This is a genomic window from Arthrobacter crystallopoietes (assembly GCF_002849715.1).
In the GTDB taxonomy this organism is placed as follows: Bacteria; Actinomycetota; Actinomycetes; order Actinomycetales; family Micrococcaceae; genus Crystallibacter; species Crystallibacter crystallopoietes.
On record NZ_CP018863.1, the window covers coordinates 4,035,242 to 4,092,568 of the forward strand.

At 62.1% G+C, this 57,327-nt stretch carries 57 protein-coding genes (2 of these 57 only partly in view); 31 read left to right on the top strand and 26 right to left on the bottom strand.

The genetic code is table 11. The annotated features are described in order from the left end of the window. Positions 1-116, top strand: the end of a protein-coding gene (locus AC20117_RS18570; RefSeq protein WP_074702385.1) for a hypothetical protein. 172 nt of this gene lie to the left of the window's left edge; the window shows 116 of its 288 coding nt (coding positions 173-288); its start codon lies off the left edge, out of view; it ends in the stop codon at positions 114-116. 31 nt (positions 117-147) lie between these two features. On the opposite strand, the gene AC20117_RS18575 is transcribed toward AC20117_RS18570, so the two are convergent. After that, on the bottom strand, positions 148-1,080 hold the full coding sequence (locus AC20117_RS18575) for an aldo/keto reductase (RefSeq protein ID WP_074702384.1): 933 nt from the start codon (positions 1,078-1,080) through the stop codon (positions 148-150). Positions 1,081-1,233: 153 nt separating this feature from the next. On the opposite strand from AC20117_RS18575, the gene AC20117_RS18580 reads away from it, so the two are divergent. Both AC20117_RS18580 and mshC read left to right on the top strand, forming a co-directional pair. After that, positions 1,234-2,058 (top strand): undecaprenyl-diphosphate phosphatase, encoded by an 825-nt coding sequence (locus AC20117_RS18580; RefSeq protein ID WP_074702383.1) that lies wholly within the window; start codon positions 1,234-1,236, stop codon positions 2,056-2,058. A gap of 62 nt (positions 2,059-2,120) precedes the next feature. After that, positions 2,121-3,383 carry a cysteine--1-D-myo-inosityl 2-amino-2-deoxy-alpha-D-glucopyranoside ligase gene (gene mshC / locus AC20117_RS18585; protein ID WP_074702382.1) on the top strand — a complete coding sequence of 421 codons (1,263 nt, stop codon included), beginning with the start codon at positions 2,121-2,123 and terminating at the stop codon, positions 3,381-3,383. 49 nt (positions 3,384-3,432) lie between these two features. On the opposite strand, the gene AC20117_RS18590 is transcribed toward mshC, so the two are convergent. Further along, positions 3,433-4,314 (bottom strand): PAC2 family protein, encoded by an 882-nt coding sequence (locus tag AC20117_RS18590; protein WP_074702381.1) that lies wholly within the window; start codon positions 4,312-4,314, stop codon positions 3,433-3,435. Between the two features lie 124 nt (positions 4,315-4,438). Between AC20117_RS18590 and AC20117_RS18595 the strand changes: the two genes are divergently transcribed. The 18 genes from AC20117_RS18595 to AC20117_RS18680 all read left to right on the top strand — a co-directional run bounded on the left by AC20117_RS18595 (position 4,439) and on the right by AC20117_RS18680 (position 25,112). Beyond that, positions 4,439-5,182: an HAD family hydrolase gene (locus AC20117_RS18595; RefSeq protein WP_074702380.1), complete on the top strand. Its 744-nt coding sequence runs from the start codon at positions 4,439-4,441 to the stop codon at positions 5,180-5,182. A 2-nt stretch (positions 5,183-5,184) separates the two neighbouring features. Further along, positions 5,185-6,363: a site-2 protease family protein gene (locus tag AC20117_RS18600; protein WP_074702379.1), complete on the top strand. Its 1,179-nt coding sequence runs from the start codon at positions 5,185-5,187 to the stop codon at positions 6,361-6,363. A 61-nt stretch (positions 6,364-6,424) separates the two neighbouring features. Beyond that, on the top strand, positions 6,425-7,489 hold the full coding sequence (locus AC20117_RS18605; protein ID WP_074702378.1) for a tRNA (adenine-N1)-methyltransferase: 1,065 nt from the start codon (positions 6,425-6,427) through the stop codon (positions 7,487-7,489). A 137-nt stretch (positions 7,490-7,626) separates the two neighbouring features. Beyond that, positions 7,627-9,375: a proteasome ATPase gene (gene arc, locus AC20117_RS18610; RefSeq protein WP_074702377.1), complete on the top strand. Its 1,749-nt coding sequence runs from the start codon at positions 7,627-7,629 to the stop codon at positions 9,373-9,375. Positions 9,376-9,389: 14 nt separating this feature from the next. Further along, positions 9,390-10,994, top strand: coding sequence for a depupylase/deamidase Dop (gene dop, locus AC20117_RS18615; RefSeq protein WP_083340012.1), 1,605 nt, complete (start codon positions 9,390-9,392; stop codon positions 10,992-10,994). Between the two features lie 45 nt (positions 10,995-11,039). Continuing rightward, complete coding sequence (locus tag AC20117_RS18620) at positions 11,040-11,246, top strand: ubiquitin-like protein Pup (protein ID WP_074702375.1); 207 nt, start codon at positions 11,040-11,042, stop codon at positions 11,244-11,246. A gap of 3 nt (positions 11,247-11,249) precedes the next feature. After that, positions 11,250-12,089, top strand: a complete 840-nt coding sequence (prcB, locus tag AC20117_RS18625) for a proteasome subunit beta (protein WP_074702374.1) — start codon at positions 11,250-11,252, stop codon at positions 12,087-12,089. 3 nt (positions 12,090-12,092) lie between these two features. Beyond that, the gene (gene prcA / locus AC20117_RS18630) at positions 12,093-12,815 is read left to right on the top strand and encodes a proteasome subunit alpha (RefSeq protein ID WP_074702373.1); all 723 of its coding nucleotides are present in this window, start codon (positions 12,093-12,095) and stop codon (positions 12,813-12,815) included. Position 12,816: 1 nt separating this feature from the next. Beyond that, a complete protein-coding gene (gene pafA, locus AC20117_RS18635) occupies positions 12,817-14,178 on the top strand; it encodes a Pup--protein ligase (RefSeq protein WP_074702372.1) in 1,362 nt (453 codons plus the stop codon). Between the two features lie 90 nt (positions 14,179-14,268). Then, positions 14,269-15,183: an FKBP-type peptidyl-prolyl cis-trans isomerase gene (locus tag AC20117_RS18640; protein ID WP_074702371.1), complete on the top strand. Its 915-nt coding sequence runs from the start codon at positions 14,269-14,271 to the stop codon at positions 15,181-15,183. Between the two features lie 36 nt (positions 15,184-15,219). After that, complete coding sequence (locus AC20117_RS18645; RefSeq protein WP_074702370.1) at positions 15,220-15,615, top strand: FKBP-type peptidyl-prolyl cis-trans isomerase; 396 nt, start codon at positions 15,220-15,222, stop codon at positions 15,613-15,615. A 106-nt stretch (positions 15,616-15,721) separates the two neighbouring features. Continuing rightward, a complete protein-coding gene (locus tag AC20117_RS18650; RefSeq protein ID WP_074702369.1) occupies positions 15,722-17,719 on the top strand; it encodes a helix-turn-helix transcriptional regulator in 1,998 nt (665 codons plus the stop codon). A 2-nt stretch (positions 17,720-17,721) separates the two neighbouring features. Then, positions 17,722-18,063, top strand: a complete 342-nt coding sequence (locus AC20117_RS18655; protein WP_074702368.1) for a hypothetical protein — start codon at positions 17,722-17,724, stop codon at positions 18,061-18,063. A 34-nt stretch (positions 18,064-18,097) separates the two neighbouring features. Beyond that, positions 18,098-18,379 (top strand): Sec-independent protein translocase subunit TatA, encoded by a 282-nt coding sequence (gene tatA / locus AC20117_RS18660; protein WP_074702367.1) that lies wholly within the window; start codon positions 18,098-18,100, stop codon positions 18,377-18,379. 47 nt (positions 18,380-18,426) lie between these two features. Continuing rightward, on the top strand, positions 18,427-19,230 hold the full coding sequence (tatC, locus tag AC20117_RS18665; RefSeq protein WP_083339857.1) for a twin-arginine translocase subunit TatC: 804 nt from the start codon (positions 18,427-18,429) through the stop codon (positions 19,228-19,230). A gap of 47 nt (positions 19,231-19,277) precedes the next feature. Further along, positions 19,278-22,112, top strand: coding sequence for a DEAD/DEAH box helicase (locus AC20117_RS18670; protein WP_074702365.1), 2,835 nt, complete (start codon positions 19,278-19,280; stop codon positions 22,110-22,112). Between the two features lie 118 nt (positions 22,113-22,230). Further along, positions 22,231-23,895, top strand: a complete 1,665-nt coding sequence (locus tag AC20117_RS18675; protein WP_074702364.1) for an amidohydrolase — start codon at positions 22,231-22,233, stop codon at positions 23,893-23,895. Positions 23,896-24,383: 488 nt separating this feature from the next. Continuing rightward, positions 24,384-25,112 carry a polyprenol monophosphomannose synthase gene (locus tag AC20117_RS18680; protein WP_074702363.1) on the top strand — a complete coding sequence of 243 codons (729 nt, stop codon included), beginning with the start codon at positions 24,384-24,386 and terminating at the stop codon, positions 25,110-25,112. A 52-nt stretch (positions 25,113-25,164) separates the two neighbouring features. On the opposite strand, the gene AC20117_RS18685 is transcribed toward AC20117_RS18680, so the two are convergent. From AC20117_RS18685 to AC20117_RS18700, 4 genes are all read right to left on the bottom strand, one after another. Continuing rightward, positions 25,165-25,512: an RNA polymerase-binding protein RbpA gene (locus AC20117_RS18685; protein ID WP_074702362.1), complete on the bottom strand. Its 348-nt coding sequence runs from the start codon at positions 25,510-25,512 to the stop codon at positions 25,165-25,167. A 172-nt stretch (positions 25,513-25,684) separates the two neighbouring features. Continuing rightward, positions 25,685-26,641: an SPFH domain-containing protein gene (locus AC20117_RS18690; protein ID WP_074702361.1), complete on the bottom strand. Its 957-nt coding sequence runs from the start codon at positions 26,639-26,641 to the stop codon at positions 25,685-25,687. A gap of 93 nt (positions 26,642-26,734) precedes the next feature. Further along, complete coding sequence (locus AC20117_RS18695) at positions 26,735-27,208, bottom strand: NfeD family protein (RefSeq protein WP_074703414.1); 474 nt, start codon at positions 27,206-27,208, stop codon at positions 26,735-26,737. Positions 27,209-27,404: 196 nt separating this feature from the next. Further along, positions 27,405-28,292 carry a putative RNA methyltransferase gene (locus AC20117_RS18700; RefSeq protein WP_074702360.1) on the bottom strand — a complete coding sequence of 296 codons (888 nt, stop codon included), beginning with the start codon at positions 28,290-28,292 and terminating at the stop codon, positions 27,405-27,407. Positions 28,293-28,377: 85 nt separating this feature from the next. Between AC20117_RS18700 and AC20117_RS18705 the strand changes: the two genes are divergently transcribed. Next, the gene (locus tag AC20117_RS18705) at positions 28,378-30,465 is read left to right on the top strand and encodes a S9 family peptidase (RefSeq protein WP_074702359.1); all 2,088 of its coding nucleotides are present in this window, start codon (positions 28,378-28,380) and stop codon (positions 30,463-30,465) included. A 2-nt stretch (positions 30,466-30,467) separates the two neighbouring features. Here the strand turns inward: AC20117_RS18705 and AC20117_RS18710 are convergent, their stop codons facing one another. Both AC20117_RS18710 and AC20117_RS18715 read right to left on the bottom strand, forming a co-directional pair. Then, positions 30,468-31,100, bottom strand: a complete 633-nt coding sequence (locus AC20117_RS18710; RefSeq protein ID WP_335644344.1) for a peptide deformylase — start codon at positions 31,098-31,100, stop codon at positions 30,468-30,470. A 112-nt stretch (positions 31,101-31,212) separates the two neighbouring features. Beyond that, positions 31,213-31,707 carry a hypothetical protein gene (locus tag AC20117_RS18715; protein ID WP_074702358.1) on the bottom strand — a complete coding sequence of 165 codons (495 nt, stop codon included), beginning with the start codon at positions 31,705-31,707 and terminating at the stop codon, positions 31,213-31,215. A gap of 213 nt (positions 31,708-31,920) precedes the next feature. Here AC20117_RS18715 and AC20117_RS18720 point away from each other — a divergent pair, with 213 nt between their 5' ends. Beyond that, positions 31,921-34,308, top strand: coding sequence for an ATP-binding cassette domain-containing protein (locus AC20117_RS18720; RefSeq protein WP_211482317.1), 2,388 nt, complete (start codon positions 31,921-31,923; stop codon positions 34,306-34,308). Between the two features lie 735 nt (positions 34,309-35,043). Here the strand turns inward: AC20117_RS18720 and AC20117_RS18725 are convergent. The 7 genes from AC20117_RS18725 to AC20117_RS18750 all read right to left on the bottom strand — a co-directional run bounded on the left by AC20117_RS18725 (position 35,044) and on the right by AC20117_RS18750 (position 40,225). Next, on the bottom strand, positions 35,044-36,522 hold the full coding sequence (locus tag AC20117_RS18725) for a site-specific integrase (RefSeq protein ID WP_074698505.1): 1,479 nt from the start codon (positions 36,520-36,522) through the stop codon (positions 35,044-35,046). Beyond that, positions 36,515-36,868, bottom strand: coding sequence for a helix-turn-helix domain-containing protein (locus tag AC20117_RS18730; RefSeq protein WP_074698507.1), 354 nt, complete (start codon positions 36,866-36,868; stop codon positions 36,515-36,517). The genes AC20117_RS18725 and AC20117_RS18730 overlap by 8 nt, the downstream gene beginning before the upstream one ends. Further along, on the bottom strand, positions 36,861-37,982 hold the full coding sequence (locus tag AC20117_RS18735) for a tyrosine-type recombinase/integrase (RefSeq protein WP_236777368.1): 1,122 nt from the start codon (positions 37,980-37,982) through the stop codon (positions 36,861-36,863). Before AC20117_RS18735 ends, AC20117_RS18730 begins: the two co-directional genes overlap by 8 nt. A 242-nt stretch (positions 37,983-38,224) precedes the next feature. Then, entirely contained in the window at positions 38,225-38,362 is a 138-nt protein-coding gene (locus tag AC20117_RS23970; protein WP_236777369.1) for a hypothetical protein, read from the bottom strand. 116 nt (positions 38,363-38,478) lie between these two features. Continuing rightward, positions 38,479-38,910 carry a maleylpyruvate isomerase family mycothiol-dependent enzyme gene (locus AC20117_RS23975; protein WP_236777370.1) on the bottom strand — a complete coding sequence of 144 codons (432 nt, stop codon included), beginning with the start codon at positions 38,908-38,910 and terminating at the stop codon, positions 38,479-38,481. Then, a complete protein-coding gene (locus AC20117_RS18745) occupies positions 38,907-39,575 on the bottom strand; it encodes a maleylpyruvate isomerase family mycothiol-dependent enzyme (protein ID WP_074702357.1) in 669 nt (222 codons plus the stop codon). Before AC20117_RS18745 ends, AC20117_RS23975 begins: the two co-directional genes overlap by 4 nt. A 428-nt stretch (positions 39,576-40,003) precedes the next feature. Beyond that, positions 40,004-40,225 carry a hypothetical protein gene (locus tag AC20117_RS18750; protein WP_074702356.1) on the bottom strand — a complete coding sequence of 74 codons (222 nt, stop codon included), beginning with the start codon at positions 40,223-40,225 and terminating at the stop codon, positions 40,004-40,006. A gap of 311 nt (positions 40,226-40,536) precedes the next feature. Here AC20117_RS18750 and AC20117_RS18755 point away from each other — a divergent pair, with 311 nt between their 5' ends. Then, a complete protein-coding gene (locus AC20117_RS18755) occupies positions 40,537-41,871 on the top strand; it encodes an MFS transporter (protein ID WP_074703411.1) in 1,335 nt (444 codons plus the stop codon). 72 nt (positions 41,872-41,943) lie between these two features. Here AC20117_RS18755 and AC20117_RS18760 read toward each other — a convergent pair whose 3' ends face one another. From AC20117_RS18760 to AC20117_RS18775, 4 genes are all read right to left on the bottom strand, one after another. After that, positions 41,944-42,414: an SRPBCC family protein gene (locus tag AC20117_RS18760; RefSeq protein WP_074702355.1), complete on the bottom strand. Its 471-nt coding sequence runs from the start codon at positions 42,412-42,414 to the stop codon at positions 41,944-41,946. Positions 42,415-42,517: 103 nt separating this feature from the next. Then, on the bottom strand, positions 42,518-43,042 hold the full coding sequence (locus tag AC20117_RS18765) for a hypothetical protein (protein WP_074702353.1): 525 nt from the start codon (positions 43,040-43,042) through the stop codon (positions 42,518-42,520). After that, positions 43,039-43,626, bottom strand: coding sequence for a SatD family protein (locus AC20117_RS18770; protein WP_074702351.1), 588 nt, complete (start codon positions 43,624-43,626; stop codon positions 43,039-43,041). The genes AC20117_RS18765 and AC20117_RS18770 overlap by 4 nt, the downstream gene beginning before the upstream one ends. 63 nt (positions 43,627-43,689) lie before the next feature. Next, positions 43,690-44,058, bottom strand: coding sequence for a VOC family protein (locus AC20117_RS18775; RefSeq protein ID WP_074703410.1), 369 nt, complete (start codon positions 44,056-44,058; stop codon positions 43,690-43,692). A gap of 71 nt (positions 44,059-44,129) precedes the next feature. On the opposite strand from AC20117_RS18775, the gene AC20117_RS18780 reads away from it, so the two are divergent. Together AC20117_RS18780 and AC20117_RS18785 are read left to right on the top strand one after the other, a co-directional pair. Further along, on the top strand, positions 44,130-44,537 hold the full coding sequence (locus tag AC20117_RS18780) for a DUF3054 domain-containing protein (RefSeq protein WP_236777371.1): 408 nt from the start codon (positions 44,130-44,132) through the stop codon (positions 44,535-44,537). A 42-nt stretch (positions 44,538-44,579) separates the two neighbouring features. Beyond that, on the top strand, positions 44,580-44,861 hold the full coding sequence (locus AC20117_RS18785) for an Lrp/AsnC family transcriptional regulator (RefSeq protein ID WP_074702349.1): 282 nt from the start codon (positions 44,580-44,582) through the stop codon (positions 44,859-44,861). Between the two features lie 70 nt (positions 44,862-44,931). On the opposite strand, the gene trpD is transcribed toward AC20117_RS18785, so the two are convergent. Beyond that, positions 44,932-45,984: an anthranilate phosphoribosyltransferase gene (trpD, locus tag AC20117_RS18790; protein WP_074702347.1), complete on the bottom strand. Its 1,053-nt coding sequence runs from the start codon at positions 45,982-45,984 to the stop codon at positions 44,932-44,934. A gap of 148 nt (positions 45,985-46,132) precedes the next feature. Between trpD and ctaE the strand changes: the two genes are divergently transcribed. From ctaE to qcrB, 4 genes are all read left to right on the top strand, one after another. Beyond that, positions 46,133-46,771, top strand: a complete 639-nt coding sequence (gene ctaE, locus AC20117_RS18795) for an aa3-type cytochrome oxidase subunit III (protein WP_074702346.1) — start codon at positions 46,133-46,135, stop codon at positions 46,769-46,771. Between the two features lie 86 nt (positions 46,772-46,857). Beyond that, positions 46,858-47,670: a cytochrome bc1 complex diheme cytochrome c subunit gene (qcrC, locus tag AC20117_RS18800; protein ID WP_074702344.1), complete on the top strand. Its 813-nt coding sequence runs from the start codon at positions 46,858-46,860 to the stop codon at positions 47,668-47,670. Between the two features lie 95 nt (positions 47,671-47,765). Continuing rightward, on the top strand, positions 47,766-48,794 hold the full coding sequence (gene qcrA / locus AC20117_RS18805) for a cytochrome bc1 complex Rieske iron-sulfur subunit (protein ID WP_074702343.1): 1,029 nt from the start codon (positions 47,766-47,768) through the stop codon (positions 48,792-48,794). Positions 48,795-48,796: 2 nt separating this feature from the next. After that, a complete protein-coding gene (gene qcrB / locus AC20117_RS18810; protein ID WP_101632644.1) occupies positions 48,797-50,473 on the top strand; it encodes a cytochrome bc1 complex cytochrome b subunit in 1,677 nt (558 codons plus the stop codon). A 279-nt stretch (positions 50,474-50,752) separates the two neighbouring features. Here the strand turns inward: qcrB and AC20117_RS18815 are convergent, their stop codons facing one another. The 6 genes from AC20117_RS18815 to AC20117_RS18840 all read right to left on the bottom strand — a co-directional run bounded on the left by AC20117_RS18815 (position 50,753) and on the right by AC20117_RS18840 (position 56,906). Beyond that, on the bottom strand, positions 50,753-51,541 hold the full coding sequence (locus AC20117_RS18815; RefSeq protein WP_074702340.1) for a GntR family transcriptional regulator: 789 nt from the start codon (positions 51,539-51,541) through the stop codon (positions 50,753-50,755). A 209-nt stretch (positions 51,542-51,750) separates the two neighbouring features. Further along, the gene (locus AC20117_RS18820) at positions 51,751-52,152 is read right to left on the bottom strand and encodes a cytochrome c oxidase subunit 4 (protein WP_074702338.1); all 402 of its coding nucleotides are present in this window, start codon (positions 52,150-52,152) and stop codon (positions 51,751-51,753) included. Between the two features lie 3 nt (positions 52,153-52,155). After that, positions 52,156-53,883, bottom strand: coding sequence for an aa3-type cytochrome oxidase subunit I (ctaD, locus tag AC20117_RS18825; protein ID WP_074702336.1), 1,728 nt, complete (start codon positions 53,881-53,883; stop codon positions 52,156-52,158). An 18-nt stretch (positions 53,884-53,901) separates the two neighbouring features. After that, positions 53,902-54,747 carry an aa3-type cytochrome oxidase subunit II gene (gene ctaC, locus AC20117_RS18830; protein WP_074702335.1) on the bottom strand — a complete coding sequence of 282 codons (846 nt, stop codon included), beginning with the start codon at positions 54,745-54,747 and terminating at the stop codon, positions 53,902-53,904. Between the two features lie 191 nt (positions 54,748-54,938). Continuing rightward, positions 54,939-55,325 (bottom strand): HesB/IscA family protein, encoded by a 387-nt coding sequence (locus tag AC20117_RS18835; protein ID WP_074702333.1) that lies wholly within the window; start codon positions 55,323-55,325, stop codon positions 54,939-54,941. A gap of 156 nt (positions 55,326-55,481) precedes the next feature. Continuing rightward, positions 55,482-56,906, bottom strand: coding sequence for a dipeptidase (locus AC20117_RS18840; protein WP_101632645.1), 1,425 nt, complete (start codon positions 56,904-56,906; stop codon positions 55,482-55,484). Positions 56,907-56,967: 61 nt separating this feature from the next. Here AC20117_RS18840 and AC20117_RS18845 point away from each other — a divergent pair, with 61 nt between their 5' ends. Further along, on the top strand, positions 56,968-57,327 hold the 5' portion of the coding sequence (locus tag AC20117_RS18845; RefSeq protein WP_074702331.1) for a DUF3043 domain-containing protein. Its footprint extends 234 nt past the window's final position; the window shows 360 of its 594 coding nt (coding positions 1-360); it begins with the start codon at positions 56,968-56,970; its stop codon lies off the right edge, out of view.

Here is a 57,327-nt window from a genome sequence, read left to right on the forward strand (position 1 = left end):
AAGTTACGCCGCTGGTCATTTACGACGAGTCCGAAGACGAGGACGACGACGGCGATGACGACTATGAAGCGGTCATGGACCCCTTCGACGACGATCTGGAAATTGAGGAAAAGTAACCCCTCCCGCAGTTGAATTCCTATATAGGCACTACGGTACCGAGATATCGTCGAGCGCAGAAGCGATCTCGGACGGGATGCTCTTCGGGGCAGCCTTGAGGATCTGTTCGAGCTGGTCGGGTGTCCTGGGACCGATCACGGCAGTGTCAATGCCGGGTTGTTCCAGCGTCCAGCCCAGTGCCAGCTCAAGCGGCTGCACATCCAGGCCACGGGCTGCGGTTGCCAGCGCCTCGGCGATCCTGGCGGGCCTTCCGGAAAGATAAGGTTCCACAAAGCCCGCCCTGTTTTCGGATGCTCCCCGCGAATCCGCCGGCGTGCCGTTCCTGTACTTGCCGGTCAGCACACCGCGGCCAAGGGGGGACCAGGCCATGACTCCGGTGCCCAATGCCCGCGCCGCCGGGATAACTTCCCGTTCTGCCGTGCGCTGGAGCAACGAGTATTCGGACTGTACGGCCACCAGCGGGACGGCACTGAGCGACACGGCACGGGCCAGTTGCCAGCCCGAGTAATTGGAAACTCCTACGTAACGCGCGCGGCCAGAAGACACGGCGAACTCCAAGGCGGACAGCGTTTCTTCCAAGGGCGCGTTGTCGTCCCAAACATGCGCCAGCCATACGTCGAGATAGTCCGTGCCCAGACGAGCCAGGCTGGCGTCGAGAGAACGCAGCATTGCGCCGCGGGAGGTATCCACTTCCCTTGCGCCGTCGCGGCGGACCATCCCCGCTTTGGAAACCACCGTTACTTCCTGCCGAGGGACCAACTCGCCCAGAAACGCACCGATGATCGCTTCGCTGCGGCCTTCGGCATAAGCAGCCGCAGTATCGAGCAGCGACCCGCCTGCATCCAGATAGGAGCGAAGCATCGTTGCCGCGCTCTCTTCGTCCGTCTCCTGGCCCCATGTCATGGTGCCTAACGACAGGCGCGGTACTTTCAGCCCACTTTGACCTAACCGATTCTGCTCCATGGGCAAAAGCCTACGGCCTGCCACGCCGCAGGCGGGAACTGACCCGCGCATGAGTCTCGGATGTGGTAGGTAGCTCATACCGTAGGAGGATCTTTGTCACGGCGGCTGTGTCCGGTTCTGCCGCAGCGGCGGTCGTGCTTTAAGGTCTAAGTTGTGACTTGGCTAGAAGCGGCCTTTCTGGGACTCATCCAGGGCCTGACCGAATTCCTCCCGATTTCCTCCAGCGCACATCTGCGCGTTGCGGGTGAACTCCTGCCGGGCGCCTCTGACCCCGGCGCCGCGTTTACCGCCATCACGCAGCTTGGCACGGAGACCGCAGTCCTGGTCTATTTCTGGAAAGACATCGTCCAGATCGTGAAGTCCTGGATCGGTTCCCTGACCGGGAAGGTGCCGCGGAGTGATCCGGATGCCCGGATGGGCTGGCTCATCATTATCGGCTCCGTCCCCATCGGTGTGCTCGGCCTGCTCTTCGAGGACCAGATCGAAGGGTCCTTCCGGAGCCTGTGGATCGTGGCGACCATGCTGATCGTCTTCGGGTTGTTCCTGGCCATCGCCGACACAATCGGCAAGCAGGTCCGGACTCTGGATAAGCTCAGTTATAAGCACGGCATCCTGTACGGTCTGGCCCAGGCGCTGGCGCTCATCCCGGGCGTCTCGCGTTCGGGCGGAACCATCACGGCCGGCCTCCTCATGGGCTACACGCGTGAGGCGGCCGCCCGGTATGCGTTCCTGCTGGCGGTTCCGGCGGTATTTGCCAGTGGGCTCTACCAGTTGGCCACCAGCTGGAACGAGCCCGGACCGTACGGTGGTGGCGAAACCGCGCTGGCGACGCTGGTGGCCTTCGTGGTCGGTTTCGTCATCATCGGATGGTTCCTCAAGTACGTCTCAACCCGCAGCTACAAGCTCTTCGTCTGGTACCGGATTGCGCTCGGGTTGCTGCTGTACATCCTGCTTGGTATCGGCGTCATCAACGCCTAGCAACGCCATAAGTACGACGGCGGTCCCCGCCGGACCGTGATTCTCACCGGAAGGAACAGCCATTGTTTGGTTGGAATGCGCGCCCAGTGCCTCAGCTCGCCGGAGGCCGCAACACACTGGCCCTCTTTGATACGGCCGCGGGGGAGATGGTCCAACTGGATCCCGCTCCCACCGGTTCGTTGTATGTCTGCGGCATCACCCCCTACGACGCTACCCATATGGGCCACGCCGCCACCTATGTCAGTTTCGACCTGCTGAACCGCTACTGGCGCGACGCCGGCCGGGAAGTCCAGTACGTGCAGAACGTCACTGATATCGACGATCCGCTGCTGGAACGGGCGAACGCCACGGGGGTGGACTGGGAAGCACTGGCCAAGGACCAGACCAACCTCTTCCGCGAAGACATGGAGGCACTGAATGTGCTGCCGCCGGACCACTACATTGGTGCGGTGGAGTCCATCGAATGGATCATTCCGGCAATCGAGCAACTGATCTCCGAGGGGCTGGCCTACCGGGTGCCCGGCACTGGCGGCGAACCGGACGGCGACGTCTACTTCGATTCCGTCGCGGCTGCCGGTGAAGGCTGGCACAACGGCATGACCTCGCGGCTGACCGAGGAGGAAATGCTGCCGCTCTTTGCCGAGCGCGGCGGCGATCCCGAACGACCCGGCAAGCGGCATCCCCTGGACGCACTGCTGTGGCGCGTGGCCCGCGAAGGCGAGCCGAAGTGGCCGGGAAGCTCGCTGGGCGAAGGCAGGCCCGGATGGCACATCGAGTGTTCCATCATCGCCCGGAAGTTCCTGCCGGAAACCTTTGATGTCCAAGGCGGCGGCTCCGACCTGAGCTTCCCGCACCACGAAATGAGCGCCGGGCATGCCTATGCCTTGACCGGAACGGAACTGGCACGCCACTTCGTGCATGCCGGCATGGTGGGCCTGGACGGCGAAAAAATGAGCAAGTCCAAGGGCAACCTGGTGCTCGTGTCGAAGCTTCGCTCGGAGGGCGTGGACCCGTCCGCCATCCGCACCGTGCTGCTGGGCCAGCATTACCGCAGCGACTGGTTCTGGACCGATGACCTGCTGCAGGAAGGAACCAAGCGCCTCGCGCGCTGGCGTTCCGCCGCAGGGAATTCGGACGAGGAATCAGCCGCCGCATTGGCCGACAGGATACGGGCGGCCTTGGCACAGGATCTGGATGCACCCGCGGCGCTGGCCGCCGTGGACGCCTGGGCCGCGGCCGCACCCGGCGGCAGCAGCCAAGAGGAATCGCCCGCCGGAACCCCCGTCGCCAAGGTGCTCGACGCGTTGCTCGGCATCGTCCTTTAGCGCTTCATGCTAAAGCCGGCCGGGCGGCGCCTTTTTGGCTGCCGCCCGGCTACTCCTTCCGGCGCTTTTTCAGGTAGCGCTCGAATTCACGGGCAATGGATTCGCCGGTCGCCTCCGGCAGGTCCGCCGTGTCCTTAGCCTCTTCAAGCTGCCGGACATAAGCGGCGACTTCCGGATCCTCCGTGGCCAGTTCGTTGACACCGCGTTCCCATGCCTCGGCCTCCTCGGTCAGCACGGCGGTATCGAGCGGAACCTGCAGAATATCTTCCAGGCCTTGCAGAATCGCCAGCTCGGCCTTGGGGGAAGGGGACTGCCCGACGTAATGGGGCACCGCTGCCCAGAGGGACAGGGTGGGAATTCCCGCCAGTGAGGCCACTTCGGCAAGCACTCCGACAATCCCGGTCGGACCCTCGTACTGGCTGGCTTCCGTATTCAGGGATTCCCGGACAGTGTCGTCTTCGCTGGTAACGGTCACCGGAATGGGCCGGCTGTGCGGAACATCGGCCAGCAACGCCCCGACCAGCACCAGGCAATCGACGTCGAGTTCAGTGGCGTGGGCGAGCAACTCGGCGGTGTAGGCCCGCCAGCGGTATGACGGTTCGACACCGTGCACGAACACAATGTCGATATCCGTATCCGGAACGCTGCAGCGGGTCAGCTTGGTAGTGGGCCATTTGATCCGGCGATCCCCTGACGCCGTACGCCGGATCAACGGGCGGGTGAACTGGAAGTCGTAATACAGGTCGGGGTCGATACTGGCCACTTTGACACCGTCCCACAACCGGCTGAGGTACTTCACTGCGTCGGTTGCCGCCTCGCCGGCATCATTCCAGCCTTCAAACGCGGCGAGCATAATTGTCAGCCGCCGCTCGTCTCCGCCCTCCGGCTTCGGGAACAAGCGCCGCAAGCCCCGAGCCTCATTACTGTCCATAGTGCTCACGTCTTCACCCTAAACCCCGTCCGTGGAGTTGTCAGTGAGCGGTACCGTGATTCGCGTAGAGCATAGCCAGGGCATCAAGGCGTGCCCGGCGGCGGCGGGACCGTAGACTTGGAGCATGTCTGCTTCTCCCGACCGCCTTGGTGCGCTGTCTGAAAATCCAACGCGCGTACAGGCTGTTCTCTGGGATATGGACGGAACCCTCGTCGACACCGAACCGTACTGGATCGAAGCCGAAACCGAGCTCGTCCTCAAATTCGGCGGGGTCTGGACTGATGAGCTAGGCCGCGGGCTGGTCGGCAATGCGCTTCCGGTTTCGGCTGCCGTCCTGCAGGAAGCAGGCGTCGACCTGAGCGTCAGGGAGATCATCGACCACTTGCTGGGCGCCGTCGTCGCCAAGGTGCGCCACGAGATTCCATGGCGCCCCGGGGCCAGGGAACTGCTGAAGCAGCTTAACGATGCAGGCGTATCGACAGCGCTCGTGACTATGTCCGAGACCATCCTCGCCGAAGAGGTCGTCCGGTCGCTGCCTGCGGGCAGCTTCCGCTTCATGATCACCGGCGACATGGTGGAACATGGCAAGCCCAATCCGGAACCGTACCAGCGTGCCTTCGACAAGCTGGCGGCAGCTGATCCCGGACTCGATAAGTCACACGTAGTAGCGCTTGAAGACTCTGTGCCGGGGGCCACCTCGGCCCAGGCCGCAGGACTGGTGACCGTGGCCATCCCTCACGTCGTCGAGGTCCCCGATGATCCGGGCCGGTACCGGTGGGAAAGCTTGGCAGGCAAGTCTTTGGCAGACCTGGACCTGTTGCTGGAGCAGGATGTCGTCAACACTCAGGGTGCCGGGAGAAGCGCATGAGCATGTCGCCGGACACGGGGAACAGCCCGGACACCAGCAACTCCCCGCCTGAATCCAAACCGCCGGCCCGCCGCGAGGGGATCCCGCTGGGCAGCATCTGGGGCGTTCCCATCGTGCTGGCCTATTCCTGGTTCATTATTGCCGTCTTCATCGTTTTCGCCTTCGGGCCCCAGGTCAGCAGGGCCATCCCGACACTTGGCAGCGCATCCTATGTGGTGGCCTTCGGCTATGCCGTCCTGCTGCTGCTCTCCGTCCTCGTCCATGAACTCGCCCACGCCCTCAGCGCGCGCGTCTTCGGCTGGCCGACCGCGAAGATTGTGCTCAACCTTTGGGGCGGCCATACCCAGTTCGAAAATTTCAAGGCCACTCCGGGCAAATCCCTGATAGTTGCCTTGTCCGGCCCCGCAGCCAATTTCGCGTTGGCTGGTTTTGGCGCGCTGCTCATGCCCGTCATGGAGGCCAATGCCGTGGCCTGGGTCCTGACGGACATCTTTATCTGGGCCAACCTGCTCGTTGCGGTCTTCAACATCCTCCCCGGCTTGCCGCTGGACGGTGGCAGATTGGTGGAGTCGGCCGTGTGGAGCATCACGGGCAGTCAGGAAAAGGGCACGTTGGCCGCAGGCTGGGCGGGACGCATCATCGTCATCCTCATCGTGGTTGGCGTCATCGGCGTGCCGCTGGCCATGGGACGCCAGCCCGACCTTCAGGTCGTGGTGATCATGGTTCTGGTGGGTGGGTTCCTCTGGATGGGCGCGAGTGCTTCCATTACCAACGCCAAGTTGCGGCTGCGGCTGCCGCACGTCAGTGCCGGCGCTCTCAAACAGCCCGCCATCAGCATGCCCGCCAGCTCTAATGTGGAGCAGGTGCAGGCCGTAGCACGCAGGGCCCCGCACGCATTCGTGATCCTGACAGCCGCCACCGGCCAGCCCGAGGCGATTGTCGACGGCCAGGCGCTTGAACAGGTTCCCGAAACTGCAGCTGCCCGCACACCGGCGGCCGCCGTAAGCCGTGCCCTCGCCCCCGGCGCCTACATACCGGAATGGGCTGCCGGACAGGAATTGGTGAAGTACCTCGCGGGGCTTGCCGGAACCGAGTATGCGGTCACCGACGCTGACGGACGGGTTACGGGACTGCTCAGCCAATCAACTGTTGTACGGGCCATCACCGGCAAAGCCTCATAGCCAGTACGCCGCCCAGTTCCCAGCCGATATTCACTATCCACCGATCGGAAGTAGCACCAGCATGAGTTCACCGACCACACCGCATGGAGCAGACCAGCGCCGCGGCCCGTTCCGTTCCGGAGAGCGCGTCCAGCTCACGGACGAAAAGGGCCGGATGAACACCATTACGCTGACCCCCGGCGGCGCCTTCCACACCCATAAGGGCTTCCTGACGCACGATGTCCTGATCGGCCAGCCGGAAGGCTGCGTGGTCAGCAATGACACCGGCCATAAGTACCAGGCCCTGCGGCCTCTGCTCTCGGATTTCGTCCTGTCCATGCCGCGCGGCGCCGCCGTCGTATATCCCAAAGACGCCGGTCAGATTGTGACCATGGCCGATATTTTTCCGGGCGCCCGGGTGGTTGAAGCCGGAGTGGGCTCCGGCGCACTGAGCATCTCGCTGTTGCGCGCCGTGGGCGACCAGGGCTACCTCCATTCGTTTGAACGGCGCGAGGAATTCGCCGACATCGCGAGGGGAAATGTCGAAACCATTTTCGGCGGGCCGCATCCAGCCTGGCAGATCTCGCTGGGCGACTTCCAGGACGAAGTGGTCAAGCAGGAGGCCCCGGGCAGTGTGGACCGAGTGGTGCTGGACATGCTCGCCCCGTGGGAATGTCTGGACGCCGTTGCAACCGTGCTGGCTCCGGGCGGGGTGTGGATCAGCTACGTCGCCACTGTTACGCAGCTGTCGCGGACGGCGGAAGCGATCCGGGCCGACGGCCGCTTCACCGAACCCGACGGCTGGGAGTCGATGGTGCGCGGCTGGCATTTGGAAGGGCTGGCCGTTCGCCCGGACCACCGGATGGTCGCCCACACCGGCTTCCTGCTCACCGCCCGCCGGCTGGCCGACGGCGTCACCGGACTGACTCCGAAGCGCCGCGCCTCCAAGTCGGAGTTCTCGGCAGCGGACCTGAAAACCTGGGCGCCTGATGACGAGCATTGGGATACGGAGGCGCTGGGGGAGCGGGCAGTGTCGGACAAAAGGCTCAGACGTGCTGCCAAGGACGCCGCGTCCACGGTGCAGCGCGGGGCTTTCAAAAATACCGACCAGCCCGACAGCGCCGGCGGACAGGTTACAGACCAGTAACAACTAGGTGTTCATACTGCTATCAGCGGAATTACCCGAGAGGCTCCGGCGTTTCCTTCTCATGTAAGTGTTGCACTCGGGGCATCGGCGGCTAGGGTCTTACCAAGGGACCCGATTCCAGAGAGCAGGTTGCGGTGATGAACGAAGACCAGAACCAGACCAATCAATCGGCACCGGCTGGCGAGACAACCGAGCTGACTGTTGCACAGCGCCAGATCAATGTTCTACGGGACAAGATCCGGAATCTGGACAAGCAGTTGGCATCGGCCACGCAGAACAACGCACGGCTTGTCTCCATGCTGGAGTCTGCGAAGGCCGAAATTGTCCGGCTCAAGGATGCTCTGGAGCGCGACGGCGAGACCCCCTTCAGTTTTGCCACGATCACCCAGGTCAACAGGCGGCAGCACCCACGCACGGGTGTTACGACGACGGCGACCATGCAGGAAAGCGTGGACATCATTCAGTCCGGCCGCAAGCTCCGCGTTGCCGTCAGCCCGCTGATCAACCTCGCGCAGCTGAGCCCGGGGCAGGAAGTGCTCCTGAACGAATCCCTCACCGTCATCGCGGCCCTCGGGTTCGAGCGCGCCGGCGAGCTGGTCACCATCAAGGAACTGCTCGGCGCGGATCGTGCCTTGGTTGTCGGCCGGGCGGACGAGGAGCGGGTGGTCAAACTTTCCGGCTCCCTGCTCAAAGTGAAAATCCGTGTGGGGGACGCTGTATCCATCGACGCGCGCAGCGGCTACGCGCTCGAAAAAATCCCCCGCAGCGAGGTGGAGAACCTCATTCTGGAAGAAGTCCCGGACATTTCGTACCAGGACATCGGCGGGCTCGGGCCGCAAATCGACGAAATTCGCGACGCCGTCGAGCTCCCCTTCCTCTACCCGGATCTCTACCGCGAGCACGGCCTCAAGGCGCCCAAGGGCATCCTGCTTTACGGGCCTCCCGGTTGTGGCAAGACCCTGATCGCCAAGGCCGTGGCGAACTCGCTCGCAGCACGGGCCATCGAGCGCAGCGGCACGGAGGAAACGCGCAGCTACTTCCTGAACATCAAGGGTCCCGAGCTGCTGGACAAGTACGTCGGTGAGACCGAGCGGCACATCCGGCTGATCTTCGCACGGGCCCGGGAGAAGGCTTCCGATGGCAGTCCAGTGGTGGTTTTCTTCGATGAAATGGACTCGCTTTTCCGCACCCGCGGCACCGGTGTATCGTCCGACGTCGAAACGACGATCGTTCCGCAGCTGCTCAGCGAGATAGACGGGGTCGAGAAGCTGGAAAACGTCATTGTCATCGGCGCCTCGAACCGCGAGGACATGATTGACCCGGCCATCCTGCGTCCCGGCCGGCTGGACGTGAAGATCAAGATCCAGCGCCCGGACGCGGAAGCAGCGGCGGACATCTTCGCAAAGTACATCACCACAGGTCTGCCCATCCATGTGGAGGATCTTGCAGAGCATGGCAACGACCGGCAGGCGACGGTGGACGCGATGATCCAGCGCACTGTTGAAGCGATGTACGCCACGGAGAAGTCAACGGAGTATCTGGAAGTCACTTATGCCAGCGGCGACACCGAGATGCTCTATTTCAAGGACTTCAATTCCGGCGCCGTGATCCAGAACGTGGTGGACAGGGCCAAGAAGAACGCCATCAAGGACCTCCTGACCAACCAGCAAAAGGGCCTGCGGATCGAGCATTTGCTCCGTGGCGTGGTGGATGAGTTCCGCGAGCATGAGGACATGCCGAACACGACCAACCCCGATGATTGGGCCAGGATCTCCGGCAAGAAGGGCGAGCGGATCACCTACATCCGTACCATCATCCAGGGCAAGGCCGGTCAGGAAGCCGGAAAGTCTATCGAAACGACAGCGAATACGGGGCAGTATCTGTGAGCGTCAACCGGGTGATGGGAACGGAAACGGAGTATGGGATCCACGCTCCGAGCGATCCGCTGGCCAATTCCACCGTGCTCTCCTCCCAAATCATCAATGCCTACGCCGCCACCGTCCGCAGCGGTATGGGAAACCTGGCGGGAACGCGCTGGGATTACACCGATGAAGAACCTCTGCATGACGCCCGCGGGTGGTCGGTGGCACGGGAGAACGCGGATCCGTCGCAGCTAACCGACATGCCGCCGGTCCTTGACGCCGAGCAGATCGCCCTGTCCGGCGGACGCCCGCCCTCGAACGACTTCTACTCCGAGGAGTCTGCAGGCTCCGGCGTCTTGATGAACATGGTGCTCAGCAACGGTGCCAGGCTGTATGTCGACCACGCTCACCCGGAGTACTCCAGCCCGGAAGTCACCAATCCCCGGGCCGGGGTGCTGTGGGACAAGGCCGGCGACGTCGTCGTACTCCAAGCATTGCAGAAGATCGCGCGGACGCCAGGTTTCGCTCCGGTCAACATCTACAAGAACAACACTGACAACAAGGCAGTTTCGTACGGCGCGCACGAGAACTACCTGATGCCTCGCAGCCTACCGTTCGGGCAAATAGTGACCGGGCTGATCCCGTTCTTCGTCTCCCGCCAGGTCATCTGCGGCTCGGGCAGGGTTGGCCTGGGCATGACCGGCCGGCACCGGGGCTTCCAGATCAGCCAGCGGGCAGACTTCTTCGAAGCGGAAGTTGGGCTGGAAACTACCATCCGCCGGCCCATCATCAATACCCGGGATGAACCGCACGCCGTCGCGGACAAGTACCGCAGGCTGCACGTCATCATTGGAGATGCGAATCTGAGCGAGGTCTCCACATACCTGCGGCTGGGGACTACGGCGTTGGTTCTCTCCATGATTGAGCACGGCGAGGCGCCGCACGTCCAGCTGAGCGAACCGGTCCAGGCCTTGCAGGCCATCAGCCATGATCCGACCCTGCAGCAGAAAGTTGCGCTGAAGGACGGCGCCATGGTCACGGGTCTTGATCTGCAGGAAATCTATCTTGAGGCGGCAGCGGCGCACTGCCGCAGGCACGGCACCGACCAGGGGCAAACGGCCGATGTCCTGGCACGGTGGGGAGCGCTGCTATCGACGTTGCGGCGCGATCCCATGGAGGCCGCCTCCCAGCTGGACTGGGTCGCCAAACTCAAGCTCCTCCAGGCTTACCGGGACCGCGATGGTTTGGAATGGTCGGATTCCCGGCTGGGACTGATCGATCTGCAGTATTCCGATGTCAGGCCCGAGAAGGGACTCTATTACCGGCTGGCCCAGCGGGGAAAGATGGAACGGCTTCTGACGGATGCCGAAATAGCCGAGGCAGTGCATGAGCCGCCGTCGGATACCCGGGCCTACTTCCGCGGCAAGTGCATCGAGCGTTTCCCCAAGGAGGTGGTCGGCGCCAGCTGGGACTCGGTCATTTTCGATCTGCCGAGCCGCCGGCGTCTGCAGCGGATCCCCACACGGGAGCCCTTGCGCGGCACGCGCGAGCTTACCGGGCCGCTCTTCGATCAAGCTGCTTCAGCCGAAGAATTTATTTCGGCGCTGCTCGGGCCGGAAAGCGCCCCTGACGTGGCAACATAAAGAATATGAACTCAATAGCCGTCGGATCTGACCAAGGAGGCAGTCATGGCAACGCAGGACCGCAAGAACGTAGAAGGCCGCACTCAGGAAGAAGAGTACGACGAGGCCCCCGGGACACCTGAGCCCGCCCCTGCTGCAGCTGCACAAGCTGAGACCGAAGGCACGGACGATCTGCTCGACGAAATCGACGGTGTCCTCGAGCAAAACGCGGAGGAGTTTGTGCGCGGTTTTGTCCAGAAGGGCGGACAGTAGCCCATGAACTTGCCGGCTGGCGGACATAGTTCCACATTTTCCCAAATTTCCCATGCGGCTACGGCGTCATTTTCCGAGTATCTGTCCCGCAGTGCTCCGGATCTGTTGCCTGGAGTGCGCGGTTCGGCGACAGGCGTCAGCTCGAATGCCGAACACTTGGCGCCGCATGCCACAACGATCGTGGCCATGACCTACGCCGGGGGCGTGATCATGGCCGGCGATCGGCGGGCAACCATGGGAAATATGATTGCCAGCCGGCATATCGAGAAGGTCTTCCCTGCTGATAACTACTCAGTCCTGGGCATCGCCGGCACGGCCGGTATCGCTCTGGACGTCACGCGCCTCTTCCAGGTGGAGCTGGAACACTACGAGAAGATCGAAGGCACATTGCTGAGCCTGGAAGGCAAGGCAAACAGGCTTGGCGCCATGATCCGAGGCAACCTGCCTATGGCGATGCAGGGCCTGGCGGTGATACCGCTATTTGCAGGATTCGATACAGACCGGCATCTGGGGCGGCTCTTTTCCTACGACGTGACCGGCGGGCGCTATGAGGAACTCGAACACCACTCCGTAGGTTCCGGATCCGTCTTCGCCCGCGGAGCGTTGAAAAAGCTCTGGAAGCCCAACATGGACGAGGACCGCGCCGTGTCTGTCGCGGTGGAATCGTTGTATGACGCTGCTGACGACGACTCCGCAACGGGCGGACCGGATGTGGTCCGGCAGCTGTGGCCGGTGGTCTACGCGGTAAATTCGGCCGGAGCGAAGCGCATCCCGGAACGTGTACTTGCCGCCGCCGCCGAAGCCGTGATCGCTTCGCGTGCCGTGGCCGGACGGGAGGCATAAACCATGACCCAACAGTTCTATGTCTCGCCGGAACAACTGATGAAAGACCGGGCGGATTTCGCCCGGAAGGGCATCGCCCGCGGCCGCTCCGTTGTAGTGCTCAGCTGCAGCGAAGGGATCGCCCTGGTCGCCGAGAACCCGTCCCCGTCGCTGCACAAGATCGGCGAAATTTATGACAGGATCGCGTTCGCTGCCGTTGGCAAATACAACGAGTTCGAAAGCCTGCGGCAGGCAGGAGTTCGGTACGCCGATGTGCGGGGCTATTCCTACGATCGGGAGGATGTCACAGCCCGGGGGCTCGCCAGTGTCTACGCGCAGAGCCTGGGCGCCGTGTTCACCGCCGACAGCAAACCCTTTGAAGTGGAGCTGGCCGTGGCCGAGGTAGGACTTCGGCAAGCGGAAGACCATCTCTACCGGCTCACTTTCGACGGATCCATCGCGGACGAACCGGATTACGTGGTCATGGGCGGCGAGATCGACGCGGTGAATGAGACGCTGCGGTCGAATTGGGATGCGGGTCAGGACTTTGCCGGGGTCATCCGCGCGGCTGCGGGGGCTTTGGAAGGGCACCTGCCTGACAACGGAGGGGCTTCCGGCCAGCGCCGACTCGGCCCGGAAATGCTGGAAGTAGCGGTCCTTGACCGGGACCCGATGTCCAGCCGCGGCAACCGCCGGGCTTTCCGGCGGCTGTCCAATGCAGAGGTGACGGATATTTTGGGGGACTGACATGGACAGACGGATCTTCGGCATCGAGACCGAGTTTGGCATCTCCTATTCTGCGCCGGACTCGCGTCCGCTGTCGCCGGAGGAAGTGGCCCGCTACCTGTTCCGCAAGGTAGTGACGTGGGGACGGTCTTCGAATGTCTTCCTGACCAACGGCTCGCGGCTGTATCTGGATGTCGGATCGCATCCGGAATATGCCACCGCAGAGTGCGACGACGTAGCACAGTTGATCGCCCAGGACCGCGCTGGAGAGCTGATCCTCGAAGACCTTATGAACGAGGCGCAGGACCGATTGCGGCACGAGGGCTTTGACGGCAGTGTCTACCTTTTCAAAAACAACACGGACTCCGCCGGAAATTCCTACGGCAGCCATGAGAACTATCTGATCCCGAGGAAACTCGAGTTCTCCCGGCTCGCGGACATTCTGATTCCGTTCCTGGTCACCCGCCAGGTCCTGGTGGGGGCCGGTAAGGTGCTGAAGACCCAGAACGGGTCGATCTACGCGTTTTCCCAGCGGGCGGACCATATCTGGGAAGGCGTCTCTTCCGCTACTACGCGTTCCCGCCCCATCATCAATACCCGTGATGAGCCGCACGCGGACGCCGAGTACTACCGCCGTCTGCACGTCATCAACGGGGACTCGAACATGTGCGAGACAACCACCATGCTCAAGATCGGTTCGGTGGATCTTCTGCTGCGGATGATCGAAGCCGGTGTGATCATGCGCGACCTCCGGCTGGAGAATCCCATCCGCAGCATCCGGGATATCTCCCACGACCTGACCGGTTCCAAACCGCTCAAGCTTGCAAATGGGAAGGAAATGAGCGCCCTTCAGATGCAGCAGGAATACTTGGACAAAGCCCGGGAGTTCGTTCGTACCAACGGCGCGCACAGTCCCCATGTGGAACGGATTCTTGATCTGTGGAAACGCACTCTTGCAGCGGTCGAAGCGCAGGATTATTCGGGAATTGACACGGAGATTGACTGGGCGATTAAGAAGAAGCTGATTGACCGCTTCAGCCAGCGCCATGGGCTGGACCTGGATTCAGCCAGGATTTCGCAGCTGGACCTGACGTACCATGACATCTCACGGCGCCGCGGGCTGTTTTTCCTGCTTCAGGCGCGTGGCGAAGCCGCTCGTGTAGTACAGGAACCCGAGGTGAAATCTGCAGTCGACAATCCGCCGCAGACCACCCGTGCCAAGCTCCGCGGTGATTTTGTCCGTGCCGCGCGCGAACACGGGCGGGATTTCACGGTGGACTGGGTCCATCTGAAGCTCAATGACCGCTCCCAGCAGACCATCCTGTGCAAGGATCCCTTTAAGAACGTTGATGACAGGGTCGAGGCTCTGCTGGCCTCACTTTGAGGAACTGCCCAGCTATCTCTGTCACAATATGACCAACGCGGGTCCATCGGATCTGCCATGCCCCCGACAGCACCTCACGAAAGTTGAAATGTGCGCAAAATACTAGCGACCATGCTGCCCTTTGCACTGTTGCTTACTGCATGCAGCAGCGCCGACAGCGAAGGCTCCGGTTCGGACAGTCTGGATGACGTGACCATCACCGCAGCTGATGCCGGTTCCGCCCCTAAAGTCGAGTTCGATGCACCCTTGGAATTGCCGGAATCCACGGCCAAGGTAGTCGATGAGGGCGAAGGCGAAGGCGCCGTCGACGGGCAATGGATCCGCTACCAGTTGATGGCCGTCGACGCGGTGACCGGTGAACAGCTCGGGGAGACCTACTCCGGTATTGCCGCGCAGACGCTCGAGCTCAACGAACAGTTCAAGTCCGTCGATCCGGCCCTCTACGACGCCCTCATCGGGGCGAAGGCCGGCTCCCAGATCGCCTACTACGCCACTCCTCCGGAGCAGGCTTCGGCCAGTGCCCCTGCTTCCAGCCCGCAGCTGCTTGTCGTTTCAGTCCAGCAGGTCAAAGACAAGGCGGTGAAAGCCGAACCCGCAGAGGTAGCCGAGTTGGAGAAGGCAGGGAAGCTGCCCGAGATCAGCTTCGATAAGGACGGCGTCCCGTCAGTCAAGATACCGGAAGGCGCTCAGGCTCCGGAGGACCTCATTGTCCAAGTGATCGAGGAGGGCGACGGCAAGGAAGCCACTGCCGAGAGCACCGTCAAAGCGAACTATGCCGGCTGGAACTGGGCCGAAGGCAAGGAGTTCGACTCAAGTTTTTCCCGCGGCGAGCCGACTGAGTTTCCGCTCAACGGGGTCATCGAAGGCTGGACCAAGGGGCTGACCGGGCTCAAGGAAGGGGCAAAAGTTATGCTGTCCATTCCTACGGAACTAGCATATGTCCAAGGGCAAGGGGACGCGTCAGGAGACTTGATCTTCTACGTCGAACTGGTCGAAGTAAAGTAACAACAAGCCACAACCGCTAGGAAAGGTACCCTAAACATGTCGTTTGGACAGCGCGAATACGATCGCCAGAAGCCCGAAATCGATTTCCCGGGCACGGCTGCCCCCACTGAGCTGGGCATCGAGGACCTCATCGTCGGTACCGGTGCAGAGGCCAAGCCCGGGGACACCGTCTCCACACACTATGTGGGTGTGGCGTGGTCCACCGGCGAAGAATTCGATGCTTCCTGGAACCGCGGCCAACCGCTCGACTTCCGCGTAGGCGTTGGCCAGGTTATCCAAGGCTGGGACCAGGGCCTGCTGGGCATGAAGGTCGGCGGCCGCCGCCGTCTCGAGATCCCCTCGGAGCTTGCCTACGGCGAACGGGGCGCAGGTGGCGCCATCGCACCGGGTGAGTCACTGATCTTCGTAGTCGACCTGCTGGGCGTGCGGTAACCGCTTCAGAGGCCTAGTCGCGGGCGGAGTAACGTTAGTTCATCGTTACTCCGCCCGCCGTCGTTAACTTCGCTTGCATCGTGAAGCTGGAAGTACCCTTGAGGCTATGTCCGCGTCCAAAACCGAACGCCTGCTTAATCTTCTGATCGCGCTGCTGGAACGCAGACGCGGGTACAGCAAAGAAGAGCTACGCGCGCTGATACCTCCCTATAAAGAGGCTTCGAGCGAGGAGGCCTTTAACAGGCTGTTCGAACGGGACAAGGACGACCTGCGCGAAATGGGCATCCCGGTCCAGACCTTCATCGAGGATGCTTTCTTTGACCTGGACTCTGGTGTTACGCGCTACCGCATCGACCGCGAAACCTATCGTCTCCCCGAGCTCTCTTTCACTCCGGAGGAATCGGCTGTGCTTTCGCTGGCTTCGCGCATCTGGCAGCAGGCCTCGCTTGGCTCCGCCGCAGCCAGGGCAGTACGCCGGCTGGACGTCCGCGGCGCCTTGGCGGAAGGCGATTCCCTGATCGGAATTGAACCCCGAATCCGCACGGCTGAGCCAGCATTCGACGAGCTGCTGAAGGCCGTCATGGACAGATATCCGGTGTCGTTCGAATACCGGGCGGCCAGTTCGGGCGGAGTGTCGGTACGGCACGTCGAACCATGGGGTTTGGGCAACCGCTTCGGCCATTGGTACCTGGTGGGTAATGACCTTGACCGCGGAGACGAACGCACCTTCCGCTTGACTCGGATAACTTCGAAGGTCAAGAAGCTCTCCGGCACTTACCTGGTTCCCGAAGAGTTCACCATGCGCGCGGCGCTGGAGTCGTTGGTCCCCGACAGGCAGCAGGGCACCGCCACCCTGCTCCTTCGGCAAGGGCACGCACATTCTCTTCGGACCGCCGCATCCACTGTGGATGCAGGGCCTCACGGCTGGGATACCGTGACCTGCACGTTCGGTGATATCGAGACCTTTGCCGAAGAGGTTGCCTCTCATGGAGCGAATGCCTATGCGGTCGATCCGGTCGAGCTGAAGGACGCCGTCATCCGGCGTTTCAACGGTGCGCTTGAGTCGATGACCCAAGCACCGCCGTCGTACGATCTCGGCTCCACAGCGAGACCGGCACGGACAAAATCTTCATCCTTGGACCGCCTTCCGCGGCTCCTCGATCTGGTGTCCTATGTGAGCGCCCATCCAGGTGCACCTCTGAACGAGACCGCAGAGAAGTTCGGAGTGAGCCCGGATCAGCTGGGCAAGGATCTCAGCCTCCTTTTTGTCTGCGGGGCTCCCGGCTATGGGCCGGACCAGCTGATCGACGCCTACTGGGAGGACGGCTCCATCTATATCGGCAATGCCGACGAGATAGCCCAGCCCGTTCGGCTGAGTATCGACGAAGCGTTGTCCCTTGTGGTGGGCCTGCAGGCGTTGGAAACCGTTCCGGGAGTGGGGGACCGGCCCGCACTGCGGAGCGCGCTGAGCAAACTGCTGGACGCGACCGGCGGCGACCGTGGCCTGCACCGTGCCATTGCTGCGGACTTCGACGCCGATACCCGCACGGAGGAAGTCCTCGCCCTGCAGGACGCCGTGGCTGCCAGCGAGACGCTCACGATTGAGTATCTGGTCCCTTCGCGGGATGAAATGACGGTTCGGGACATCGACCCGGTACAGGTGTTCGCTGTCGATGGCCACTGGTACACCGAAGCGTGGTGCCACGGCCAGCAGGCAATCCGGCAGTTCCGGGCGGACAGAATCCGCTCGCTGCGCAGGACCGGGCAGCACTTCCAGCAGCCCGAGGCGCGGAGTTCGCAATTTCCCCAAGCGCTCTTTACCCCTAGGGACACGGACGAACTTGTGGTGTTGAAGATCTCATCGCGACTGGCGGAGCTCGCGGAGCACTACAACGCCGAACGCCGCGTCGTTCTGGACAATGGCGACGTTGTGGCGGAGCTTCGCCTGGGTTCGACGGCGATCATCACGCCTTTGGTAGCCCGTCACGGCGGTGAAGTTACCATCCTCGAGCCCGCGAGCCTCGCACTGGCTGCCCGCGCGTGGCTTGCGGCTGCGCTGGAGGTCTATTCGGAAAATTCAAAGCTGGACGGACTAGACTCGTAAGCATGTCATGGTGGTTCTGGATTCTGCTCTGGGTTGCGCTTTGTGCCCTCGCGTTGCTCTTCGTCGTTTACCTGGGTTTTCGGCTCTTCCGCCAAGTAAAGGCAACTCTGCAGGATTTCGAGGTGGCGGCAGGCAAGCTCGGCTCGGGTTTCGACGTCCCCGGCAGCACCGGGGCAGCAGAACCGCGCACCATTGTTTCGGGAGTCTTTCTTGACCCCGCGGAAGCACGGGAAATCTACGTTTCGGGCAAGGCGGAACGACGCGAGGCTAGACGGCTCAAACGCGTGGCCCGACGGGCTGCCGCCGGGCAGAGGCAGTCCCTCAGGGACGTCAGGCTTTCATAACGTAAGATGTACTCGAAACGAAAGGAACCATCCAATGGGACGACTCTTCGACAACCCCTGGACAATCATCATTCTCGTCATCATTGTCCTGCTGCTCTTCGGAGCCCCCAAGCTCCCGGGTCTTGCCCGCAGCGTGGGTCAGTCGATGCGGATCTTCAAGTCCGAAGTCAAGCAGATGAAGGATGAGAACCCGTCCAAGGATGACACCGACGACGACGCCGTTGAAGGCCGCGTGGTGAATCCGCCCCGAAACCAGAACAACCGGGATCAGGCACCGAACGCGAACGGCGGAACTCCGCCGCCCAACCAGCAGTAAGGCCAATGTCTCGAGGTAAAGGCCGCAAAGCCAATCCTGAAGGACGGATGGCGCTCAAAGAGCACATCAAAGAATTCCGGAACCGGCTGATTGTATCCGGCATTGCTATTCTTCTGGGCGCCATCGGGGGATGGTTCCTTTACGACCCGGTAATGGTCGCAGTCCAGCAACCGCTGATCGAAATTTCGTCCGTTGAGGGCCGCCGTGCGGAAATCAACTACGGCAGCGTAGGTTCTCCGTTCGATCTGAAAATTCAGGTCTCCCTGTTTCTGGGCTTTCTCGTCAGCTCGCCGATCTGGATTTACCAGATCTGGGCCTTCATCACGCCAGGCTTGAAACAGAAAGAGCGGCGCTACACACTCGGTTTTATGGTGGCCGCTGTGCCCTTGTTTCTGCTGGGCATCTACTTTGGCTGGATTGTGCTGCCGGAGATCGTCAAGGTTCTCACCATGTTCACGCCCGTAGGAGGCGTGAACCAGATCCTGGCAACGGACTACCTGACCTTTGTCATGCGTATGTTCCTATCCCTGGGCGTGGCTTTCCTCCTGCCGGTGGTCCTGGTCGGGGTCAACTTCGCCGGCCTCGTCAGCGGACGGCAAGTCATCAAGAGCTGGCGCATCGTTGTCTTCGTTGTATGTGTGGTTGCCGCGATGGCAGCGCCCGGTCCGGATGCCATGTCCATGTTCCTGCTGGCGGGGCCGCTGCTGGCCCTGTTCTTCGTCGCCGTCGGCGTGTGCCTGCTCAACGACAAGCGTCGTGCACGGAAGAAGAAGGAACGTGAGGAGGAAGTGGAAGCGTCTGCAGACAAGGCAACACCGCTGACTGATCTTGAGGGTCCTGCAGAGGCCTGAGCCGGTGGAAGCGCTCTTCCGCCGGCTAATACCATTAGGCTTCTAATATGAGTTCCCCATCCGAGCGGTACAGGGCGGCAACAGCAAGAGCAGCCCATGCCAAGACCAAGCTCTTCGCGTTTACGCAAACCCTGGGATTCGAACTGGATCCCTTCCAGCGGGAGGCCTGCGAGGCACTGGAACGGGGCAGGGGAGTGCTGGTGGCAGCGCCGACCGGGGCCGGGAAGACGGTCATCGGTGAATTCGCGGTCTATATGGGTCTGCAACGAGGCCTGAAGGCCTTCTACACCACGCCTATTAAAGCGTTGAGCAACCAGAAGTACACGGAGTTGGTCCACGTCTATGGTGCCGAACGTGTCGGGCTGCTGACCGGGGATGTTTCCATCAATCCGAACGCGGACGTGGTCGTGATGACCACCGAAGTACTGCGCAACATGCTCTACGCCAATTCCCAGACACTGGACGAACTGGCCTATGTCGTGATGGATGAGGTCCACTATCTGGCGGACCGTTTCCGCGGCGCAGTCTGGGAAGAAGTCATCATCCATCTGCCCAGCAGCGTGCAGTTGGTATCGCTGTCGGCCACTGTTTCCAACGCGGAGGAGTTCGGCGCCTGGCTCGATACCGTGCGCGGGGACACGGACGTGGTGGTTTCGGAACACCGGCCCGTGCCGCTGTGGCAGCATGTGATGGTCGGGCCGGATATTCTGGACCTCTTTGCCTCCGACGTTGCGTTTGATGAGGCGGCACCCGCCATGTCGCCCGGAACCGGAACCGGAGCCGCGGACCGCTTCGAGGTGAACCCCGAACTGCTGGAGCTGGCGTACTCCGAGCAGAAGCTCAACCGGGCCGCCAATTGGGGACGTGCCGGAGCACGCCGGGGCAAACGCGCACCGACGAGGCCGCAGCAGCCAATGAGCCGGGTGCGCAGGGCCTCGCGTCCGCAGGTCATTGCGCGTCTCGATAAGGAAGGACTGCTTCCGGCGATCACCTTCATTTTTTCGCGGAACGGGTGCGATGCGGCCGTCAGGCAATGCTTGGATGCCGGATTGTGGCTGACCACCGAGGCTGAGCGCGATGAGATCGTCCGGCGGGTGGATGAAGCGGCCCAGGACATTCCCGAGGAAGATCTGGGTGTGCTCGGTTTCTGGACCTGGCGCGAGGGGCTGGTGCGGGGTCTGGCGGCCCACCATGCCGGCATGCTGCCGACCTTCAAAGAGGTGGTGGAGAAGCTATTCGCGGACGGCTTCGTCAAGGCCGTCTTCTCCACCGAAACACTGGCTCTGGGCGTGAATATGCCCGCCCGAACCGTGGTGCTGGAAAAGCTGGACAAGTTCAATGGCGAAGCCCACGTTAACATCACGGCCGGCGAGTACACCCAGCTGACCGGCAGGGCCGGCCGCAGGGGCATCGACGTCGAGGGCCATGCGGTTGTCCTCTGGCAGCCGGGAACGGATCCTGCGGCGGTGGCCGGTCTTGCCTCGCGCCGCACCTATCCGCTCAATTCCAGCTTCCGTCCGACCTACAATATGTCGATCAATCTCATCGCCCAGTTCGGCCGGCCAAAGGCTCGCGAAATACTCGAAACTTCCTTTGCCCAGTTCCAAGCGGACAGGTCCGTGGTGGGACTCGCGAAACAAGTTCGCAGCCGGGAAGAATCTCTTGCCGGCTACGCCAAATCCATGACGTGCCATCTCGGCGACTTCACCGAGTACGCGCGATTGCGGCGGGAACTGAAAGAGGTGGAAACCCAATCGGCGAAGTCCCGGACCCGGCACCTGCGTTCCGCGGCAGCCGCTTCTCTCGAACGTCTGCGCCGGGGCGACATCATCGATATTCCCGGCGGACGTAGCGAGGGATACGCCGTGGTCCTGACTCCGGACGCGTCCGGCTTCGAGCCACGGCCCACAGTCTTGACGATGGACAAGCAGATCCGGCGAATTTCGGCCCAGGATCTCGAAGGGCCGGTCGAGGTCCTGTCCACTATCCGTGTGCCGAAGGCGTTCAACAGCCGCAGCCCCAAGGAACGCCGCGATCTGGCGTCGTCGCTGCGCAATGCGCTGCATGAAAACAGGCCGCCTCGGAGGGGAAGCGACCGTCACAACTTTGCAGTGCCGGGTTCGGAACGGCAGGAACAGCAGATTACGGAGCTGCGTCGGAAACTTAGGTCCCACCCTTGCCATGGCTGCAGCGACCGTGAAGACCATGCCCGCTGGTCCGAACGCTGGTGGAAGCTCCGGCGGGAAACGGACCAATTAATGGGGCAGATCCAGGGCCGTACCAATACCATCGCTAAAACCTTTGACCGTGTCTGCGACCTGCTCGACACCTATGACTACCTCGAAACACATCCGGACGGCAGAGTCACAATCAGCGCGGCTGGCAACAGACTCCGCCGGATTTACGGCGACCGCGACCTGCTCGTGGCGTTGTGTATTGAAAACGGTGCTTTCGAAGACCTGGACGCCGCCGAATTCGCCGCTTTCGTCTCCTGTCTCGTTTTCCAAGCCAAACGGGAGGAGACCGGCATCCGGCCGAAGATGCCGAGCGTGTCGCTGGAAACGGCGGTCGATATTGCCGTCAGAGAGTGGTCGGTCCTGACCGACAGGGAGGAACAGCACAAGCTGCCTCTCAGCGGCGAACCAGAGCTTGGCCTCATCTGGCCCATGTACAAGTGGGCGCAGGGACGGTCCCTGCTGGCAGCCCTCCAAGGGACTGAACTGGCGGCAGGAGACTTCGTGCGTTGGGCCAAGCAGGTCATCGATCTGCTTGACCAGCTGGTCAAAGTGCCCGACATTGAACCGAAGATGGCGGCACTCAGCCGGCAGGCCATCGTTCTGGTCCGGCGCGGTGTGGTCGCCTATTCCGCAGTAGCGGAATAGGCGAGCCGTTCGTTCCCCAAGGCCCATTCATCCACCGAGCCCGCCGCCGCCAGCTCTGTGCCAACTGGTTCCGGCGTGAAGATGAACTTTTTATTGATTTACCTTTGATTGGAGTTTCATGAGTGAGTCCCAGCTGACCGAACGCGCGGCAGTATCCGGTCTTTCGCTGTACCGCAACGGTTCCGTGTACAGCCCTGCAGACCCGTATGCCACCGCAATGCTGGTCGACGGCGGAACGGTAGCCTGGATCGGCTCCGAAGAGGCAGCAACATCAATCGCTGACAGCAAGATGGAGATCATCGACCTGCAGGGCAGGCTCGTGGCCCCGGGGTTCGTAGATTCCCATGTGCATGTCACGGACGCCGGCCTGGCTTTGGCCTCGCTCGACTTGTCCCGTTGCAACTCCTTGGCCGAGGTCCTCGACGCCGTTGCCGGCGCTGCGCGTTCCGGCGCGTCCCCGGTGCTCGGGCATGGCTGGGATGAGAGCCGCTGGCCCGAAGGCCGGCCGCCTACAGCTGACGAACTGGAGCGCGCCGGCGGGGGACAGGACGTATACCTCAGCCGGGTTGACGTGCACTCGGGAGCCGTTTCCGCCTCGTTCGCCGCCAGGCTCAGGTTGCAGGCTGAGGAGGGCTGGGACGGCACAGGAGTGGCGCGTACGCGCGCGCTCCAGCTGGTCCGCGCAGCGGCGAATAACCCATCTGCCGCCCGCCGGAGGGACGTACAGCGCCTGGCCTTAAACCATGCCGCGGCGCGAGGCTATGTGGCCCTGGCGGAAATGGGGGCCCCGCACATTGCTCCGGCCGAGGATCTGCTGGGTTTGATTGCATTGGCGGACGACGAGTACCGGTCGCTCCCCAGGATCCTTCCGTACTGGGGGCAGTTGGCGGAATCGGCCGAGCAGCTGCAAGATATCCTCGAGCTGTTCGGAAACAGACTCAAGGGTCTGGCCGGCGACCTCAACATTGATGGGTCCATCGGCTCTCACACAGCCTGTGTGCACAGCGGCTACCAAGACCGGCCTGGCGAAGCCGGAGAGTTATTCCTCTCCGTGGAGCAAGCCGCCAGGCACCTCGAGCTCTGTTCCTTAGCAGGGATCCAAGGCGGCTTCCACGTCATCGGTGACGCAGCGCTCGACCGGGCCATCGAGGCTCTGCAGGTCGCAGCAGATCGTGTGGGAAGTGCCGTGGTCCGCTCGGCCCGGCACCGGTTCGAGCACGTCGAGATGATGTCGTCCGGGGCAGTCGATCGGCTGCTGGAATTCGGAATCACTGCCAGCATGCAGCCGCTCTTCGATGCCTATTGGGGCGGCACGAACGGTTTGTACGCATCGCGGCTCGGAGCTCAGACATCCTTGGGCATGAATGCCATCGGAACGCTCCAGACAGCGGGCATTCCTGTCTGTCTGGGATCGGACGCACCAGTCACGGAGCAGAGCCCCTGGAGGACGGTAAAAGCGTGCCTGGAACATCACAACCCGGAACAGCGCATCTCGGCACGAGCTGCTTTCCTTGCCCACACCAGGGCCGGTTGGCGGGCGGCCCGAGAGCCGAATCCCATGCAGGGACAGTTGGCCCCCGGCACACCCGCCACGTTTGCCGTGTGGGATGTGGCCGAGCTCTCGATCCAGACGCCGGACAGCAGAGTTTCGTCCTGGAGCACGGACGCCCGGGCCGGCACGCCCATGCTGCCCTCGCTGGATACAGACGCCCTCCCCGTATGCTCGCGCACGGTGGTGGACGGGTACGTGATCTATGACAGAGACGTCCACTCGGCTTCCTAATGGTGTACCCGCCGCGGCCGGACGGAGTAGCAGGAAAATAGTCACCAAGATGATGCATTCCGACTTGCCGTACTGACCTGCAGAAATGGGAGAACCCGCAGGTCAAGGCCACATTGACACCCGGTTCTGACCACGTAAGCTTTTAGCTCAATGGGTCGTTTTTGGATAAGCCAATGGCCCAGGCCGGGCTCCGGACCAAACCGGTGCACGTCGTCGGCAGAGTGGAAGTTCTGTCCGGCGGCTGGATGTCCGGTGCTTCCAACGGGTAGGTTTGCGCGTCAGTAGAAAACAGGTTCCGTCCGCTTCGCGGATCCGGTTCCTGGCCCGAAGGCGCGCGAACCTACCCTCTTTTCTGCGGACGCCGTCCGCTCTGTGCGGTTGGGCCAAGGAACGATGACATATACTGGACCGTTGGCGTTCGGCCCGGTCCCGGGGACATGCCCGCGCCATCATATGCGGCAACAGTAGCGAGATCGAAAGGCAGCTGAGTGCGGGTCCTGACCATCATTCCGACGTATAACGAGATTGAGTCCCTGCCTCGAACCTTGGACCGGCTCCGGGCCGTAGCCCCCGCCACAGACGTCCTGGTAGTCGATGACAACTCTCCCGATGGCACCGGAGCGGCGGCGGACACGGTAGCTGCCGCAGACAGCGCCGTCCATGTCCTGCACCGGCAGGGTAAGGAAGGACTCGGCGCAGCCTACATCGCCGGATTCCGCTGGGGCCTCGACGCGGGCTACGACATTCTGGTCGAAATGGATGCCGACGGTTCCCACCAGCCCGAAGAGTTGCAGCGTCTGCTGGATGCTTTGGACCGCGGTGCGGACATGGTCAAAGGCTCGCGGTGGATCCGTGGAGGCAAGGTCGTCAACTGGCCGCTGCACCGGAAGCTGCTCTCACTCGGTGGCAGCTTATATTCGCGGATCCTGCTTGGCGTCCGGGTCAAGGACATTACCGGTGGCTTCAATGCTTTCCGTGCGGAGACGCTGAAGAAGATCGATCTCGAATCCGTTGAATCCGTCGGCTACTGCTTCCAAGTGGACCTCACCTGGAAAACACTCAAGGCCGGACTCGACGTCCGGGAAGTTCCGATCACTTTCGTGGAACGCGAATTCGGGGACTCGAAGATGAGCGGCGGGATCGTACTTGAATCAATCATCCTTGTCACGAAATGGGGACTCCGTTCCCGCTGGCGCAAGCTGACCGGCAGGTCTTAAAGACTGAGGGAGGAGACCGTTTCCGGTCTCCTCCCTCAGCTATGCCTATGTTCTAGGCGGAGCGGCGTTCGCCGCGGCGTTCACGCAGAATGTTCAACCGGTCCTCAAGGATCTGCTCCAGTTCTTCGACCGAGCGGCGTTCCAGCAACATATCCCAGTGGGTCCGGACGGCCTTCTCATTGCTGTCGTCGGGCTTTTCGCCATTGACGAGCAACGCTTCCTTGCCGGTCTTGGAAACCCAGGTCGGGGGGATCTCAGCCTCAGCGGCAAAGGTAACAAAGACCTGCTCGCCATCCTCGCAACGGTATTCCACGCGTTGACGCGGCGCCGGCTCGACACCGGATTCCGTCTCCATGCTCTGCGCTCCGAGACGCATACCCCGCAGGCTACGATCGCTCATGATCTCTCCCTCTTGTCTTATGGTGGGGCGGTGAAATGCACCGTCCCGGCATGACCCGCACTACCTTCAACGCTTCCGGACCATCAACTGTTCCCGGTCGGCAGCGGGCATCAGCTTCGCGGCAAACAACCAATTATAGTCCGGAATGGCCGCGAGGGTAAAGGCGGATATTTCACAACAGGCCCCGGGCAGGGCTGCCGTGGTCCTCGCCCGGTCCGCCGCCGGCAGCATCAGGGCTTGCCCCGTCCGGTGTCGCAGCCCCCAGGACACTGCCGATACCCTTGAGCGCCTCACCGACTTCGCTGGGGATAATCCACAGTTTGTTGGAGGATCCGTCTGCAAGCTTGGGCAATGTCTGAAGGTACTGGTAAGCGAGCAGTTTTTGGGTCGGATTGCCTTTATGGATGGCATCGAACACCTTCTGGATCGCCTGCGATTCACCGTCGGCACGGAGAATGGCTGCTTTGGCGTCGCCCTCGGCTTTGAGGATGGCCGCCTGGCGTTCACCTTCAGCGGTAAGGATCTGCGACTGCTTCACACCTTCCGCTGTCAGGATGGCCGCCCGCCGGTCCCGGTCTGCACGCATCTGCTTTTCCATGGAATCCTGGATGGAGTGCGGCGGGTCGATCGCCTTGAGTTCCACACGCGAAACACGGATGCCCCAGCGGCCGGTTGCCTCATCCAGGACACCGCGCAGCTGACCGTTGATCTGGTCCCGGGAGGTCAGCGCCTCTTCGAGGTTCAGCCCGCCCACAACGTTTCGCAAGGTCGTGGTGGTTAGCTGTTCGACGGCCTGGATGTAGTTGGCGATCTCGTACGTCGCGGCACGGGGATCGGTCACTTGAAAATAGATGACCGTGTCAATGGATACGACGAGGTTGTCTTCGGTAATAACGGGCTGCGGCGGAAACGACACGACCTGTTCGCGCAGATCCAGCAGGGGCAGGAGCCGGTCAACGAACGGGATCAGGATGGTCAGTCCGGGGTTGAGCGTGCGCTGGTACTTGCCCAAACGTTCGACTACGCCCGCACGCGCCTGCGGAATAATCCGGACGGCGCGGACCAACACAATGAACACAAAAATGATCAGGACCAGCAGCACTATCCAGATGCCGATATTGGTATCCATAGCTCCCCTTCAGTTGTTATTCGCGTCCTGTTGGTCCGGATGCTGAGCCATCCGTCAGGCTGAGTGCGTGATGCGCCCTTCATCTTTGCCGGCTTACTGCGCCGGATATGGCCCCGGCTCCGCGGCAGGGTAGACGACGGCGGTGGCTCCTTCGATCCGTGCCACGGCTACCCGTGCCCCGGCCGGGATTGCCGAGCCATCGCTCGAACGTGCCGTCCAGGTGTCGCCACCGATCTTGACCATGCCGGAGTGGTCCGTGACGGGTTCCAGCGCCATGGCCGATTCACCGATCAGCCGGTCGACGTTGGTGGCCCGGTCCCGGGGACCGCGACGCAGGTGGCGCAGCCCTACGGGACGCACCACAAGAACCATGAGCAGCGCCACGACGCAGAAAACAACCACCTGGATCCAGAACGGCCAGGCGAGCAGTGCGGTGAATAAGGCGATCAGAGCCCCGAAGGACATCATGATGAAGAACAGGTCGAGCGTCATCATCTCGACGATCGCCAAAACAAGGAACAGCGCCAGCCAGAGGACCCAGCTGTTGATGACGAGCCATTCAAGCATCGGTTCCCCCTGTTGCAGGTAGGTACGCGGGACCACGAACACGCCACAGACGGCATGTGGTCCACAGCACCATCATGCCTGATTTGCCTGCACTTGTGGCGCTTTCCAGCCCGAACTTCGCTGCAGCGCGGAAACTGTGGCCAACTCGTGACCACAGCAGGTGCAGTGCGGGCAGCTGCCCTTCCGCCCGACGACGCTAGCGGGCGCTCTTTCGGAAAACGCTGAGCGTAAACCGGGCTTCGACTGCCAGCGGTGTCTCCGGTTCCTGGAGCACGGCCGCTTCATCACCCTGCTCAAGGACTGCGCCGGCATGGTGGGCGTTCGGGCCCATCATCACCACATTCCGCATATCTTCGCCCTTGAGCTGCATCGGGACGGACAACGAATCCGCGGACACCGGCGTAAAGCCCTGAGCCAGGGAAGCGGCGAGCTTGTCCGACTTGTCCTCGTCCACTGCGAGCAGGGGGAGCCTTGCCCTCAGAGCGTCGAGATGCCCGGGCGCCGGGGTTACCACCAGCAGATGGCCGCCCGGTTTGAGGATCCGTGCATACTCTTCGGCATTGCGCGGGGCGAAAACGTTGATGATCAGATCGACCGCACCACCGGCCAGGGGAAGGGGACGCCAGAGGTCCCACACCAGGCACAGCGCCTGCGGAACTGAACGTGCCGCTCGGCGCAGGGCAAATTTGGACAGATCCAGCGCCACCGTCCTGGCCGCAGGTACGGCTCCAACGGCGGCAGCCAAATAGTGCCCTGTGCCCGCGCCGGCGTCAACGATGACCGGCCGCTCAACGCCCTCCAACAGTCCCGCAACGGTCCCGGCAACCTGCCGGAGCAACGGGTCATAATGTCCCTCATCCAGGAAGGCGGATCTGGCCGCGACCATGTCTGCGGTGTCCGGGATGAAAGATGTTCCGCGCCCGGTGAGCAAGTTGATGTACCCCTGTTTGGCGCCGTCGAAACGGTGGCCGGCCGCGCAGCTGATCCCACCGGCAACCGAGCCCTCGTTGGGCCGCATGTCTTCCGCGCACACCGGGCACAGCAGGAGGTCGACGGATTCCAAGGGCACACTGAGTGAAGGCATAGACCGATCCTAGCGAGACGGCTGCCGCCGGTGTTACCGAAAGGTGACTCGCCCAGGCGCCCGGCATGAGGCTAAGCTCACAAAGATGAAGTCTGAAGAGATTGTTTTACTTAATTCCGTTTCCGCTCCGGCCGTCCATCCCGAGGGGAACCGCGCGGTGGCGTCCGTTATCCGCCCGGACTTCGCTGGCGACGCCTACGTCGGACAGTTGTGGGAGATACCGCTGAACGACGACGGCGGTATGCCGCGCCGCCTGACCCGCGGCTTCCGTGATACCGCCCCTAAATTTGCGCCCGACGGCGGCACCTTGGCTTTCCTGCGCGCGGCACCCGGGGAAGCGCCCCAGCTTTTCGCCGTCGAGAGCAGGGGAGGGGAACCGGTACAGCTGACTGACCGGAAGCTCGGTGTCACCGGTTTTGCATGGTCATCCGATTCGGCCAGCCTGGTCTTTGCCGCACCGGTACCGGAAGAAGGACGTTACGGCACCGTGGAGGGAGTCGGCGCCGATGCCGAGGACGCCCGGCTGATCACCGGCTATAAGTTCCGTCTGAACGGCGCCGGGTACACGAACGACAAGCGCGCCCAGCTCTTCCGCCTGGCTGCACCCGATCTGCAGGCCGAGCCGCCGATAACCCCGGTTGGCCGGGCCAAGAAGCAGGCTGAAGGTGAGGGCCGCAAGTTCCAGTCGGTGCCGGAACCGGTCCAGCTGACCCACGGCGCGGCGGATCACCAGTCGCCGCAGTTCTCAGCCGACGGCGGCCGCATCTACTTCAGCGCCTCCCTGCACGCAGAGGCCGACAGCGACTTGGTCTCGGACATCTACTCCATCGACACGGACGGACTGGATCTGCGCAAGCACACGAACCTGCCGGACCAGCCGGCGCAGTGGATTAGCGCAGACCTGCCGGCGCCCAGCCCCGACGGCCGCTGGCTGTTCTTCCTGGGCAGCGAACTCGGGGAAAGCGGCACAGACTTCGTGGCACGGAACACCGGCCTCTACGTGGCGCCCACGGATACCAGTGCTCCCGCCCGAAGGCTGACCGACGCCGAGACGATCGACCTAAGCGCCACCAGCGGTGAGCTGGTTGCGGTGGGCGATGACGCCGTCGTCGTTCTGAACAGCGCACGCGGAGCCGTGGAACTGCTGCGCCTGAACGCCGCCGGAGAGTTGCAGGTTCTGGTGGACGGCCGGCGCCAGGTGACCGGGACAGGTAGCGCCGGCGGATCGCTTGTTGCGAGTTTCACCGATCCCGGTACCGCCGGGGATGTGGGCCTCGTGACCCCGGCGGGTTTGCACGTTGTAACCGATTTTTCCGCCGCCCTGCGCGCTGCATCGCCCCTGGCGGAGCTGCGGGAGGAAACCTTCACTGCGGCCGACGGATACCCGGTGCACGGCTGGGTGCTGCTGCCGGAAGGCGAGGGCCCGCATCCGGTGCTGCTGACCATTCACGGCGGGCCTTTTGCCCAGTACGGCTGGGGGCTTTTCGACGAGGCCCAGGTCTACGTGGCGGCCGGGTATGCCGTGCTGATGTGCAATCCGCGCGGCGCCGCCGGCTACGGGCAGGCGCATGGCCGGGCCATCAAGGAGGCCATGGGGACGGTGGACCTGGTTGACGTACTCGCGTTCCTGGAGGGCGCGCAGGAGAAGTATCCGCAGCTGGACCGCGACCGGATGGGCGTGATGGGCGGTTCCTACGGCGGCTACCTCACCGCCTGGGCCATCTCCCAGGACCACCGTTTCGCCGCCGCGATCATCGAGCGCGGTTACCTCGATCCGCCGTCGTTCGTGGGATCCAGCGACATCGGCTGGTTCTTCTCCGGCGAATACACGGGGACCGATGAGGAGGGCATCCGCAGCCAGAACCCGTTTGCCCAGATCGGCAACGTTGGGACGCCGTCGCTCATCATCCACTCGGAGGAAGACCTGCGGTGCCCGCTGGAGCAGGCCCACCGGTACTACGTGGCGCTCAAACAGCGCGGCGTGCCGGCCGAGCTGCTGATTTTCCCGGGGGAGAACCACGAGCTTTCGCGCACCGGGACGCCCTGGCACCGCAAGCAGCGGTTCGACGAGATCCTGCGCTGGTGGGCCAACTACCTGCCCACTGCCCGGAACCAACCCGGCACGCCCGAGCGGTCCGGCGAAGCCGCGGAACTGGAACCGGCCGCCGGCTGAACTCAGAAGCGCAGTTCCCCGCGGGCGCGCTCGATGGTCGGCTGCGCCCAGCGGCTGCTATATTCCGCGCTGGTGCACAACGAGCGGGTGGCGGCCTTGTCGATGTAGACCACGCCGTCCAGGTGGTCCGTTTCGTGCTGCACAATGCGGGCCGGCCAGCCGGTGAACTCTTCGGTCCTGACCGTTCCGTCCGCGCGGAGATAGTCGAGTTCCACTATCCGGTGACGCTCCACGACGGCCTGGTAGCCGGCAAAGGACAAACAGCCTTCAAAGAACGATGCCGTGTGGTCGCCGATGGTGCGGACGTGCGGGTTGATCGCGGCAAAGAACGGCAGCGGTTGCCGTTCGCGTGCGCCGGCTATCTCCGGTCCCACGGTGGCGGGATCTTCCAATACCGCCAGGCGCAAGGGGATGCCGATCTGCGGTGCCGCGAGGCCGACCCCCGGTGCGGCATGCATGGTTCGGCGCATCAGCTCCAGCAGTGCGTGGAGTTCGGCGTCCTCGATCTGGCCGTCATAGGGAACCGCAGCCTGCCTCAGGACCGGGTGTCCCAGCTGGACGATCTGCGGCAGCTGCTCCCGCTCCAGCACTGCCGCCACTGCTGCGCGGATGTCGGCTGCCCTCAGTCGTGACACGATGCGTTTCTCCGTCCGTTCCGGTAATGTCCCGTCAGCTTTGATCCTATCCACGGCCGAGGCGGGCGCTGGCCTGGCCGAGGCTGCTTGGGCGGCGCCTGCGACTCGTTGCTCAGGCGCTGCTGGAACAGTAGTGCTGGTAACGGGCATCCAGCACGCCCTGGGGATCGGCCGCCGCGACCTCCACGGTCAACGATCCCGTTTCGGCCCGGTCGACGGTGATGGCAATGGTCGCCGCTGAATGATCCGGGTCCTGCTGGCAGCGCACCGGTTGCAGCGCGGCCGGTACGGACAGGCTGTCCCCGGGACCGAGGCGCGTTCCGCCGGCCCTGTCCGGCACCCAGTCCGCGCCACCGCTGAAGCGCGGTGAGTACAGGGTCACGGCAAGGACAAGCACGGTTGCCTCGGACTTATTCGCCACTGTCAGCAGGACAACGTCGTCGTTGTTGCTGCCGTCTGCGGCCCCGACAGACGCGCTGAGTTGCTCGACGGTCGCCGGAGGCCCGTCCAGCTGCACGGGTTGCCCGCCGGACGGGTCAGGGGACGCGGCGCCGCGAGGAGATTCCGAGGCGCCGGAACTGCAGGATGCCAGCCAAAAAACCGCCACGAGAAGCAGCAGGAATGTCCGCCATCTCCTGGCCTGTAACGGCAGGAGCTGCCGGCCCGTCCACATGCAGCCATCGTACGTTCCAATCACGACGGCGGCGACGTCGCTTAAGGTAGACAGTGGACCGTTGAAGCACCGCAGGAACCTGGTTGGACCAATCCGGACGACGCCGTCAAGACAGCCGCGGCATCCCGAATGACAGATGGAGACATAATGAGCATGGTCACCAACACGGATATTCAGTCGCCTGGGCTGCCCCTTGCAGACAGCCACGACCTGATCCGCGTACAGGGCGCACGCGAGAACAACCTCAAGGACATCAGCGTCGAGCTCCCGAAACGCCGGTTGACCGTCTTCACGGGTGTCTCGGGCTCGGGCAAAAGTTCACTGGTCTTCGCCACGATCGCGGCGGAGTCCCAACGCATGATCAACGAGACTTACAGCGCCTTTGTACAGGGCTTCATGCCGACGCTCGCGCGCCCCGACGTCGACTATCTGGAGGGCCTGACAACCGCGATCATTGTCGATCAGGAGCGGATGGGCGCCAACCCGCGCTCCACCGTCGGCACCGCCACCGATGCCAACGCGATGCTGCGCATTCTCTTCAGCCGGCTTGGCGATCCGCACATCGGCTCGCCCAATGCCTACTCCTTCAACGTGCCTACGGTGAAGGCCAGCGGAGCGATCACGGTCGAGCGCGGCAACAAGACCAAGGCGGAGAAGGCGACCTTCAACCGGCTGGGCGGCATGTGCCCGCGGTGCGAGGGCATGGGCGCCGTCAACGATTTCGACCTGACGGCGCTGTACGACGACACCAAGTCGCTTGCTGACGGGGCGCTCACGGTTCCCGGCTACAGCATGGACGGTTGGTACGGACGGATCTTCAGTGGCGCCGGTTTGGACATGGACAAACCGATCGGGAAGTTCTCCAAAAAGGAGCTCCACAAGCTGCTCTACTCGGAGCCGACGAAGATCAAGGTGGAAGGCGTCAACCTCACCTTCGAGGGCGTGATCCCGAAAATCCAGAAGTCCATGCTCTCCAAGGACGTCGAGGCGATGCAGCCGCACATCCGTGCGTTCGTGGAGCGGGCCGTGACGTTCACGACCTGCCCCGAGTGCGACGGCACCCGGCTGAGCCAGGAAGCCCTGTCCTCAAAGATCAAGGGCAAGAACATCGCTGACCTTTGCGAGATGCAGATCAGCGATCTGGCCGAATGGATCAGGGACCTTGATGAGCCGTCAGTGGCCCCGCTGCTCAACGGCCTGCAGCATCTGCTCGACTCCTTCAAAGAAATCGGGCTGGGCTACCTCTCGCTCAATCGGCCGGCCGGCACCCTGTCCGGCGGCGAGGCACAGCGCACCAAGATGATCCGCCACCTCGGATCCTCGCTCACCGATGTCACCTACGTGTTCGACGAACCGACGATCGGCCTGCACCCGCACGACATCGAGCGGATGAACCAGTTGCTGCTGCAGCTGCGGGACAAGGGCAACACGGTGCTCGTCGTGGAGCACAAGCCGGAGACCATCGCTATCGCCGACCACGTCGTCGACCTCGGGCCAGGCGCGGGTACGGCGGGCGGCAGCGTCTGCTTCGAGGGCTCCGTGGAGGGACTGCGGGGGAGTGACACCATCACGGGCCGCCATCTGGATGACCGGGCGAGCCTCAAGGAAACAGTGCGCCAGTCGTCTGGCGCGTTGGAAGTACGCGGCGCGTCGATGCACAACCTCCGGAACGTCGACGTCGACATCCCGCTGGGGGTGCTGTGCGTCGTTACGGGCGTCGCCGGATCCGGCAAGAGCTCCCTGATCCATGGTTCGGTTGCCGGCCGCGACGGCGTGGTGGTGATCGACCAAGGCGCCATCCGCGGTTCGCGGCGGAGCAACCCCGCCACCTACACCGGCCTGCTCGAGCCGATCCGCAAGGCATTCGCCAAGGCCAACGGTGTGAAGCCCGCGCTCTTCAGCTCGAACTCTGAAGGCGCCTGTCCAACGTGTAACGGCGCTGGCGTCATCTACACCGACCTAGGCGTGATGGCCACTGTGGAATCCACCTGCGAGGACTGCGAGGGGAAGCGGTTCCAAGCAGCAGTGCTGGAATACACGTTGGGTGGCCGGAACATTGCCGAAGTACTCGCGATGTCGGTGACAGAAGCCGAGGAGTTCTTCAACGAGGGCGAGGCACGCACGCCGGCCGCCCACAAGATCCTCGACCGGCTCGCCGACGTCGGGCTGGGCTACCTCAGCCTCGGCCAGCCCCTCACCACGCTCTCCGGCGGCGAACGGCAGCGGCTCAAGCTCGCCACCCAGATGGCAGAAAAGGGCGACATCTACGTCCTCGACGAGCCGACAACCGGGCTGCATCTGGCCGACGTCGAGCAACTGCTCGGCCTCCTCGACAGACTCGTCGACGCAGGAAAATCGGTCATCGTCATCGAACACCATCAGGCGGTCATGGCGCACGCCGACTGGATCATCGACCTCGGCCCCGGCGCCGGCCACGACGGCGGCCGCCTCGTCTTCGAGGGAACACCCTCCGAGCTTGTTGCCGCTCGCGCCACCCTCACCGGCGAGCATCTCGCGGCCTACGTGGGCGCCTGATCTCCGAGGGCGGCGACTACCGAGCTTGCGCGTCGTCGCCGCCCTGACCCACGGCAGTTTGGCCGGGGGAGCGGTGGGGCGACGCCACCTGATGGCGGCACTCATGTCCCGGGCCAGCACTACGACGCGTCCCTCAACCTGCTCTCCATCTGAAGACAGCTCTGAAGCCGATTGCTCAGCAGGTCCTGCGGCCAGGTCGGGCCGCGGGACCACGTAAGTGCAACGACGACGACGGCGGCGGGCGCACAAGGGTGGTGCACTAGTTATGTCAAGTAGTGCTGATTTGGGGTTATCCAAGCCGGCATGCATGGAGTAAAGCCCTCATGACGTGACAGCAGCTCAGGAGATAGCCGCAGCATGGGCGGCATCCCAGAAAAGCGAACCAATCCGCATCTTCAAGGTTCTGCAGGTTTACGCGCTGAAAACCGCGGCCAGGAATACGCCCATGCAAAGTAACGCCATGAATCGCCGTCGTTAGCGGACTCTACGAACTGCACCGTGGACAGCATCAGTAAAGTTGCTGTGCAGCCGTCGCCGTCCGACTGAACCGAAGTTCTCGCTGCATCGCTCATATGCCACCACCAGCAACGCTGATATTCCGCCACTCCCAGCCGCTTCATTTAACTGGCATGCGCGGGTATTCATGGGCCGGGAGTAGGCGATTTCCGCCGTTGCCATTAGCCCTCTTAACAGATTGCCCTCTCGAAAGTTCGGACCGTGTCGGCCGAACGCCTGTTAGACATGTGGCGCGTTTCGCCGGGAGGTTCTTGCTGCTGCGATGTATTGGGCGTAGGCGGCGGCCGAGTCAGTGGCATGGCGTTCGATGGTAACCGGGGAGTAGCCCAGTGCATCGGCAATGATGGCCACGGGCGCGAGTTTGGTGAGTTCGTGGAGAGTTCCGAGCCGTGCCGCCCGAGTGCTGAATAGTCTGCTGAGCCGCACTGTCAGGTGACCTGGGTCGATGTGGCGCCCGGGCGCGATTCCGCGGAATACCCAATTAGTGCTCGGGTGTGAGGCGGTGAGGTTGTGGCCGGGATTCTCAGCGAGTTCCCGCCACGGCAGGTCCAGCGGATCAGGCAGTGCGATCTGGATTGTCCCGAGCCGGATGGTGACCAGGTCTTCGGTGATGGTCACGTCGTCCCAAGTCAGCCGAGCGATGTTTTCGGCCTGTTGTCCGAAGACGAGGATGAGGATGGCGGCGGCCCTGTCCCGTACGTCGAGTCCGTCCAGTTGAAGTACCTTGTTCAGCGCTTCGTCCTGTCCTGTCTTGTCGAGTTTGGGACTGGTTCCGCGGCGGTGCGGGAGGATGGCGAGACCTGCCGGAGCGGCTTTGGTTTTGATGGCCCATTTGAGGAAGCGCTCGGCGATGCGCCGGGTTGTTGGCCCTTCTGCTTGCCATACGTCGAGGTGGGATTGTTGCAGCTCGGGCAGTTTGATGCCGTGGCCGGTGAGCCAGTTGAGGAGGTCGATGGCCACGGTGACTTCTTGTTTGGCGCGCAGGAAGGTTCCGCGGCTGACTTCGTCCATGTGGTTCATCCGTCGTTGGTGGTGCCAGCGGATGTAGCGGCGGATCACTTCACGGTTCTGCAGGTCACTCACGCGCTCGAGGGCTTGCGTTGCCCAGTTGTCGTAGCGCATCCGGAGTTCGTCGCGGCGGGGGAGCACCCCGTGCTCGATGAGGAGTCCTCGGACGTATTCGCGGGTGCGTGAGTCGGGCAGTCCGTCGAAGGTTTCGTGCGTGATCGCGGGTGCGACTGCGAGGTTTCGCAGGAACGCTGTTACGTGCTTTTGGCGGATCCAGGTCAGGCCGCTGTTGGCCCGTTTCATCGACTTCAGCGCCGCCGCCAGCGGGATCAGATCGTTGGCGATGGATCCCGTGGCCGGGTCGGTGAGCAGGCCATCTACGACATTGCCGAGGACGCAGGTCCAGCAGCGGCCGCCGCTGTGAAGTTCGTCCTCGGCTCCGCAGGTCCGGCAGTCGACGTTGAGTCGGATGCCCGAGCATCGACGGCACGCGGGTTGGGTGTCGATGAGGCCGGGCAGGACGCCTTCGTGTCCGCAGGCGCAGATGCCGCGGGTGCGTTTGGCTTGCTGGTAGCAGTAGCCGCAGACGCCGCCGTCGGGCCACCGTGCAACGGTTTGGTGGTGTTGGCCGCAGCGGGAGCAGGGGACCGGCCAGCGGGTCGGGTCCTCCGGCTTGCGGGGCCTACTCACCGTCCTCGGGGGTGACGAGGCGGATGCGTTTGGCGATCGGGTTACCGGGTTGGATTCCCAGGTCTTCGCTGCGCCGAGGTGCGTCGGCTGTCGCCGCGGCGCGCATCTCGACGAAGGGTTCGAACAGGTCGTTGGGGGTGCAGTCCAGGATGTCGCAAAGGGCCGCGAACGTCCTGGCCGGAATGCGTTCCGGCGTGGCCGTGACCAGCCGGTAAACCTGGCTCTCGGAAAGGTTGATTCCGCGGGATTTCAGCAGCGGCATCAGTTCGGTGGTCTTCCAGAGGTTGTGCTTGGCCATGAGGGCACGTAAGTTCCAGCGGTAGCCGATCCGGCGCTGTTCAGGCATCTGGGTCCTCCAAGGTGGTGATGCGGCGTGCGATCATCTGTTGCACGGTTTTCTGCTTGAAGTCCGACGATACCGATGTGTAGAGGCCGGTGGTCGAGGCGTACGAGTGGCCGACCTGCGTCTGCACGAAGGCCGGGTCGTAGCCGGCTTCGATCAGGTGGGTCACGTAGGAGTGTCTGAGGCAGTGCAGCCCCAGTTCCTTGGGCAACCCAACGGCGTCGCGAGCTGCTGCGAAGGCATCGCCGAAGCTGCCAAGTGACATCCGGGCGCCCCGCTCGCTTGGCCAGAGCGCCGAGGACCGGTCAGCTGTTGGGAACCGCGCCCGCATCCCGCCGGTCCAGGTACGCAGCTGATCCACGACCCAGTCGAACTCCGGCACGGTCAGAACAGTCCGCCGCCTGGGCCCGGAACCTGCCGTGCCTTTGGCAAACCTCACCTGGACGGCACCGAAGCGGCCATACTCATTCACGTGGGGATTGGGGCCGAAGTCCTCCAGATCCAGCATCGTCATCTCACGCCGGCGAAGCCCATAGGCATAACAGACTTTGAACGCCACCGAATCACGGAACAGCGGCAGCCAACGCTTGCTGCCGGCCGCGTACTCACGGTCGACGAGATCGTCAACGTGATCGAAAAGCCGTTGCAGCTCAACCTTGGTGAATGCCCGCCGCTGCGCCGGCACGGCGTCATCGGTCGTGTGCCTGGGCGTGTTCCATTCAAAGCAGATCTGGCTCGGGATATCACCAAAAGTGCGTTCGCAGAACTCACCCCATCCATAGCCAGGATGCGTCAGGTAGGCGCAGAACATCCCCACGGCATTGCTGTACGAGCGCAGCGTCTTGAGGCTGATCGGCTGCTCACCGGAACGCAGTCCGGCCAGGAACTCATCTATGTCCACCGCACGCCATTGCCACGGAAACTCACCGGTGAATTCCTGGAACCGCGCCAGCAGCTGGCAGCGCTGCTTGATGGTCTGCGTCGTGAGCCCACGGGCCAGCATCTGCGCCCGCCAGCCATCCAGCATGGCGGTGAAAACACGCTCGTCGGCCCTGAACAGCCCGACAGCCGGATCCACCAGCATCCGCGGGACAAAACCCGGAACGGCACCATTCACTGCAACCCCTAAACCATGGAAACATGCATTAGATGCAGGAAACCTACAGTGGCAAGGGATCCAGGAGCAAATTCAGGCCTAGCGTCCAGATGCGGTCGTTGCAGCAAAGGCTCGTCTGACCTGCGGAAACACCGAAATAGCCGTGGAACGGGAGTTTTCGCAGCTACTTCTACTCCCGTACTTTAAACGCCGATAATCTACATTATGTCAAGTAGAGTCTTGATGGCTTGCATCTGATGCAATCACGAACGCTCCCCCTCGTGCTCCTTGATGCCTTGGAGGCGGATCCGCAGGGTCTGCGCTCCGGGATCATCGAGCTCGTCGAGATAGACGTCGCGGCCGGCCATGCTCATCACCAGGGCAAGGGTGGAACCCGTCACCAAAGGGCCGCTACCTGCGGCGAACAGCCCGTCGTCTGCGCGCAGTTGCAGACCGGAAACGTGCGTACGGCTGGCGACGGTGAAGTCGTGGCGGACGAAAAATTCGGCGACGGGTGTCAGCGCCCCGACACTTGGCGCTGAATCCCCAGGGGTTGGCGGACGTCCTGGGCGTGCACGACCACCTCACCAAGGTAGGCAGGGATATGTCCCGAGGGTGCCGTTGTACTTCTGATGACGGCTTGGAACAGGTCCAGCGTTTCTACCGGAGTCTGGCCGCACCGCTCGGTCAACCGACGCTGGTTATGCACGTCGGGACGGAAACGTGCGCCGAGCATACTGCGAAGCCACTGCCACTGGTTCAAGCTGGCAGCTGCCGTGAGGTGGGCCACGACCTGCTCGACATCCCAGTGCCCGCACAAAGTACCGCGCCTCCATTGCTCTGCCCTGAGGCCCGAGAGATCTTCTGCCAAAGCGGCCCGTTCGGCGTGCGCCAACTTCCAGAGCCGGTCGTTTTGCTGTCGTTTCCTATCGCTGCGTCCACGCTTCATGGGTGACCTGGCTCATGCGTTGACGTGCTTGCTGCCGCCTCGAAGAGTCGGGATGCCCCGGCTCCTTTGAATTTCTCCTGGGACACCACGCGCCCGGAGACTGCGAGGAGCAGATCGATCGAGTCGGCCTCGACTTCGTCGCCCTGCCCCCAGCTCACGCCGGTCTTACTGTCGATCAGCCGCAATCCTGCTACCCGCTCGCGTCCACCTCCAAAGGAGACAGGGGTGCGCAGTTGGTAGGCCAAGGCCTGTGCGACGGCAGGTTCGGGGTAGCAGCCGGCAATGCCCAGAGGCCGGCGTATATCCTCTCCGTGCACTATGGCTTCGACCAGACGTGTTGCGAGGTTTGCTGGCGGTGTGCGCCTGAGGTCTGTAGCTGCCTGCAGCGCGCCGAGTGTGTCCTGCGGATTCTGCCGTTGCTCTCGGGCGATGCCATTCACGTTTGCCAGGTCGAAGTCCATACGGGCGATCAGCAGCTCACGGACGAAGGAGACCCGACCGGTCAGTGCCGTGTCGACCAGATGCGCGAGGACATCGTGGATATCCCATCCCGGGCATAGTGAGGAGACGCACCACTGTTCGTCGCGCAGCTCAGAAAGATCAGCCGAGAGCTGCCGCCTTTCGGAATGCACAGTTCGCCAGATCGCTGCCGCGGACTTGTGCATGTCGGCTCCTTGTCGGAGTTAGGTAGATCACCGCTCCTTGGCACTCTAATACTGAAGCGGCCTGCCGAGGAAGGCATGTCTCGCCGGCACTCCCCCATCCAGACTTCGTGACAACCCCGGTGTGCAACAGGCATGCATGAGCTTCACGCTCCCCCACAGCCAGCTGTCCTTGCCGCTCTGCTCCTTGATCTCCCGGATGGTGCCGTCCGAACATGCTGGGGTTGTTGAGCTTCTCGCCGTAGTCTGTCCTCTGCTCCATGGCCGATAGACGACGAAGGCCGGGCCGGTGGCCTCCCCCAACAGCTCAGTGACCGTGTGGTATTCGGCCGTGTTTTTGCTACGCTCCACGTTCGCTTCCGCGGCATCCGCGCGGTGTAGGAGGCACTTGATTGTGTGGACCGCTGATCGGAAGGACGCAATTGCCCGCCTCAGAGCTGTCCGTCGTAGCTTTCACGCAGGGCCAGCGCGGTGAACTTCCAGCCCTCGATAATCCGTACCAAATCGTTCCTGGTAGCCGACCTGCCCATCTCGTTGATCAGCTCCACTTCAGCCTCCATGAAAACGGCCATCCCGTCGGCATAGGCGATCAGCTCCCGGATTTTTTCCTGTGGCAGAGAAGGTGGCTCGGGCGGCCGAGGCATCTCGATCATGCTCGCCATCTTGCCAGATGCGCTGTCGAAAGATCAGGTTCTTTGCCAGATCGTAACCGAGCCCGGCCAGGCCAGATCATCGGCGTCCGGTCTTGGATGGCGCTCATGGTCTGCGTCGCATCGTGGATGCACCGCGCCCTATCATTCCGCGACGCGCAAGCCGTAGACTGGGCGGTGTCGCGGGCAATGACGCCGGCCATCATTCTCTCCGCCACCTGTTGACAGACAATCGGCGGTCGGCCCTCCCCCACGAGCCCGTCGCTTCGGACGAAGGAGTCCTCGTGAACGCCAGATCGACAGACACCGGCCGCATGACCCCTCAACAGCGCAGGGTAGCAGGGGCTACTATGATCGGCACGACGGTGGAGTGGTACGACTACTTCATCTACGCCAACGCCGCCGCCCTGGTCCTCGCCCCGCTGTTCTTCTCCCCGCTGCAGGGGACCATGGCTTCGATCGTCTCATTCGCCACCGTCGGCATCAGCTTCCTGTTCCGCCCCCTGGGAGCCGTCATCATGGGCAGGGTGGGCGACCGGTATGGCCGCCGGGTAGTGCTGATCATCACCTTGATCCTCATGGGTCTAGGTACCACCCTCATCGGCGTCCTGCCTACGTACGCCACAATCGGGGTCTGGGCCCCGATCCTGCTGGTGTTCCTGCGCATCGTCCAGGGATTCTCCGCCGGCGGAGAATGGGGCGGGGCAGCGCTGATGGCTGTCGAACACGCCCCGGCCGAACACCGCGGCAAGTTCGGCGCCTTTCCGCAGCTGGGAGTTCCCGCCGGGATGCTTCTGGCCTCCGGGGTCACAGCCGTCTTCGCCGCCACGCTTACCGACGAGCAGTTCCTGGCCTGGGGCTGGCGGGTGCCATTCCTGCTGAGCTTCGTTCTGATCCTGATCGGCCACTACATCCGCACACGGGTCGAGGAGTCACCGGTATTCCATGAGCTGGAGGCCACGAAACAGACTGAGACCGCGCCGCTGTCCACTCTCTTCCGCCACCACCCAAAAAAGGTTATCCAGGCCACGCTCATCTTCATGGGCAATAACGCTGCCGGCTACATGCTCACCGGCGGCTTCATCCTGGGCTACGCCACCAGACAGCTGGACTTGAACGCCGATGCCATCCTCAACATCATCACCCTCGGTTCGGTGGCCTGGCTGATCTCGACCTGGGTCTCCGCGGTACTCTCCGACCGCATCGGCCGCCGCAAAATGTACATCATAGGATGGGCGTGCATGCTCGCCTGGCTATACCCGCTCTTCCTGCTCATCGACACCGCCGAGATGATCCTCGTCGTCGTCGCCTTGGTGGTTTTCGGCGCGGTCATGGGGCTGTCGTACGGACCGCTGCCGGCCCTGTACGCCGAGCTGTTCCCGGCCCGGATCCGACTCAGCGGCGCCTCCATCAGCTACGCGATGGGTGCAGTGCTCGGCGGGGCCTTCGCCCCCACGATCGCCACCGCACTGGTGGGTACGTTCAACACCACCGTCGCCGTCTCGACGTACCTATTCCTGCTCGTGGCGGCCTCGCTGATCGCCACCCTGACGCTGAAGGACCGCACTGGGTCCAACCTCTACCCGCCGGACAGCAAACTGCAGCCGCTGGAGGACGACGAAACCCCTGGCCCCACCCTCAACCTCTAACTATCCACGTCGCCGCGGCCCCGCACCGCCCTTCGAGGGCGCCCGGTCAGATCCGTCCGGCATCGTCTGCTCTCATTGAGGCGACTGCCCCGGCACCCCCTCTGTTGATTGCCTCTCCCCGAAAGGCGTACTCGTTTCGTCCACATGCTGTTTGAGCGTCTGCAGGTGATACGCCCAACCCGCACGATGATCGGCCGCAAGTGACTCTCCATCAGAGAGTGCAGCGAACCCTGATTCACTGAGGCAGATTCGTGCGCCCGTCCCGTCTGCGTCAAAGGTGCATTCGACAGTGGTCGGACGCTCCCATTCGCTCTCACGCCACGAGAAGACAAGCCGGCGCCCCTCCACCACGTCTTCGACCACTCCGGTGGCCTGGAACGAAACGCCGTCCAGCTCCCAGTGCTCCGTCAGTAGCGAGCCCGCAACGGGCCAGAAGTCCATCTCCGGCCACCATTGGCCTTTTTCGTGGACGAACACTGTCCACGCATGGGCAACCGAGCAGCTAAGTGACACTTCTGCCTGAATTCGGTCGACGGCGGCCATGTGCCTGTTATGCCATACGTCCGGTTCAACCGCAATGGCACCGATCCCCGCCCGTCGCTACCAGCCCCACAAACAGCGACGGCGCGAAGCAGCCTCGCGCCTCCTACCGGAGCAATACGGCGACTCCGCTGGCAGCCGCGGCCCACAGCACGCTGGCAAAGGTTCCCAGAATAAACCGCTCTGCAGCGCCGGCCTGACCGAGTTCGGAGTAGCGGCCGAGACCTTTCACAGCCAGTACTACAGCCAGTCCCTCCGGCCAACCAGCCAGCAGGGTAACGGCGATGCCTGTCCGCTCCAGTACGCCGATCCAAGCACCCCCTCGAAGGACAGGCTCCTTCTCAGCTTTCTCCCGGTTCTCCGGGTGTAAGGCATTGAAGGACAGGGTGAGGATACTGACAGTCAGCGGCCCGCCGCCCAGCGCGGCGGCGGCCACGGCAAATGCATAGACACCGGCTCCCAGGCCGCCCTCGCTGATACTCGCCAGCAACGCCGCTACCCCCAGCCAGACAAGCGAAATGGCACTAAGCGAATACAATCGGGCGTTCCCATGGCCGCGGAAGCGCTCCCCATACATCGGTACCGTAATGAGGGCAGCCAGACACAGCAGAATCAGACTGACGAGACTCACAGATCCGCACCTTCCAGGAGGGATTCCGCGACCCCACGGACCCTTCTCGATTCCTGCCACAGCCCGCTCTGAAGTCTGCTGGAGACGGCCTGCTGGCTGATCCCAAGCTGCCGGGCAATCTGCTGCTGTGTTAGGCCTTGGTCGCTGAGAATGCCCGCCTCGACTGACATGGCACTGCGCTTCCGCGCTACGGAGACCAGCAACTGCAGTAACGCTTCCGCTTGTGCAGCCATGTGACTCTGACCCGAAACGGCGATATTCCCGGAGGCATTCTTGGCAGCCGTCACTGCCGTGCGGGCCCGCTCGAATGCCTCCCCTGAAGCAGCCCGAGTATTATCAGGCAAAGGCTTGCGCACTTCCCCGATGCCGATGCCAACGCTCCACTGCCCGCTGACGGCCAACTCCATCGCAATGCTCAACGTGACGGAAGCATCATCGATAAGACTCTGCATCTCATCCCCCGCGGTTCGGTCGAACGGGAGAACTAACGGCCGCAGGGCGTCCTTGTTTAGCTCATCCATGACGGGACCCACGAGGTCCTCCCGCGTCCTGGACTTACGTTGATCAACGGTGAGGACGTACATGACAAAACCATATCCTTGTGGGCATACCAACAATGCTACAAGCTTGTTTGAGCGCTAACAAGCTCAGACTGCCTGATGGCTTACCAAGCTAATGGTGTTGCCCTCGGAGTCCTTGACGAAAGCCATCCATTCGTCGCTGCCGGCAGGACCCAGCGTCCCGTCGTCATGGTGGAAGATCAGCTGCGGCTCCGCCACGACTTCAACCCCGGCGTCCTTCAGCCTTGCAATCTCTGAGCGGACGTCAGGCACCTGCAAATAGATGAGGGCGGAAGGTGCTTCCCGTTCCAAGAGCAACCTCACGCCGTCGAGCATGAAAAAGACCAGCCCCGGCGGGTCATAAACGGCTGCCGCTTCCTGCCGCAGCAAGTCCTCGTAGAAAATTCTGGCCCGGTTGAGGTCTGAGGCACGTTGGGCAATCTGCGTGATTTTCACCATTCCTCCGAGTGCTCCATACGCCCCCGACCATTGCCAGAAAGTGCCGCGGTGGAACGTAGGCTTGAGTCGTGAAGACTTCTGCAATCGCTCCCCGGCAGTCTACGGCCAGCATAGTCCTCGCCTTCGCGGGAGACATCGCGTGCATCGTCCTTTTTGCAGCGATCGGACGCGACACGCACGAACACGGCCTGGACGTATCGGGAATCCTCTTGACCGCCGCGCCGTTTGCCGGCGGCGCTGCCATCGGCTGGCTGCTTGGCCGGGTCTGGCGCAGACCACTGGCCCTTTGGCCTGCCGCCGTCGTTGTTTGGCTCTCCACTGTCGTTTTCGGACTGCTGCTGCGCGGACTTGCCGGCGGAGGACTGGCGGTGTCGTTCCAGATCGTGACCCTGCTGGTACTGGGTGCATTTGTTGTCGGCTGGCGTCTGGTCGCGGCACTGGTCATGAAGATACGCAAAAGCCGGACCTTGGCATAACCTCGGTTATAGGCATAAATGGTGCGATGAAAGGCAGCAAAAGTGGTTACAGCGTTTGTACTCATCCAGACCGATGCATCCCGGATCCCGGAGTCAGCGCAGGAGATATCGGAGATCGAAGGCATCAGCGAGGTCTACTCGGTTACCGGCGAATGGGACTTGATCGCCGTTGCCCGGGTCACCAAACATGAAGATCTTGCCGATGTGATCGCAGACCGGCTCTCCAAGATTGAGGGCGTCCAAGCCACGACGACGCACATCGCATTCCGTGCCTATTCCCAGCATGACCTTGATGCGGCCTTCTCTTTAGGGTTCGACCACTAATTGAACCAAGGTGTGTGGGCCGGAGGAATCATCCGCCGGCCCACACACCTTTAATGTCTTAGGACCAGGCCTACTGCGTGACCTTGATCCAACGGTCAAGTGCCGAGGCTGCGGCTCCACTGTCGATTGCTTCGATAGCTTGGGCGAGGCCCTTCGCCAGCCTTTCCTGAAGAGGTCCCTCGGCCGACTCATCCAAGGCGACCAAGGCAGCAGCAGCATTAAGAACGACGGCGTCACGGACCGGACCTCGGTCTCCTGCCAGGGTGCGCCGGACTACTTCCGCATTGGCGGACGCATCCCCACCGCGCAGGTCGTCCAGGGTGGCACGCGCGATACCGAGATCGAGCGGGTCGAGTTCCGTTTCAGTGACCTTGCCGTCCCGGACCTCCCAGACCGTCGATGGGCCGGTGGTGGTGAGCTCATCAAGACCGTCCCCTCCCCGGAAAACCAGCGCCCGCTGTCCGCGGGTAGCCAGCACGCCGGCGATGAGGGGGGCCAGCCTCGCGTCGGCGACGCCGATGGCAGATGCCGTCGGATGCGCCGGATTGGTCATGGGGCCCATGAAGTTAAACGCGGTAGCTACACCGAGCTCGCTGCGAACGGTACCCGCGTACCTCATAGAGGGATGGAATACCTGGGCAAAGCAGAAGGTGATGCCGGCCTCGACTGCGGCCTGGGCCACCCTGTCGACAGGGAGATCCAGACGTACGCCGAGCGCTTCGATAACATCCGCTGACCCTGAAGACGACGACGCAGCACGATTTCCGTGCTTCACGATGCGTGCACCCGCTCCTGCGCATACGAGTGCGGCCATCGACGAGATGTTGACCGTGTTCTGTCGGTCACCGCCGGTTCCAACGATGTCGAGCTTCTCGCCCGGTATATCAATCGGGCGGGCATTGCTGACCATGGCATCGACCAAACCGGTAAGTTCATCGACCGTCTCACCCTTCGCGCGCAGTGCCACCAGGAACCCTGCCATCTGCGCGTCGGTGGCCTCTCCGGCCATGATCGTGTTCATCGCCCAGTGAGTTTGCTCTCGACTGAGGTCGTCACCGGCGATCAGCGCCGAGATCAGAACGGGCCATTGAAGGGCAGTCTTGGCATCACTAATAGGGCTCACACACCTAGGTTATCTACGAATTGTAGAAACTGCCTGAATATTAACTTTGCCGACATTCCGCGGAATACCGGGGCTTGGGAACGTTCGGCGCCCGCCACGCGTTCCGATGCATTGGTGAACTGGGCGGATTTATAGACATAATGACTATGTGACAACTGCAACCCACGCCCCCAGTACCCCGGCACATCCCACGCTGAACCGCCCAAACCTCGTTTCCGTCGGAACCGTTGTATGGCTGTCCAGCGAGCTGATGTTCTTTGCCGGCCTTTTCGCTATGTACTTCACCCTGCGAGCCACCTCACCAGAGATGTGGGCCACCGAAACGGCAAAACTCGACGTTCCGTTCGCGTTGGTCAACACCATCATCCTGGTAGCCAGCTCCTTCACCTGCCAGTTTGGTGTATTCGCGGCCGAACGCCTTCAGGCCCGCCGAACCGGCAGCCCCTTCAACGTCGCACGTTGGGGAATGGTCGAGTGGTTCCTGCTCACCTTCCTCATGGGCGCCATCTTTGTGTCTGTACAGGCTTATGAGTACGCCCACCTCGTCTCCGAGGGAGTATCGCTTTCCTCCAACGCTTACGGTTCGGCGTTCTACATCACCACAGGCTTCCATGGTCTTCACGTCGCTGGTGGACTGATCGCGTTCCTGCTGATCATTGGCCGCGCCTATGTCGCGAAGAAGTTCGGTCACTTTGAAGCGACCTCAGCGATCGTCACCTCCTACTACTGGCACTTCGTCGATGTGGTTTGGATCGCTCTGTTCATCATCATTTACTTCCTGAAGTAAGCCTTACTTGACTGTTCTTCTACGAAGGACAGAATTTCAAGAAGCTGCATTCGACGCACACGCACCACAGAGTTAGGAACCAAGAAGTGAAGGCACTTTCGCAAAAGCGGCGACATCCGCTGGCGGCCATTGCCCTGTTGCTTATGGGTCTGCTGGTTACCGGCGGTCTTTACGCCGTAGCCGGTACGGTCAACGAGGCCCAGGCGACAACCACCACATACTCGGCACAGGACATCGAAGAGGGCGAAAAGCTCTTCGTTTCAAACTGCGCCACTTGTCACGGGTTGGGTGCAGTTGGCGCTCCGGAAGGTGCCCACGGAAATCAGGCAGGTCCTTCTCTGATCGGTGTCGGCGCAGCGGCCGTCGACTTCCAGGTCGGCACGGGGCGTATGCCGATGCAGATGACCGGACCTCAGGCACAGCAGAAGCCCAAGCAGTTCAATGACGAGCAGACCATGCAGCTGGCCGCTTACGTTGCTTCGCTGGGGGCCGGTCCGGCCATTCCCGAGGAACAGTACCTCGATGCCAGCGAAGGTGATCCCGCTGCCGGCGGCGAACTGTTCCGCGTCAACTGCGCCATGTGCCATAACGCTGCAGCCGCCGGCGGTGCCCTCACCCGCGGTAAGTTCGCACCGGCACTCGCCGGCGTGAGCGAGAAGCACATCTACGAAGCCATGGTTACCGGCCCGCAGAACATGCCCGTCTTCAGCGATGCCAACATCTCCCCCGAAGGCAAGCAAGACATCGTCGCCTTCCTGAAGACCATTGAAGAACAGGGATCACCCGGTGGTAATTCCCTTGGATCGCTCGGCCCCGTTTCCGAAGGCCTCCTGATCTGGACAGCGGGCCTTGGAGTCATCATCGCCTTCACGATCTGGCTGACCCAGCGGTCATCCTGATCTCCTCCCGGCGGCCGAAGGGCCGCCGGGAAATTACTGACAACACACGCACTGAAAATCTTTAGAGACATATCAAGAGAAGGATGAGAGGGATCATGGGCGACCATAGTCACGGCAGTCCGAAATCCTCGGGCACCGTTGCTACGGCTGGTCAGAGCGAAGTGGAGAAGTTCCAGGATCCTGGACTTCCGCCACATCGCCCGCGCCTTGCCGACAAGGATCCCCGGGCCGAAAAGCGAGCCGAGAAACAGGTTGCGATTCTGTTCGTAATCTCCATCATCGGTACCCTGCTTTTCTTCGTGGGATACTTTGCCATCCGTTTGGATGAGACCATTGCAACGCTGCGACTGCAGAACTTTTTGCTCGGTATGGGCACTGCCTTTGCCATGCTCGGAATTGGCGTAGGTATTGTCCACTGGGCAAAGACCCTGATGCCCGATCACGAGATCGCAGAAGAACGTCACGCGGTCCGCACCGAAGAAGACCGCGTCATTGCGGAAACGATGGTTACGGAGATCATCGAGGAAACGGGCATCAAGCGCCGCCCGCTGATCCGTAACACGCTCCTCGGCGCCATGATTCTAGCGCCGCTGCCGGCGATCGGGATCCTGCGCGACCTCTCAGAGGACCTGAATCCCGACGTGCTGAGGCACACAATGTGGGACGCAGGAGTCCGTCTGACCCGCGACCCGAGCGGCACACCGATCAAGGCCTCAGACGTCACGATCGGATCGGCTTTCCATGTAATTCCGGAAGGCCTGAACGAAGCTGAGCACAAGCTGGAAGAAAAGGCCAAGGCCGTCGTCCTGCTTATGCGTCTCAATCCGGAGGATCTCCATGTATCCCCCGGCCGCGAAGACTGGAACTACAACGGCATTGTTGCCTACTCCAAGATTTGCACCCACGTGGGATGCCCGGTCGCTCTTTATGAGCAGCAGACGCATCATCTGCTCTGCCCATGCCACCAGTCGACGTTCGACCTGACCCAGGAATGCAAAGTCATTTTCGGTCCGGCCACACATGCCTTGCCGCAGCTGCCTATCAGCGTTGACGACGAGGGATACCTGGTTGCAACCAGCGACTTCCACGAACCCGTCGGACCTAGCTTCTGGGAGCGTGGCTAATCATGAGTGCTTCGACTTCATCCGATACCTATCAGCCGAAAACCAGTCTCGGACGTGTCACCAACTTCGTAGACACTCGAGTTGGCGGTTCGTCCATCGTCAAGGAATTCGGTCGCAAGATCTTCCCGGACCACTGGTCGTTCATGTTCGGCGAAGTGGCCCTATACACCTTCGTGATCCTGCTGCTGTCGGGAACGTTCCTAACGCTGTTCTTCGATCCGTCGATGGCAGAAACGCACTATGACGGATCCTATGTCCCGCTTAAGGGTGTAGAAATGTCTGTCGCATACGCCTCAACCTTGGATATCTCTTTCGATATCCGCGGTGGGCTCTTTATGCGCCAGCTGCACCATTGGTCTGCGCTGCTCTTTGTAGCGTCGGTCTCGGTGCACATGCTTCGCGTATTCTTTACCGGCGCCTTCCGTCGTCCGCGTGAGCTCAACTGGCTCGTCGGCTGTGTCCTCCTGATCCTGGCTCTGGCAGCAGGCTTCACCGGTTACTCACTGCCGGATGACCTTCTCTCTGGTAACGGACTGCGCATCATCGATGGTGTTATCAAGGCGATTCCGCTCATCGGCACTTACCTATCCATGTTGATCTTCGGGGGCGAGTTCCCGGGCACGGCAATCGTGGGACGTCTCTACGTGATGCACATTCTCGTGGTGCCCGCGCTGATCCTTCTGATGATCGTCATTCACCTGTTTATGGTTGTTACCCACAAGCACACGCAGTACCCCGGCCCGGGCCGTACGGAAACCAATGTCGTCGGTTTTCCTGTTGGACCGGTCTACGCGGCAAAGGCAGGCGGATTCTTCTTCATCGTCTTCGGTGTGGTCGCGGTCATCGCGGCCAACTTCCAGATCCTTCCGATCTGGGATTACGGCCCCTACGACCCCTCCCCTGTTTCCGCCGGTACCCAGCCGGACTGGTACATCGGTTTCGTGGACGGTGCGCTTCGACTCATGCCAGGTGTCCTCTGGGGCTTCCCGTTTGAATACGTGATCTTCGGCGGTTTCACGCTGTCGCTGAACGTATTGCTCCCGGCCCTCGTTCCGGCGGGCATTCTGTTCGGCCTGATGTTTGGGTGGCCGTGGATCGAACGCTGGGTAACCAAGGACGACCGCGAACACCACATCCTGGACCGTCCACGCAACGCTCCCTTCCGTACAGCAACCGGTGTGGCCGGGGTGATCTGGTACTGCGTCATGTGGGCAGCAGCCAGCTCCGACCTCATCGCTACTCACTTCCTCGTGTCGCTGAACGATGTCACCTACTGGCTCCGCGCGCTGTTCTTCATCGGACCGATCATCGGGTTCATCGTGACCCGGAGAATCTGCCTCGCGCTGCAGCGCAAGGACCGTGAGATCGTTCTCCACGGCCGCGAGACCGGACGTATTGTCCGTCTCCCGCATGGCGAGTTCATCGAGGTCCATGCGCCGCTGAACGACTACAAGCTGCACCGCTTGGTCAGCTTCGAGTCCCCGGAGGTTCAGCCAGCCGAGCCGGACGCCAACGGAAAGATCTCCGGCACCGAGAACCTACGTGGGCGCCTGTCCCGCTTCTTCTTCGAGGACCGTGTCGCTCCCGTTACACCGGCCGAGCTCGCAGCCGCCCACAGCCATGGCAGCCACGAAGAAATCGAAACCGCAGAGAGCAAGGCTGAAATCTCCAGCCACTGATCTCAACAAACATGGAGGGCGGCTCCGGACCACTGGTCCGGAGCCGCCCTCCGCTTTACTGAATAGTCAGGAATAAGTAACTGCCAATATGGTCGGGCATGGTGAGCAAGAGGGCGGCCGGAATTCTGGTCTCATTCGCAGTATCGCTGGCCTGGCTATATAGGAGGATCACCGAACCGTCCTTGCCCCTCAGCAGCTACCACTGCGGCTCGAGTCCCTGGCTTACGAGCGCGCAGGCAGGAGTGTTCTCTACAGGCCTTTCCAGCCGGCTGGGGGCCTCTAGAACCGCTTAACGTTGTAGGAACGCGGCGACCGCCCGCCAGGCCGCTGGAGGGGCACCCACAGCTTGTAGCGGTCGGCCCGGTAATACGAGATTGAAAAGTCTGCCATGGTTCTCGATACATAGGCGTGGCGTTGAATCTTGAGCAACGGGGCGCCGATGTCGACGTTCAGCAGTCTGGCGATAGATGGTTGCGCTGCTGTGGCTTCGATGGTGTCTTCGCCCCATTCCATCACCAACCCATAGCGTTCACTGAGAACGTTGTAGAGGGAGGTGGGAGGCGGATCATCCAGTATGCCAGGGACCCGGCTGGCAGGAATGAAGTTCTCATCCACGCTCATTGGATCGCCATCGGCCAGCATCAGCCGGCGGAAACGCACCACAGGCTGCCCTTCCTCAATCTGAAGCTCACGCGCAACCAGCGGGGCTGCGCCGATCTGCTCAAAGCTCAAGACCCGGGCGTCCGGGACCATGCCACGGCGCTGCATCTCTTCGCTGTAGGAAGTCAGCTTCACCTGCAGATCCAGTTTGGGTTGGCTTACGAATGTCCCAAGTCCCACGATGCGTTCCAGCACCTGCTCGGCGACCAGCGAGTCAATGGCTTGTCGCACCGTCATACGTGCCACACCGAAACGTTCAGTGAGTTCCCTTTCAGAGGGAAACGGTCCCCCTGGCTCGCAATTCTCCTTCGCATGACGCCGGAGTATCTCACGCAATTGAGCGTGCTTGGAGGTTCTGGACGCATCGTCGATCTCTCCGGGAATCGCCGCTGCTGCTTTTGATACCAAAACACTCCCCTGCTCCGAACTGATGCAACGACACTATTCTAGTCCGGTCTAGACCACTGGGCTCGATGTTGTTGCGGCCACACGCCCGGAACCCCCGTGGCGATTCATTCGCGCCGAGTGGGATGGGAGGGCAGTCCAGTCTGTGTACGGCGCCGTTAAGCCCAAAGGGCCCGGAGCATCATGCTCCGGGCCCTTTGGGCAGTATTCACTTAGTGTGCGTGATCTCCGCGGCTGTATTCATAAACCCAACCGATCAGTGCGACGACCAACAGGCCGACACCGATGTAGGTGATCCAGAAGCCCACGGCCAGACCGAGGAAGCCGGTTGCAGCCGCGAGGCTCAACACCAGCGGCCACCAGCTCCAGGGGCTGAAGTGCCCCTGCTCGCCGGAACCTTCGTGGATTTCTGCATCCACCCGGTCCTCGGGACGGGCACCAACACGACGGCCGGTGAACCACAGGTACCCGCCGATCATCACTGAAAGACCAGCCGTCAGAAGCAGGGCCAGATAGCCGACGTGTTCCTGCCAATCGACCATGAAACCGTAGACTACGGCGACGATCGCAAAGAACGGAGCGAGTCCGATAAAGAGCCAGGATTCAACCTTCATGCGCTATGCATCCTCTCGGTCGGCCGGTCCGAAGACCTGGGCGGCCGGAGCGGGCTGCTTCGGCGTGTGTTTGGGAGCGAGCTCCGGATGGTGCAGGTCCAGGGCAGGCCGCTCGGAACGGATCCGAGGCAAGGAGGTGAAGTTGTGGCGCGGCGGCGGGCAGGAAGTCGCCCATTCCAATGACGCACCGAAACCCCAAGGATCGTCGACCTCGACCTTCTTGCCATTCCGCCAAGTGATGTACACGTTCCAGAAGAACGGAATCAGGGACGCGCCGAGCACGAACGAGGAGATAGTGGAGAACTGGTTCATCGCGGTGAAGTTGTCTTCAGGAAGGTAGTCCGCATACCGACGAGGCATTCCGATGACTCCGAGCCAGTGCTGGATCAGGAAGGTGCCGTGGAAGCCAAGGAACAGGAGCCAGAAGTGGATCTTGCCGAGGCGTTCGTTGAGCATCTTGCCTGTCCACTTCGGCCACCAGAAGTAGAAACCGGCGAACATCGCGAAGACCACGGTTCCGAAGACTACATAGTGGAAGTGCGCGACTACGAAGTAAGTGTCCGACACATGGAAGTCCAGCGGCGGTGACGCCAGAATGATACCGGTCAGGCCGCCGAAGAGGAAGGTGACCAGGAAGCCAATGCTCCAAAGCATTGGTGTCTCGAACGTGATCGATCCACGCCACATGGTGCCGATCCAGTTGAAGAATTTCACGCCGGTAGGCACTGCGATCAGCATGGTCATGAAGGCGAAGAACGGCAGCATGACCGAGCCGGTAACGTACATGTGGTGCGCCCAGACGGTAACAGACAAGGCAGCAATGGCAATTGTCGCGTACACCAAGCCCTTGTAACCGAAGATTGGTTTGCGGCTGAACACCGGGAAGATCTCGGAGACGATGCCGAAGAACGGCAGGGCGATGATGTAGACCTCTGGGTGTCCGAAGAACCAGAAAAGGTGCTGCCACAGAATGGCGCCGCCGTTCTCCGGGTTGAAGATGTGGGCCCCAAATCGTCGGTCCGCTCCCAACGCAAACAACGCGGCAGCCAGCGGGGGGAACGCCATCATCACGAGGATCGCGGTGACAAGCGTGTTCCAGGTGAAGATCGGCATACGCCACATGGTCATGCCCGGGGCACGCATGCAGACGATGGTGGTAATGAAGTTGACCGAGCCGAGAATGGTGCCGAAACCGGACAAAGCCAAGCCGAAGACCCAGAGGTCTCCGCCCACACCGGGCGAGAACGTTGTGCTGGACAGCGGCGCGTAGGCAAACCAGCCGAAGGACGCCGCACCCTGCGGGGTAATGAAACCAGCAACTGCGATGGTGCTGCCGAAAAGGAAGAACCAGAAGGCCAGGGCATTCAACCGCGGGAAGGCAACATCCGGTGCACCAATCTGAAGCGGCATGATCACGTTGGCAAAGCCGGCGAACAGCGGCGTTGCGAACATCAGCAGCATGACCGTGCCGTGCATGGTGAACAGCTGGTTGTACTGCTCCTTGGTTTGCAGGATCTGCATACCGGGTTCAAACAGCTCCGCACGGATGACCAGCGCCATCACGCCGCCGAGGCAGAAGAAAATGAACGACGCAATCAGGTACATGTACCCGATGGTCTTGTGGTCCGTCGAAGTGATCCAGTTGACGACGATGCGTCCCTTGGAGCGGGGAACGACGCGCGGCGCTACTGTCGTGCCGGTTTCATCGGCGGTGTACTCGTAAGTAGACACTAGTTTTCCCTGCCTTCCTTACTCAGCCGATTCGGCGTACGGGTTACGGTCATATTCCTCACCGATCTGACCGTCTTCAAGCTCGCTCATGCGCTGCTCGAATTCGGCCTCGGAGACGACCTCCACACGGAACAGCATTTCCGAATGGTATTCGCCGCAAAGCTCGGCGCACTTTCCATCAAAGACGCCTTCACGCTGAGGAGTCAACGTTATGTAGTTGGTCTTGCCCGGGATCATGTCCACCTTCTGCAGGAACGCAGGTACCCAGAAGGAGTGGATGACGTCGCGGGAGTTGAGCTGCAGCTCTACGCTCTGGTTCACCGGCAGGTAAAGAGTGGGCAGAGTCTCCGGGATACCCGTTTCGCCAGTCAGGTGTGCCTGAACGCCTGCGAGGTACTTGTCTTCCGTGACGTAGTTAAAGTCCCAGGACCACTGCTTACCGCGGATATCAATGATCTGGTCCGGGTTGTCGTCCCGGGCCGTGATGGCGCTCATGTCCTTTTCGGTGAAGTAGAACAGCACCATAACCATGACCAACGGTACAGCCGTATAGAAGATTTCCAACGGCAGGTTGTAGCTGATCTGGCGCGGATAGCCCGTCTCGTTCTTCCGGCGGCGGTACGCCACGATGCACCAGATAAGCAGGCCCCAAGTGATGACGCCGATGGCCAGTGCGGCAATCCAGGAGTTCACCCACAAATCGATGACCCGATCGGTGTGGTTGGTTGTACCCCGTTCAGTGGGCAACCATCCCAATCGGACTTCTTCTGAACATCCCGTCAACAACAGCGCGCCTACTACGCCAAGGCCCGTAGCCTTGGTGATCCTGGCGCGCCGACTGCCGGTTCGGTCGTGCGAACTCACAGACGGCCCTTCCTCTTGTTTCGTGCAAGTGATGCGCACGCGGCACGGAGATTTCCGCGCTGAGACCGCGCACGCATATTCAGTTTTACTACTCACTGTAGAGCTTACCCTCACCGATGACGTGGATGTGACAGATTGCCTCCGTGCGTCGGCGTCGGATACCTGCCCCCAGGCTGCCTACAGGGCCCGTTCTAGTGGAACGAGTCTCCACAGGCACAGGACCCACCAGCATTCGGGTTATCGATGGTAAAGCCCTGCTTGGAAATGGTGTCCTCGAAGTCGATCGAAGCACCGCTGAGGTAAGGAACACTCATCTTGTCCACGATGACCTCCACGCCGTCGAAGTCGCGCACTGCGTCCCCGTCCAGCATGCGCTCGTCGAAGTAGAGCTGGTAAATGAGCCCCGAACATCCGCCGGGCTGTACGGCAACGCGCAGACGAAGATCTGTGCGGCCCTCCTGTTCGAGCAGACTGCGGACCTTGCCGGCTGCAACGTCGCTTAGGGCAACCTCGTGCGTAGGCAGTTCAGCCTCGGTCTGGGTTGTGGTGTCGGTTGCAGTGCTGGTGGTTTCACTCATTGCTATTCCTTATCTTTGACTGGCCAGCAGGTGACCTGCTGCTATCACTCAGCGGTGCTCTGGCTCCCCTTCTATGTTACGACCCGGGCAGTTATTTCGGACAACCGGCCAATCTGCGGCCGTGATGTCGGCTTCCGCGAAGCGATCCGAACTGATTCATTGGCCAGCAACGTTTAGGCGTGCCAGCAGTAGCGCCTCGGCCAGCACCGCATTGCGGAAATCACCCAGATGGAGCGATTCGTTCGCGGAATGGGCGCGTGAATCGGGATCTTCGACGCCCGTAATCAGGATCTGCGCCTGCGGAAACAGCTCGGTCAGATCAGCGATGAATGGTATTGACCCTCCCATGCCCGCCTCGACGGGCTGTGTATTCCACGCTGTTCCAAGTGCCCAGAGCGCGGCTTGGGCAGCCGAGGCGTTTGTATCGGTGGCGAATGCGTTGCCTCGTTCGCCGGGTACAAAGGACACTTCAGCCCCGAAGGGAGCATGGTTGCCGATATGGGTGGCAATGGCTTCCATGGCTGCATCAGGATCCTGGCCAGGCGCCAGCCGCACACTGATTTTTGCGCGTGCAGAGGGCAAGAGAGTGTTGGAGCTCAATGCCACGCTCGGCACGTCCATGCCAATGACCGACAGCGCCGGCTTGTTCCAGAGCCGATCTGCGATGCTTCCTTTCCCAGCAAGCTGCACTGACTCCAGTACCGAACTGTCCCGACGGAAATCTTCCTCTGGATAGTCCACGGTCGCGGGCCCCGCGGAGACAAGTCCTTCGATGGCCACTTCACCGGCGTCGTCGTGGAACGTGGAAATGAGCCGGGCCATGAGCGTGGGCGCATCCAGCAAGGGTCCGCCGAACATGCCCGAGTGCACGGCGTGTTCCAGTGCCCGCAGTTCAATGACCCCGTCAACCAGCCCGCGCAGGCTTGTGGTGAGGGCAGGTACGCCTACCTTCCAGTTGGCTGAGTCGGCGACAATGATGATGTCCGCGCGGAGCAACTCCTGGTGTGTTTCCAGGAACGTGCGGAATGTCGGGGAACCTGCTTCTTCTTCCCCTTCGATAAAGAACGTCACTCCGACGCCGAAGTCCTCCCCCATTGTCGCCAGCAGCGCCTCCAAAGATGCGACATGAGCCATGATGCCGGCCTTATCATCGGCCGCTCCTCTGCCGAAGAGCCGCCCGTCCTTTTCGGTTGCGGCGAAGGGCTCAGTTTTCCAAAGCGCCACGTCACCCGGGGGCTGGACATCATGGTGCGCATACAAGAGGACGGTGGGCTTGCCGGGTGCCGCCGGCCGCCGCGCCACGACAGCGGGACCGCCTTCGGTCTCCCCGTTGGAAACGCTCAGGATCTGCACGTCACTCAAGCCCAGACCGCGTATCAGTTCGGCAACGGTTTCGGCGCTGGTTGCCAGTTCTGCCGGGTCGAATGCCTCCCAGGCGATGCCAGGTATGGCGACGAGTTCTTTCAAGGACGTAATGGTCTGGCCCATCCTGGCGTCGACTGCCTGTGCGAGGGTGTCTACGTCGACTGGCTGGGCGCGTGTTGCCGCCGGATGATGGCCGGAATCAGAAGGACTTGTCATACCGGCCACCCTACCCTCGGCCCCGGCACGGGCGGCAAGGACTGCAAGGTATTCTGTAGGGGTGTTTGGACGAAAAAAAGAGGCTCCCTCGCCCCAGGAAACCGTAGACCAGCAGGCCCAGGCCGTCCCTGAACGGGACCAGATGACGGGCAAAGGCGCGCCGACGCCCAAACGGAAGGCTCAGGAAGCCGCGCGCAAGCGTCCGCTCGTTCCGAACGACCGTAAGGCGGCACGGGCCGCCAGCCGGGATGCGCAGCGCGAAGAGCGGATCCGCATGCGCCAGGCCATGGACACCGGGGACGAGCGCCATCTGCCGTTCCGCGACAAGGGGCCGCAGAAGCGCTTCGTCCGCGACTTTGTTGACGCCCGTTGGGTCCTCGGCGAGTTCCTGATCGTGTTCGCACTGATCTTTGTTGTGCTC

Excerpts from the sequence above, each read along its gene's own strand:
- AC20117_RS18600 (WP_074702379.1), top strand. The coding sequence starts at position 5,185 with ATGTCGCCGGACACGGGGAACAGCCCGGACACCAGCAACTCCCCGCCT.
- AC20117_RS18670 (WP_074702365.1), top strand. The coding sequence starts at position 19,278 with ATGAGTTCCCCATCCGAGCGGTACAGGGCGGCAACAGCAAGAGCAGCC.
- AC20117_RS18730 (WP_074698507.1), bottom strand. The coding sequence starts at position 36,868 with ATGCCTGAACAGCGCCGGATCGGCTACCGCTGGAACTTACGTGCCCTC.
- AC20117_RS18655 (WP_074702368.1), top strand. The coding sequence starts at position 17,722 with ATGTCATGGTGGTTCTGGATTCTGCTCTGGGTTGCGCTTTGTGCCCTC.
- AC20117_RS23975 (WP_236777370.1), bottom strand. The coding sequence starts at position 38,910 with ATGAAGCGTGGACGCAGCGATAGGAAACGACAGCAAAACGACCGGCTC.
- AC20117_RS18695 (WP_074703414.1), bottom strand. The coding sequence starts at position 27,208 with ATGCTTGAATGGCTCGTCATCAACAGCTGGGTCCTCTGGCTGGCGCTG.
- AC20117_RS18675 (WP_074702364.1), top strand. The coding sequence starts at position 22,231 with ATGAGTGAGTCCCAGCTGACCGAACGCGCGGCAGTATCCGGTCTTTCG.
- AC20117_RS18755 (WP_074703411.1), top strand. The coding sequence starts at position 40,537 with ATGACCCCTCAACAGCGCAGGGTAGCAGGGGCTACTATGATCGGCACG.
- AC20117_RS18645 (WP_074702370.1), top strand. The coding sequence starts at position 15,220 with ATGTCGTTTGGACAGCGCGAATACGATCGCCAGAAGCCCGAAATCGAT.
- AC20117_RS18745 (WP_074702357.1), bottom strand. The coding sequence starts at position 39,575 with ATGCACAAGTCCGCGGCAGCGATCTGGCGAACTGTGCATTCCGAAAGG.
- AC20117_RS18700 (WP_074702360.1), bottom strand. The coding sequence starts at position 28,292 with ATGCCTTCACTCAGTGTGCCCTTGGAATCCGTCGACCTCCTGCTGTGC.
- dop (WP_083340012.1), top strand. The coding sequence starts at position 9,390 with ATGGGAACGGAAACGGAGTATGGGATCCACGCTCCGAGCGATCCGCTG.
- AC20117_RS18770 (WP_074702351.1), bottom strand. The coding sequence starts at position 43,626 with ATGTACGTCCTCACCGTTGATCAACGTAAGTCCAGGACGCGGGAGGAC.
- AC20117_RS18595 (WP_074702380.1), top strand. The coding sequence starts at position 4,439 with ATGTCTGCTTCTCCCGACCGCCTTGGTGCGCTGTCTGAAAATCCAACG.
- AC20117_RS18820 (WP_074702338.1), bottom strand. The coding sequence starts at position 52,152 with ATGAAGGTTGAATCCTGGCTCTTTATCGGACTCGCTCCGTTCTTTGCG.
- qcrA (WP_074702343.1), top strand. The coding sequence starts at position 47,766 with ATGGGCGACCATAGTCACGGCAGTCCGAAATCCTCGGGCACCGTTGCT.
- AC20117_RS18620 (WP_074702375.1), top strand. The coding sequence starts at position 11,040 with ATGGCAACGCAGGACCGCAAGAACGTAGAAGGCCGCACTCAGGAAGAA.
- qcrB (WP_101632644.1), top strand. The coding sequence starts at position 48,797 with ATGAGTGCTTCGACTTCATCCGATACCTATCAGCCGAAAACCAGTCTC.
- AC20117_RS18750 (WP_074702356.1), bottom strand. The coding sequence starts at position 40,225 with ATGATCGAGATGCCTCGGCCGCCCGAGCCACCTTCTCTGCCACAGGAA.
- arc (WP_074702377.1), top strand. The coding sequence starts at position 7,627 with ATGAACGAAGACCAGAACCAGACCAATCAATCGGCACCGGCTGGCGAG.
- AC20117_RS18685 (WP_074702362.1), bottom strand. The coding sequence starts at position 25,512 with ATGAGCGATCGTAGCCTGCGGGGTATGCGTCTCGGAGCGCAGAGCATG.
- AC20117_RS18835 (WP_074702333.1), bottom strand. The coding sequence starts at position 55,325 with ATGAGTGAAACCACCAGCACTGCAACCGACACCACAACCCAGACCGAG.
- AC20117_RS18840 (WP_101632645.1), bottom strand. The coding sequence starts at position 56,906 with ATGACAAGTCCTTCTGATTCCGGCCATCATCCGGCGGCAACACGCGCC.
- AC20117_RS18705 (WP_074702359.1), top strand. The coding sequence starts at position 28,378 with ATGAAGTCTGAAGAGATTGTTTTACTTAATTCCGTTTCCGCTCCGGCC.
- tatC (WP_083339857.1), top strand. The coding sequence starts at position 18,427 with ATGGCGCTCAAAGAGCACATCAAAGAATTCCGGAACCGGCTGATTGTA.
- AC20117_RS18590 (WP_074702381.1), bottom strand. The coding sequence starts at position 4,314 with ATGGACAGTAATGAGGCTCGGGGCTTGCGGCGCTTGTTCCCGAAGCCG.
- prcB (WP_074702374.1), top strand. The coding sequence starts at position 11,250 with ATGAACTTGCCGGCTGGCGGACATAGTTCCACATTTTCCCAAATTTCC.
- AC20117_RS18720 (WP_211482317.1), top strand. The coding sequence starts at position 31,921 with ATGAGCATGGTCACCAACACGGATATTCAGTCGCCTGGGCTGCCCCTT.
- AC20117_RS18760 (WP_074702355.1), bottom strand. The coding sequence starts at position 42,414 with ATGGCCGCCGTCGACCGAATTCAGGCAGAAGTGTCACTTAGCTGCTCG.
- AC20117_RS18650 (WP_074702369.1), top strand. The coding sequence starts at position 15,722 with ATGTCCGCGTCCAAAACCGAACGCCTGCTTAATCTTCTGATCGCGCTG.
- tatA (WP_074702367.1), top strand. The coding sequence starts at position 18,098 with ATGGGACGACTCTTCGACAACCCCTGGACAATCATCATTCTCGTCATC.
- AC20117_RS18605 (WP_074702378.1), top strand. The coding sequence starts at position 6,425 with ATGAGTTCACCGACCACACCGCATGGAGCAGACCAGCGCCGCGGCCCG.
- prcA (WP_074702373.1), top strand. The coding sequence starts at position 12,093 with ATGACCCAACAGTTCTATGTCTCGCCGGAACAACTGATGAAAGACCGG.
- pafA (WP_074702372.1), top strand. The coding sequence starts at position 12,817 with ATGGACAGACGGATCTTCGGCATCGAGACCGAGTTTGGCATCTCCTAT.
- AC20117_RS18575 (WP_074702384.1), bottom strand. The coding sequence starts at position 1,080 with ATGGAGCAGAATCGGTTAGGTCAAAGTGGGCTGAAAGTACCGCGCCTG.
- AC20117_RS18690 (WP_074702361.1), bottom strand. The coding sequence starts at position 26,641 with ATGGATACCAATATCGGCATCTGGATAGTGCTGCTGGTCCTGATCATT.